The following is a 53,641-nucleotide window of genomic DNA, read 5'->3' on the forward strand; positions in this document are numbered from 1 at the left end:
AAGCCAATGAGCAGAATATCAGCCAAGCGGTAGCGGCATTTCGACGCTTGACGAAAATCTTCCACTTGCAGAAAGTACGCACGAATAGGGTGGCTCATGGCCCAAAACTAGGTCCCTAATGCTTCATGCGTTTGCCCTGGTAAATGAATTGCTGGTTTGCTGCTTTTCAGGATTATGCGTAAAGTGTTCCTTCTAGCTTCCTGATCTTCCACCCTTATACCTCTCCCGCCCATGTCCGTCGCCAAGTTGCCTTCGCCTGCGCCTAAAACTGCTGCCTTGCTTAGCGCAGTCGTTGTTGTGGCTTCCCTGGGTTACTTCGTTGACATTTATGATTTGGTGCTGTTCAGTATCGTGCGGGTGGAAAGCCTCAAGGGAATAGGCATTGCGGACTCGGCCATTACCGAGCAGGGGCAGTATCTGCTCAGTATGCAGATGGGCGGCATGCTGCTTGGCGGCATACTGTGGGGCATTTTAGGTGATAAGCGTGGCCGGTTGTCGGTGCTGTTCGGCTCTATCCTGATGTATTCGCTGGCCAACATTGCCAACGGCTTTGTGTTAACCATCGACCAGTATGCTTGGCTGCGGCTGATTGCCGGCGTAGGCCTGGCCGGCGAACTAGGTGCGGGCATCACGCTGGTAGCAGAAAGCTTACCCAAAGAGAAACGCGGCTACGGTACCATGATCGTAGCATCGGTGGGCGTATCGGGGGCTATGGTGGCGTACGGAGTAGGGCAATATTTCGGCTGGCGCAATGCCTACTTTATTGGGGGCGGCTTAGGCTTGGCATTGTTGGCCTTGCGGGCGGGCGTGTTCGAGTCGGGTATGTTCGAGCAGGCAAAGCGGGAAGGAGTGGAGCGGGGCAACTTTGTTGGTCTCTTCACCAACGGGCCCCGGCTGGCCAAGTACATCCGCTGCTTGTTTCTGGGAGTGCCATTTTGGTTTTTGGTGGGGATTCTGATAACTATGGCTCCGGAGTTTGGGAAGGAGTTTGGCGTGCAGGGCGCGGTAACGGGCGGCTTGAGCATTTTCTGGTGCTACTTTGGCCTCACCCTGGGCGACTTTACTAGCGGCGCCCTTAGCCAACTGTTTAAGAGCCGCAACCGAACCTTGCAGCTATTTATTGCTGCCTGCGCCCTCATGGTGGGCGTGTACCTGTATGGGCTGCACGGCGCCAGCACCACTGTGTTCTATTTGGTTTGCTTCCTGATTGGCTACGCCGGAGGCTTCTGGGCTTTGTTTGTAACGGTTTCGGCCGAACAGTTCGGTACCAACCTGCGTTCCACCGTCGCCACTACGGCTCCCAACTTTGCGCGCGGGGCCATCGTGCTCATCAACCCGGCTTTTTCGGCGCTGAAGCCCTCGTTGGGCATCACGGGGGCGGCGACCGTTATTGGAGCCGTAACGCTGCTGCTGGCCTTCTACAGCGCCAGCACCTTGCCAGAAAGCTACGGCAAGGAACTTGATTATGTGGAAGAATAACAAAGAATAACACTGTAAAATCAACCTTGGCTACAAGCAACCGTATCAGAACGGAACTTAACCTTAAGTCCATCATGAAAAAGATCCTCGCCATTTTCGCCTTTGCAGTTGGTATCGTGAGCAGTCATAGTGGCCAGGCTCAAACCACGACTCCTGCCGACTCAGCGCAAGCCCGTCTGGAAACCCAGAAGCAGCGTGCCGCCGACGCGAAAGCAACCCTAGAAGCGCAGAAACAACAAACGGCCTCGTCCCGCAGCTCCGTAGACGCCACCGAAAACCAGCTTAAAGATCAGAAAAACGCTATGCGTGAGCAGAAGCGGCAAATGAAAGAGCAAAAAGTGGAGCTAAGCCGTCAAAAAGATGCCGCCAAAGAGGCGAAGCGTCAGGAAAAGATAGCCAAGCAAACGGCTAGCGAAGAAAAGCGCCGCGCCCGCGAAGCCAAGAAAGCGGCCAAAGCGCTCAAATCGTAGGGTAACTTATTTTCTCTTGACTTGATTACTGAAAAACTCCGGCTCTCTTGCCGGAGTTTTTTGTGTCTACACTTTCCTTTTAATTCCGCTCTTTATGGCTTCTCAACCAACCAAAAACAAGCCCATGTTCTACGTGTGGCACCACTTCGTGCTGCTGCCCGCCTTGTTTGTGGTAACGCTTTACAGCATCCGGCGCTACTCCACGGTGGCCGGCGACGACACCGAAGTTTCGCGGCTCTGGTTTACCCTGATGGCCTTGGCCGTTGTGAGCTTGGGGGTACTCCTGATGCTGCGCCAGCACTATGCCTTGGCGCTGCAGGACCGAATTATCCGGCTGGAAGTGCGGCAGCAGTATTTCGAGGCCACTGGCCAGAGCTTGCGCCCCCTCGAAACCCAACTACAGCTTAGCCAGATTCTGGCTCTGCGCTTTGCCGGCACTACCGAGCTACCTTCTTTGGTGGAAGCCGCCATTCGCGAGAAGCTTTCCTCGAAAGACATTCAGGCCCGTATTCAGGAGTTCCACTTCGACCACATGCGGGTATGACACAGTGACTTAAGACCAGCAGGTTGAAAGCGTTGGATTTTTTGGCCGACTTTTGCGTTATAGTCTTCTGCCTGTTTTGCGGAAGCTTTAATCGGTTGCGCTTCCTTGTCTTAACACTCCTTGGGCTCCCTATCAACCAAGACCCCAACTTCTTTCTATGATACTTTACAACGTCACGACCAGCCTCGACCCTGAAATAGCCGAGCAGTGGGTGAACTACATGCGCGAAACTCACATGCCCGAGGTGATGGCCACTGGGTTCTTTGTTAGAAGCCAACTTTGCCGCTTACTCAACGAAGAAGACGACGGCATCACGTATGCCGCGCAGTATTATTGCGTGAGCCTGGAGCAGCTGGAAGAATATCAGAACGTGGCGGCGCCGGCCCTACGCAAAGACATCGAGCGGCAGTTTGGCGGGCGCTACGCCTCGTTCCGCACCATGCTGGAAGTGGTAAGCTGATGAATTGATTGTTGGTTGTTAACTGTTGATTGCTACTGGACTTACGCAGTTGAAATTTGCAAACGGCCTTGCTATGCAGCAACAGACGACGCTTTGAGGCGTCTTATGTTTCTTGTACTTCTCTTACAACCTGCTGGCTAATAATTCATTATCTTCAAACTCGCACGTTCGCTAACAACCACCGATCAGCACATTACAACGATGCTCAATCCCATCGTCCTGTCGATTCCTATCTACTTCCTGCTGATTGGCATTGAGCTGCTCGTGGAGCGCTGGCAGCGTACCGAGCACTACCACCTGCACGACGCCCTAACCAATATCAGCTGCGGCCTTACGCAACAGGTAACGGGGGTGTTCATGAAAATTATTGGGGTAACGGCGTACGCATTTTTGTATGAGCACGCGGCCCTGCAACACGTGCCGCGTACCTGGGCTACGGGGCTGCTTTTGTTTGTGCTGGTTGATTTCTGCTACTATTGGGCGCACCGCATGAGCCACGAAATTAATCTGTTCTGGGGCGGGCACGTGGTACATCACCAGAGCGAGGACTACAACCTGTCGGTGGCGCTGCGGCAGGGGTCGTGGCAGGAGTTGTTTACATTTGCTTTTTATTTGCCACTGGCTGTTATCGGCTTCGAGCCCACGTTTTTCGTGTACGTATCGGCCTTTGTCACGCTCTACCAGTTCTGGATCCATACCGAGTTTATCGGCCGACTCGGCCCGCTGGAGTGGGTGCTCAATACCCCTTCGCACCACCGCGTACACCACGCCCGCAATCCTAAGTATATCGACCGTAATTACGCGGGGGCGCTTATTGTCTGGGACCGACTGTTTGGCACGTTCCAGCCGGAGGAAGAGCGCCCGGTATACGGCGTCACGACGCCTGTAAATACCTGGAACCCGCTGTGGGCCAACCTCGGCCACTACGCGCAGCTTTGGCAGCAAGTGCGCCACACCTCGGGCTTGGCCGATAAACTTCGCACCTTGTTTGGCCGCCCCGGTTGGCGGCCAGTTCACGCCGGTGGCCCCTACGTGGTGCCGGAAGTAGCCGTAGCCACTTACCAGAAATATGCTACGGCCACTACGCCGGCGCTCAACTGGTACGTACTGGCGCAATACGTTTTGCTGTTGGGCATAGGGGCGCTATTTATGTTCACGCAAACGCACATGCCGCTTTTTTTGCGCATCACCACTGCTATCTGGTTGGGTTGGAGCGTGATGAACGTGGGCGGCTTGTTGGAAGGGCGCCGGTGGGCCGCTTGGCTGGAGCCGTTGCGTCTGCTGCTGCTGCCAGGTTTGCTGGCCCTGCTGGCCCTCAACACCGCGGTAGCAGTGCCAGCCGGAGCAGGCGGCGTGATTTGGACACTTGGTTCGGGCTTATGGCTGTGGTGGCTGCGCCAAAAAGCTTCGGCAGCTTCTTCGGCCGAGCCAGCAGCAATAGGCAGCCATTGAAGTAGCCACCGGCGGCAGGGCCACACTACTTTTCAAAGGCCTTCGGCAGTTCAACCGAGGCTTAGGTACCAGCCGTTACAATGGCTTCAACACCTGGGGCGCAAGTGTAGGCTTGTAGTTGTTCGGCCGTGAGGTTGCCGTTCAGCCACTCGGGGTCGAGGTTGGCACCAATCCGCTTGTAGAAGCCGATGGCGGGTTCATTCCAATCCAGCACTTGCCACTTCATGCGGTTGGCACCCGTGTGGCGGGCTTCGGCTACTACGGCATCAAAAAGCTGCTTGCCAATGCCCGTGCCGCGCATTTCCTCGGTTACTACCAAGTCTTCCAGAAACAGCATCCGCCCTTTCCAGGTGGAATAGGCCGTGTAGTAAAGCGAAATACCCACGATTTTGCCGTCGGATTGTTCGGCCACGAAAAACTTGAAAATGGCGTCCGCCCCGAACCCGTCGCGCTGCATATCGGTGAGCGTGTTGGTGACTTCGTGCGGTGCCCGCTCATACACGGCTAGCTCCTGAATAAGGGCCAGTACCTGTGGTAAATCGGCCTCGCGGCCACGACGAATATTCATTGGGAAAGAGGAATTGAGACGATTATTGAATCAACGTATTGGTTGAGTAAGTAGCACGAGCTTAGTAGTTCGGGCTACGGCACAAAGGAAATTGATTGCAACAAAAAATGAGCAACAGCGCCGAGTGGCTATTGCTCATTCCTGTTTCTCAATCCCTTTTTATCTACATTACTGGCTGCATCTTCTTGATGTCCTCGGTGGCATTTGGTGCGGTAATTTCGCGGGTAGCCGGATTTTCAGGGGCTACTCTTCCACCAGCGGTGTCGGGAGCGGCCGGGATAGGTGGCAGGGGCCGAACGGCCATTTCCTCATCTCTAGTGAAATCGGGGTTGCTGCACGACGTAGCGGACAGCATCAGCGAAGCGGCCAACAGACCGAGCAGAAACGTTTTTTTCATGTGAAAACTAAAGGTAGGGCAAGTTACGCGCGTTGTGGCCGCGAAGATACGGGTTGATATGCTGATTGTTGACTGGTGATTAGTAATTGTTGACTAGCGAGGGTAGACCGGCTTGCGTTTGCCCACCCCCTATCAAGTCGTTCAGCTTCACTAGCCAACAGTTACCAATCACCAATCAGCCAGTTCTCTACTTATACGGGTTGAGACCCATGTTCAGGTACGCAAACGACCAAATGTCGGCCCATTCCTCGATTTGAAGCTTGGTACTTTTGCCAGCGCCGTGGCCCGCATTTACGTCCACGCGAATCAGCTGGGGGCGCGGGCCGGTGTTGGCGGCTTGCAGGGCCGCGGCGAATTTAAACGAGTGCGCGGGCACCACCCGGTCGTCGTGGTCGGCGGTGGTTATCATGGTGGCGGGGTAGGCAGCGCGCTTCAGGTTGTGTTGGGGCGAGAACTTGTAGAGGTTCTGAAACTGCGCGTACGTATCGGAGGTGCCGTATTCGGGGGCCCAATTCCAGCCAATAGTAAACTTCTGGTAGCGCAGCATATCCATGACGCCTACGGCCGGGAAAGCTACGCTGCACAAGTCGGGGCGCTGGGTCATGGTGGCGCCTACCAGCAGGCCGCCGTTCGAGCCGCCGGCAATGGCCAGCTTCTCGGTGTTGGTATAGCCCTGCACCTTCAGGTATTCGGCGGCGGCAATGAAATCGTCGAACACGTTTTGCTTGTTGGGCGTCATGCCGGCTTTGTGCCAGCCCTCGCCGTACTCGCCCCCGCCCCGCAGGTTGGGAATAGCCAGAATGCCGCCGTTTTCCAGCCATAGCATGCGGGCCACCGAAAACGAAGGCGTAAGCGAGATGTTGAATCCGCCGTAGGCATACAAGTACGTCGGGTTCCGGCCGTTCAGCTTCACCCCTTTTTTGTAGGTGATGAACATAGGAATCTTGGTGCCGTCTTTGCTGGTGTAAAACACCTGGGTAGTGATGTAGTCCTGCGGCTTCACGTCTACCTTGGGCGCCCGGAATACGGTGCTGGTGTTGCTGGCGAGGTCGTACTTGTAGATGGTGGTCGGGTACGTGAACGAGGTGAAGGCGTAGTACACCGTCTTGGAATCGCGCTTGCCGCCAAAGCCCGCGGCGGTGCCGATGGCGGGCAAGGCCACATCGTGCTTGAACTCACCGGCTTCGGTGTACACCTTAATATTGCTGCTGGCGTCCTTCAAGTAAGAAGCCACCAAGTAGCCCCCCACCTGGTTGACGCCCTCTAGTTTCTGCCCGGTTTGAGGCAATACCTCTTTCCAATTGGCTTCCTGCGGCTTTTTAGGGTCGATGAGTACTACGCGAAAACGCGGGGCCTTGTAGTCGGTGAGTACCAGCAGTTGCTCGCCGATGTTGCCGATTACTGAGTTGTTGTGCTCGTAGCTGCTAATGAGGGGCGTGAACGTGTCAGCTTGCTTAGGGTCGGTCAGGTCGCGGACGGAGAGGCGGTTGCCGTCGGCTTTGCCATCGGTGAGGTAGAGCACCAGGAACCGTTCGTCTTCGGTGGTGCCCACGGTACGAAAGCCCAATGCCATTTTTGGGTTCTCGTACACAAGCTTGTCTTTGTCTTGGGTGGTGCCGAGCTTGTGGAAGTATACTTTGTGGTACTCGTTTTTGACCGCCAGTTTGCTTTGCCCCGCCTTCGGCGCGTCGTAGCGGCTATAGAAGAAGCCGTCTTTATACCAGGCCGCACCCGATACTTTCACCCAATTCAGCTCGTCGGGCAGGGGCTTGCGGCTTTCCAGGTCTATCACCTTGTATTGCTGCCAGTCGGAGCCGCCGCCACTGGTGGCGTAGGCCATATAGCGGTGGTCGTTGGAAAAGAAGGTGCCGGCCAGGGCCGTAGTGCCATCGGCTGATAGCTTGTTGGGATCAAGCAAAACGTCGGGTTGCCCCTGCTGGCCGTCTTGCTGCGTGTAAAGCACGGCTTGGTTTTGCAGGCCGTCGTTTTTCGAGTAATACAGTTGCCCGCCTTCTTCCTGCGGCACGCCAAACCGCTCGTAGTTCCAGATGGTGGTTAGCCGCTCCCGGATTTTGGTGCGAAACGGAATCTGCTCGAGGTAACCAAACGACACCTTGTTCTGGGCGGTTACCCACGCCTTGGTTTCTGGCGAGTCGGGGTCTTCGAGCCAGCGGTAAGGGTCGGGTACGGGCGTACCAAAGTAGTCGTCGACTTGGTCGGATTTGCGGGTTTCGGGGTATAGCACGGGAATGCGGGGAGCAGTGGAAGAAGTTTCAGCAGTCGGCGAGTATGTCTGCGACGAGCGGCAGCCCGCCAGCAGCATCAGCGCCAGCGCCGGGAATAATCGTACTTGCATGGAAGGAATAACAAGGGAGGGCCCGAAGATAAATCACAGATTCTTCTACAACTGCAATAGATGCTACATGTACTTGTGTAACGAAGTATTTTCACCACTTCTATGTCTGCTCTCGGCGCTGCTTTTATTTGCTTTATCTACGCCGTGCTTGGTGGTTATGGTCTTTACTGGCTAATACGCTTTTTTACTGCAGCTACTCCTGCATCCAGGAGAGGCTGTTTGATCCGGAGCAGCATTGGCGCCGTGCTGTTTGCTTGCTTTGTGGGCAACATCTATCGTAATCATCTAAAAGCGGAAGCCGATCAAACCGGCGTTTACCAGCTTAGCTCCTATCCTGATTGCGCTAGCTGCGTGCTTGAACTAAAGCCTCATAATTATTACGAGGTAAGACAAGGGCAAATAGTGAAAGAACAAGGCCCCTGGCGATTCGAGAGCGGTGATGACAATTGGATCGTCTACTTAAATGAAGACGACCAATTAGGCACCGGACAGTACAGCTACAACGATTATACGCTGAGAGACAAGTGAAAAGCTACCCCTCAAACTGCACGACCGCCTTTTGCTCGACCTGCCAGACACCCTCTACGCGGCGCAGAATGCCTTCTTCCAGCGTGCGTATCTGGGCTACGGGACCCGTTGGCTGCTCGTAGTCGCAGGCGGCAGCTAGTAAATCGGGGGGCGCGCTTTGCAGCAGATAGGTTTGCACGGTGGGCACTGGGCTTACCTGGAACGAAGCCAGCTCCGGCCACTGCGGGTCTAGGAAAACCTCGTACACGCTGTCGTCTTGCAGTTCATCCGTGAAGTCCTCGTCCCGGAACACGCTATCCAAAGGTGCTTTCGCGTACCGGATGATAGTTTCGGCGGGTTCAGCTGGGGCCGTTGGGGCCGGCTCGGGTAAGTAAACGGGTGGAACGATGCTTTCAAAATCTTCGCGCAGCGCGGTAGCTGGCGAGCCGACGGGAATCACCACGGGCGGACCAGCTATTTCCGTCATCGGCACGGGGGTGTCTTGCGTAGTAGACAGGCCAGAAGAAAGCGGCGTTTCGAGAGCGGACGAAGGCACAGAAGGCACCGGAGCTACTATGGCTACGGGCTGGGGAGCTACCCGCGGTACGTCGGCCACGGACACTTCGGGCTCGGCGGCCGGCGTCGGGGCAATCGTCTGCTCCCGCTTGGCTAACTCGGTTTCCACGCGCTGCAACACTAGCTGCTCCACCTGGCGTTGGAGTTCGGGGCTGAGTTGCTGGGCTACTACCGGGGCAGCGGCAGCTACGGGGGTACTGCGGGTGGCCATGATTTCATCTTGCCGCTGCGTCATGCGGGTAAGTAGCTCTTGCTGAAATACGGCCATGTTGCGCCGCATCAATACGTACAGCACCAAGCTTAGCAAGGCCATAATCAGCGCCAGCGGGCCGAAAAACTTGTTTATCAGGCTCTCCCCTGCTCCCCGTGCGGCTTCGGCAGGGCGGGCAACTCCGGCTTCATCCAGTCCTGCGTCGCCTGCTTCGGCAGTGTCGTCGGCAGTAAGGGTGGTATCTACCGCTTCGGCCGACGCCTCTTCGGTTTGGTTACCGATGGGCGTGCCATTTTCAACGTAGTTGGTAAGTGCGGTTTCCAGCGCGGCGAGGCGCTGCATCCGGGCCGGACTAGCCCGACGGGCCGGCGACGATTTGAGGCGGCTGATAATCTCCGTCTTCAGCTTTTGCAGGCGCGACGGATTCGAGCCAAGCCCGCGGTAGATGGTGCCGCGCCCTTCTAGGGGCTGGTAGAGCGCACTAAACACGCGCTGGCTATCGGCTTTGATGCTGTTCTCGAACTCCTTGAGGGCGCCCCCGCAACGCAAGGTGCTTTTCAGGTTGGGCCGGCCGTTGTCTTCGTACACAAACTTCGCCGTGGCGCACCACACTTGCACTTTCTGCTCATCAAACGAAGGCTGACCAAGCGGCGTTTGGGCCCTGCCAGCGGCTACCGTAAGCAGAAGTGCTGCAAAAAAAACCGTGGACCGCCGAAGAATACGCATCATATATAAGCAAGAAGTTTTTTTAGAAGTAAGGTTGATACGCGAAAGGCGCGCCGGCGGAGTGGTGCTATGACTTTTTCCATCGCAGTACCACTATTGCTGCTGGTGGCTGCTTGCTATTGAGTTAGAAGAGCGCTCAACGCCAGTCGTTCAACAGTAGTGGTGCCACGAAGCCCTTCGGCAAGTCGTGGCACCACCCCGCCAAACGAGTTTTAGCTGTAGTCAATTTCGGTATTATCGCCGATGTTGAGGCTGTGGCGCATGCCTTTGAAGGAAGCATCGGAACCCACAATACAATCGTGCATCACGGCCGAGCGCAACTCGCTATACGAGCCGATAATAGACTCGCTCAGGATGGTGTTCTTCACGATAGTCCGGTCGCCGATGGCCACGTTGGGACCGATAATGGAATTGCTGATTTCGCAGTCGCGGCCGATGCTGACGGGCGGGATGATGATGGTGTCGGGAAACTCGGGATAGTCGCGACGGTCCAGAAATTCGGGGCGGTTGAGCAGGCGGGCGTTGGCTTCGAGCAGGGAGTCCTTGCGGCCGCAGTCAAACCAGTTATCCACCGGTGCAGTGGTCATTTCGGCTCCTCCCTGAATCATGAGCATAAGGGCATCGGTGAGTTGAAACTCGCCGTGCGTGCGCAAGTCCTGCTCGATGAGCTGCTCTAACGCCTTTGCCAGCCAGTCGGGGTTGGCAATCTTGTAAAGGCCTACCAGGGCGTAGTTGGACTTCGGAATACGCGGCTTCTCGACCACCTTCGTCACGCGGCCATTCAAAGCCGTTTCCACGAGGCCGAACATGGAGGGCGTTTTCACTTCCTTCACCGCTAGCACGTTGCCGGGCGTTTGCATCATGGCGGGCAAGTCCACGTCTACAATAGTATCACCGAGCAAAATTAGCATGCCGTCGGCTTCATTGCGGAATGTATCGCGGGCCAGCCACAGGGCGTGGGCAATGCCTTCGCGAGGCTCCTGCACCACAAACGAGCTGCGAATTTGCGGGTAGCTGCGCCGGACGTAGCGCTCTATCTTCTCGCCGAGGTAGCCGATAATAAACACAAACTCCTGGACCCCGGCCGCGCTGAGCCGGTCGATGATGTGCCCCAGGATGGTGTTGCCGGCCACCGGCACGAGGGATTTCGGCTGGGTGTGCGTGTGCGGGCGCAGGCGCGACCCAATACCCGCGACGGGAATAATGGCTTTCATGAACAACAAGCGTGGCGTAAGTTCGCAAAATAGTGAATCGCGACCGGAGCCGCTTCATACACAACCGCTGCGGCGTGAATTCGTACTTTGGCACAACAGAAAGGTAGAGTTGTGAAATTGCCAGATGGTGTTTTCAACAATCTACGGCGTTACTTGTGCAAGCTGCGCCGTAGAGCTTTAAATTCACTTTCTTTAATTTTCGCAACCTTCCTATTTTCTAATTCATCAACTCTCTCCCTCATGAAACGTTTCCTCCTCTACTTCGCCAGCCTGGTGATTCTTCTTTCACAGTCGTCGTGCGGCTACAATGGTATGGTCAGCCGCGACCAAGCTGTGAAATCACAATGGGCCAACGTGCAAAGTGCCTATCAGCGCCGCGCCGACCTGATTCCCAACCTGGTAAACACTGTAAAAGGCGCTGCTAACTTCGAAAAAGGCACCCTCGAAGCCGTCGTGCAGGCCCGTGCCAACGCCACCGGCGTCAACATTTCGGCTGATCAGCTCACGCCTGAAAACCTGGAAAAGTTTCAGGCGGCGCAAAGCCAACTGAGCAGCGGCTTGGGCCGGTTGCTGGCCGTATCGGAAAATTATCCGGAACTGAAAGCCAATGCCAACTTTCAGGAACTGCAAGCGCAGATAGAAGGCACCGAAAACCGCATTAACGTGGAACGCAACAAATTCAACACCACCACCAACGACTACAATGGCTTTGTGAAGTCGTTTCCGAACAACCTGTTTGCGGGCATGTTTGGTTTTGCCGAGAAGCCATATTTCGCAGCCGACGCGGCTTCGCAGAAAGCCCCAACGGTTCAGTTTTAATTTGGTTGGTTAGGACTTGGGAAGGTGCATAAGCAGAAAGAACAATCTGTTTGATGTGGCGCCCGCAAGTGTTTCTTTGGCTTCGTAGTGGTGTTTGTCGTGCTGAACGGAGCTGGAGCAATTCTCCCGCTGCCTTCGCGTAGCCGATACCTCCGCTGCTCTGCCAAGATGCTTTGGCGCCCATTCAATACGCCTGTTTTCTCTGCCCCACCCCAAGTCCTAAACCCCCACCACCTATGATCAACCCTCTCACTCCCGAGCAGGAAGCCGCCCTGGTTGCGGCTATTCGGCAGGCCGAAATCACCACTTCTGGTGAAATTCGGGTGCATCTGGAAGATACCTGCCCCACGCCGGAACCCTTGGATCGGGCCGCGCAAGTATTTGCCGAGTTGAACATGCACCGCACCGCGCAACGCAACGGGGTGCTGTTTTACCTGGCCTGGAAAAGCCGTCAGTTCGCCGTTATTGGCGATGCCGGTATCAACTCCGCCGTACCCGACGATTTCTGGGAAACCACCAAGGAAACCGTACTGAATCAGTTTCGCACTGAAAAATACGCTACGGGCTTAGAGCATGGCATCCGGATGGTGGGCGAGCAACTGAAACGCTATTTCCCTTACAACTCCGTGACCGACAAAAACGAACTCGACGACTCTATTTCATTCGGCGGCGGTCCGCCGCAGCCCCCCCGCGTATGATGCAGCCCCTCCCTGTTTTGTATCGGGCCTGGCTTCGGCCGCTGCTGCTGGCGCTTTTGCTGCTAGTTGTGCAGCTGGGGGCCTTGGCGCAGGAGGTGCCGCCGCGTCCCTCGCCCCCACGCTTGGTAAACGACTTAGCGGGCATGTTGCGGCCCGACGAAGTAGCGGCGCTGGAGCAGAAGCTGGTCAACTACAACGATTCCACTTCCTCGCAGATTGCCGTCGTGACGATACCCACGCTGGGCGACAACGAAATTGCCGATTACGCCCAAAAGCTTTACGAAACCTGGGGTATTGGGCAAAAAGGCAACAACAATGGCGTGCTGCTGCTCATTGCCAAGCAAGAGCAAAAAGCACGTATTCAAACCGGCTACGGCCTGGAAGGCGCCATTCCGGACGCGCTGGCCAAGCGCATTATTTCCAACACAATAGTTCCGGCTTTCCGGGAAGAGCAGTACTACCAAGGCCTTGACCGGGCCACCGATCAGCTGATTGCGTTGGCTAAAGGCGAGTACAAAGCCGACCAAACCACTCAAACCCGACAACGCCGCACCGACGATAGTGGCTCGGGCTGGACGTTTTGGGTGATAATCGGCGCCCTGATTCTGTTTATGCTGCTTCGTTCGCGCGGCGGGGGCGGCGGCCGGGGTGGCCGCGGCGGCTTCGGCGGCGGCATGATGGTGCCACCCATTATTTTCGGGGACTTCTCGGGCGGCCGCGGCGTATTTGGTGGCGGCGGTGGTTTTGGAGGTGGCGGCGGCGGCTTCGGCGGTTTCGGCGGCGGCAGCTCCGGCGGCGGCGGCGCCAGCGGCGACTGGTAAGAGGCGAAATTGTGAAGTGGTGAACTGGTGAGTTTGACGTCCTGCTTGCGCGTTACGCGGAGTTGGAACGTCAACTCACAATTTCACCACTTCACAATTTCGCCTCTTTGTATACCGGCAGTTCGTAAAACGGGCGCAGCAGCTGCACCACGTCAAGGGCATCGGCCAGAGCTTCGTGGGCCACGGTATCGTCTTCGAAACCAGCGCGGGCTTTGCAGATTTGCATGGTGGGGAGGCGGGAGTCTTTGCGCCAGTTGAGGTAGAAAGCCGCCGGGTCGAGCATGGCAGGTTCGGCGCGTACTAGGGTGCCGTAGCCAGGTAATTCACGCAGGAAGCCGAGGTCGAAGGAGGCAATGTTTTTGCCGGCCATGGTCACGTTTACGCAGTCGTTTTTGTCGGGCTTGAAGTTGTGTTCGAGCAGAAACTCGCGTAGCTGCGGCAGTAGCTCATCGGGAGTACAGAGTTCGGGATTGGGCTCCTTGGCGGCTAGTTCTTGGAGCAAGCGGGCATTGAGGGCCAGGGCGCCGGCGGTGCCTACGTACTCGGGGTGGCGCACTATGCGCCGAAAGGCGGGCAGCTCTGGCAGCGGCAGCAGGTGCTTGGTGTCTTCTACCACCGCGGCCAGTTCCAGGATTTGATGACGTTGGGGCCGGCCGCCGGAGGTTTCGAGGTCGAGAGAAATATAGCGCATAGAGAAGCTGTACGGCCCCTGCAGAGCGGTGTTGGAAGCAGCGCGCTTTCCTGTTGCTGAAGAAGCCCTGCAGCAGCTCAAGCAATTAACGTCGATTGGTAGCTAGACTTAGCAACTAGTTAGCATTGCCGTAAAATGCATTTCCGATCAGTGGGTAGCAGCCTAACTTAATACTGTTGCCTGTTCTGAAATAAGGTGTTGATATTCAAAAGCCTACTGATAATGATCAGCTACAGTATGCAGCTCTGTTCTATAAGTATTACAGCTTAAGCATATTCTATAATTTTATTTAGCAGCTTATAATTTCATATTCTTAAAGTAACATTTTAGTAATGGAGCGCGGGTAGTTTTGCGGTCGAAAACAACCCTGCAACCACATGCCTTACAATTACTTAGCTCGAGCCGGCCGGCTCTGTGCAACGGGCCTTCCTGTGCTTTTTGTAAGCAGTAGTGTCCTGGCACAAACTCAAACTATTTCGGGTACTGTAACCGACGACCAAGGCCTACCGCTGCCCGGCGCGACGGTGGTAGTAAAGGGTACTACTATAGGCGCATCTACCGATGCGCAAGGAATCTATACCGTTAGCGCCGCACCCGACGCCATGCTGCTAGTAACTTTTATCGGCTACCTCACGCAGGAAGTGCCGGTGGAAGGCAAAACCAAGCTGAATCTTCGGCTGGCACCCGACGCCAAGCAGCTCAATGAAGTAGTAGTGACGGCCCTGGGCATCAAGCGGGAGCAGAAAGCCCTCGGCTACGCCACCCAAACGGTAAGCGGGGAAGCCCTGGTGGAAGCACGGCCCAACAACTTTGCACAAGCGCTATCCGGTAAGGTGGCAGGGTTGAGCCTGATTTCGCCAGGTTCGGGGCCCGTAAACTCCACACGCATTTCGCTCCGTGGCGACAGATCCTTGGACCCTAACGGTAACAACGCCCTGATTGTGCTCGATGGCGTACCGATGAACAGCGGATTGACTACCTCGGGGGTGGGTAGTGCCTACGGAGCCGGCTCCGGCAACGACGTGCCTGTGGACTTCGGCAACGGCATCGCCGACATCAACCCCGACGATATTGCGAGCATCACCGTGCTAAAAGGTGCCGGCGCTACCGCCCTCTATGGTAGCCGCGCCGCCAATGGGGCCCTCATCATCACCACCAAAACCGGCTCACGTAAGAAAAAAGGCTTGGGCGTAACGGTGAATAGCAACTCCAGCATCAACACGGTGCTGAAGTGGCCTGACTACCAGTACGAGTACGGCCAGGGCACGGGCCGCGCGTTCAACGCGGCCGGCGAAATGTACTACTCCTACGGGGCCTCCGCCGATGGGGCCAATACGGGCAACACCAGCAGTGCGTTCGGGCCGAAATTTGATGGGCAGATGTACTACCAGTACGACCCGGTGACGCAGACTCAGTCGGCGGAGCGGCTGCCGTGGGTACCGTACAAAGACAACATTAAGGGTTTCTACCGCACCGGCTCTACGTTTACCAACAGCGTGGCGCTGGAAGGCGGCAACGAAACTAGCTCGGCGCGGGCATCCATCACACACTCCAAAAACGAATGGATCATGCCCAATACGGGCTATGAGCGGCTAACGGCAGCCTTAAGCGTCAACCACAGCATCGCCTCGAAGTTGAAGCTGGCCGGCAAGGTGAACTTCACCAGTCGCACGAGCGACAACCTGCCCGCCACGGGCTACAACAACCAGTCGATGTCGTACTTCATGATCTTCCAGAACCCCAACGTGCCGCTCGATGCGTACCGTACCGTCTGGAAAAACGGCTTCGACCAAATTGATCAGGTGCACCCTTTCAGTTCGTTTATCGACAACCCGTATCTGATTGCTCACGAGATGACCAACTCGGTGAACACACGCACTGTGGTGGGTAATTTGTCGGCCATCTACGAATTTTCGCCGAAGCTCGACCTGCTGGTGCGCTCCGGCATTGCCACCACGCAGGAAGAACGAGAAATGCGCCGCCCTTATAGTACCGCCAACTTCAAGGCCGGCTATTTCAAGCAACAGGACATCGGCAACTACGAAGTGAATACGGACGCCCTGCTCACGTACCACGAGAAGTTCGGCGGCCGCTTTGATGTGCGGGCTTCTGTGGGAGCCAACCGCATGGACCGCAAATACCGCGGCATCGATGGGGTAGTAGAAGGCCTCGTGATTCCGGGCGTGTACAAGCTCGCCAACGGCCTCAATAATCCGCAGCTTGCTAGTACCTCCACGGCCCGGCGCATCAATAGCCTGTACGCCTTCACCTCATTTTCCTTCGACGATAAGATTTTTGTGGACTTGACCGGGCGCAATGACTGGTCGAGTACGCTGCCGGCGCAGAACAACTCGTTTTTCTACCCGTCTATTAGCTCCAGCCTTATCTTGAATGAGTTGCTGCCAATGCCCGCTTCGGTTTCCTTGGCGAAGCTACGGTTGTCGGCGGCACAGGTCGGCAACGACACCGAACCGTACCGCACCCGCAAGTACTACGACCGCAGCGAATTCCCAAGCGCGGGCTTGGCGCCCGTCACGCTGCACAACGCCAACTTCAAGCCGGAAATCACAACCAGCTTCGAGGCAGGCATAGAGTACCTGATGTTTCAGGGCCGCATCGGAGCTGACCTAACAGCCTATCAGAGCAACACACGTAACCAGATCCTGGCAATAGGTCTCGACCCCACCACGGGCTACAGCCGGGCAATTGTAAACGCCGGTGAAGTACGCAACCGGGGTGTGGAAGTAGTACTCAATGGCCAGCCCATCGCCAACAATGCCTTCAAATGGAAAACCACTGTTACGTGGGCCCGCAACCGCAATAAGTTGTTGAGCTTGGCCGATGGCTTCGAAGAACAGCAGGTAATTGGCCAAGGCGGCACGGCCAGTATCATCGCCAAAGTAGGCGGCACTACCGGCGACATTTATGGTTTCGGCTTCGACTATAGTCCCGAGGGCAAGATCATCTACAACAACAAAGGTTTGCCGGTGCAGGCGGCCAACATCAAGCGCATCGGGCGAGCCTACGCCAACTGGAAAGGCGGCTTCCTGAACGAGTTTTCCTACCAGAACTTCCGGGTCAGTGTTCTGCTCGATGGCCAGTATGGAGGCATTATCTACTCCCAAACGCACCACAAGATGAGCGAGCAGGGCAAGCTGAAATCCACGCTGCCGGGCCGCGAAGAAGGCTACATCGTCGGCGACGGAGTAGTGGCTAATCCTGATGGCACCTACTCGCCAAATACCACTCCAGTGATTCCGGCGGATTTTTACGCCGAGTACTACCGCCGCGCCAACATCGAGAGCAACTCGTTTGATGCGTCTTTTCTGAAGCTGCGCGAAACCCGCATCGAGTACACCTTACCTGCCGCTTTGCTCGCCCGCACCAAAGCCTTCACGGGCGCCACTATCGGCCTTTACGGCCGCGACCTAGCCATGTGGACCAAGTTCCCCATGTTCGATCCGGAAACGGCAGCCCTTAATGGCGGCACCATCATGCCCGGCGTGGAAATCGGCCAGCTTCCCTCCACTCGCACCATGGGCGTGAACATCACGCTTCAATTCTAGCAACTAGATAATAGCCTTGGCCTGCTAGCCCACTTCCTTTTGACTTCCTTTTTATTTCCAATGAAAAAGTTTGTAGTGCTTCTGATGCTAGCCTTTGGCGGCAGCTTGGTTTCGTGTACGGAGGGGTTTGATGAGTTGAACTTAGACCCGAACCGCATCGAGAAGATCAGTCCGGGTACGCTGCTCAACCCCATTGTGTACGAGTTGGCTAGCTTCAACTCTGTCCGGGCCGACGATTTCACGCACGATATCATGCAGGTGGCACTGCCGTTTCCGAGTGTGTCGGGAGGTATTCACCGCTACGTGGTGAGCGACGGGGCCGGCAACTCCACGTGGACCACCTACTACCGCTGGCTTGCCAACATCCGGGAAATGCGCATCGCTGCCGTAGCCGCCCAAGACCCTAACTACGAAGCCATAGCCCTCACGCTGAACGCCTGGGCCTACTCCATTCTGACTGATGCCTTCGGGGACGTGCCCATGACGCAGGCTAGCCAAGCCGAGGAAGGTATCCTGTACGCCATCTTTGATTCGCAGGCCGACATTTACGCCAAGCTGCTCGACGACCTGGAAACTGCCAACGGCCTCTTCAATAAAACGAGGACTACGACCTACGGCACCGATATTCTCTATGAAAACAAAATGGAGAACTGGCAGAAGTTCTGCAACTCGCTACGGATGCGGCTGCTGCTGCGCATCTCCAAGCGCACCGAAACCAATGCCTCTACCCGGCTGGCAGCTATGATCAATGACCCGGCGAAATATCCGGTTTTCACGCAGAACAGCGAAGCGGCCATCCTGAAAATTACGGGCGTAACGCCCAATGTATCGCCTTGGGGCCGGTCCGTTGACTTTACCACCGGACGCGCCGGCGCCGAGTTTTTCATCGACAACCTGAATGCGTGGTCGGACCCGCGCCTACCAAAGTTCAATACGCTGGCCCGCTCGAAAGACGGGCGCGCTACCATTGGCTACAAAGGCATTCCGAGCGCCTATGGGGGCAGTGACGCGCAATTTCAGTTTCAGCCTTCCAACCTCAACGTGAAGCTGATAGAGGCCTCGGTTGCGGCCCCTATGGCTTCGGTAATTATGACTTACGCCGAGGTGGAGTTCATTAAGGCCGAGGCCGCGCTAAAAGGTTACACCACTGCCGACGCCCGCATCCATTACGAGCGAGGCGTGAAGGCCGCCATCGAGCAATGGGGTCTGACCATGCCAGCCAATTACTTCCAGAATGCTGCCACTGCTTACAACGGCACCCTGGCCCGCATTATGCTTCAAAAGTACTACGCGCTGTATTTCAACGACTATCAGCAGTGGTTTGAGTACCGCCGCACGGGCCTGCCGGTGCTTCCCCGCGGCCAGGACTTGCAGAATGGCGGGGGGATGCCCGTCCGGTTCCGGTATCCGCTGGTGGTGCAAACCAACAACCCCGAAAATTACCGCGTTGTCGCGGAAGCTATGGGCGGTGACAATGTGAACACCAAAGTGTGGTGGGAAAAGTAATTGGCGCTGAACAGGCTGTCGTGCTGATCAAAACGTCATGCTGACGGCAAGAAGCATCTTTATTGTCAAACACTGCTTGACGTCAGTAATAAAGCAGTAGAGAAGCTTCGGCTTCGCTCAGCATGACCGTCTCTTTCTCTTAAATTAACCCGCATACGATGTCGCAACAACGCAGAACTTTCCTGAAATCCATCGGCCTGGCGGGCCTGGGCGTGACACTGGACGTGAACCTAGGTTTGGCCCGGTCTAAAGGTAAAGGTGCCGCTGGCACCAGCCCCGAGGTAGCCGTAGCTACCCTCAGCGGCAAAGTGCACGCCCAAGGCCAAGGCATAGCCGGTGTGGCCGTTACCGACGGTATCAACGTCACGCTCACCGATGCCAAAGGCCAGTACACACTGGAAAGCAGCGGCGCTGCCGACTTCGTGTACATTTCGGTGCCGCGCGGCTACGAGTTTCCGCAGGAAAAGGGCGTGGCCCGTTTCTACCGGAAGAAAGAGCCGGTGAAGGACCGTTTCAAGGCGGACTTCGAGCTGCGCAAACTAGCCCAAGACGATACACAGCACAACTTCATCGTGTGGGCCGACCCGCAGATGATATCCAAGGCCGATGCCGCCGAGTTTAAAGCCACCGCCGTACCCGATACCCAAAAGCTGCTCGCCAGCTACAGCGCAGGCACGTTGTTTCACGGCATCGGCTGCGGCGACTTGGTGTGGGACCATTTCGAACTGTTCGACGATTATCAGCAGGGCGTGGCCAGCACGGGCATCCCGTTCTTCCAGGTCATTGGGAACCACGATATGGACCTTACGGCCCGCACCGACGACCATTCCGCCGATACCTTCAAGAAGCTGTTTGGCCCCACGTATTACTCTTTCAACCGGGGCGAGATTCACTATGTGGTGCTTGATGACGTGTTTTTCATCGGGTCGGCCAAAAAGTACATCGGCTATCTGACTGAGCGCCAACTGGCGTGGCTGGAGCAGGACCTGGCCCACGTGAAGCCGGGCGCTACCGTGGTGGTGAGCTTGCACATTCCGCCGTACACCAAGCAGCATGTGCGCAACAAAGACAAGGAAGAGCCGATGGGCGGCGTGGTGTCCAACCGCAAAGAGCTGTACCGCTTGCTGAAGCCCTATAAAGCGCACATCATGTCGGGCCACACGCACTTCAACGAAGTGCTGCAAACCGAGGAAAACGTGGTGGAGCATGTGCACGGCACTGTGTGCGGCGCGTGGTGGACCGGCCCAATCTGCACCGACGGTACGCCCGGCGGCTACGGCGTGTACGAGGTGCGCGGCAGCGAGATAAAGTGGTACTACAAAGCTATTGGGCAGGAGCGCACCCACCAGTTCCGCATTTACCCGAAAGGCAGCCTACCCGAGCGCCCCGATGCGTTGGTAGTGAACGTCTGGAATTGGGACCCGAGCTGGAAAGTAGCTTGGTTTGAAGACGGTACCCGCCGCGGCGAAATGCAGCAACACACCGGCTTCGACCCGCTGTCGGTGCGCCTGCACGGGGGACCAAACTTACCCGCCAAGCACAAATTCGTGGACCCCACGCTCACCGACCACCTGTTCGTAGCCAACGTGTCGGCGCAGGCCAAGGAAATCCGCGTTGAAGTCACCGACCGGTTCGGGCAAGTCTACACCGATACGCTGTCGGCATAACAGTTGCCAGTTATCAGTTGCCGGTTACCAGAACGATACTGGTAACTGGTAACTGGTAACTGGTAACTGATATATCTTTCTCTTGCTATGATAAAGCTCCTGCTCCCGCTTTTAGCGCTGCTGACCTCCCACTTCGCCACGGCCCAAACCAGTACCTTCGACCGGCAGGGCCACCGCGGCGGCCGTGGCCTGATGCCCGAAAACACCATTCCGGCCATGCGCAAAGCGCAAGACCTCGGCATGACCACCCTGGAAATGGACGTGCTAGCAAGCCAAGACAACCAGCTGCTCCTCTCGCACGACCCCTACATGAACGCCGACTTTGTGCTGGCTCCCGACGGGCAACCCATCAGGAAAGCCGACGAGCAGAAACACCGCCTTTATGCCTTCCCCTACGCCGAAATCCGCCGCTACGATGTGGGCAGCCAAGGCAACTCCAAGTTTCCACTGCAGCAGAAGCTGCGCACTTACAAGCCCCTGCTAGCCGAAGTAATCGACTCGGCGGAAGCGTATGCCCGCTTGAAAAAGCTGCCGGCCCCACGCTATAACATCGAAACCAAAACCGCCCCGGAAGGCGACGGTAAGCTGCATCCGGCACCCGCCGAGTTTGTGAAGCTGCTACTGGCGGTAATCCAAACTAAGGGTATAGCCAGCCGCGCCACCATCCAATCGTTCGACCCGCGCACGTTAGAACTGGTGCATCAGGCCGCCCCGACGCTGCACACCGCCTTGCTAGTACAGAACACGCAGGGCCTGACTGCTAACCTGAAGCGCCTTAGCTTCCGGCCCACCATCTACAGCCCCAACTATCAGCTCGTGACGGCCGATCTAGTGCAAGCCTGCCACAAAGAGGGCCTCCAAGTTATTCCCTGGACGGTAAATTCCGCGGCCGACATACAGCGCCTCACGCAACTGCAAGTAGACGGCATCATCACCGACTACCCCGACCTATTCGCCACGCTGCCGAAACCTTGAAATAAGCAGCAGCCGAACAAGCTCAACGGGCGCAGGAAGTAGTTAAACGGGGAGCATAGCCTCCGCTGCTACTTCCTACGCCCGTTGTACTTGTTGAGCCTGTTTGTTCCCTAATGGCTGCTCCTTACGCCTGCCTCAATAGCTACCTGGAGGCGGTTTTCGGCGGGCGGTACGGGGCAGGAGTAGGCCGAGCTGTACGCGCAAAACGGATTGTAAGCGCAGTTGAAATCAAGTACCAGTTGGCCGTTTTTGATTTGGCCTATGCGCAGGTCGAGGTAGCGGCCGCCGCCGTAGCTGCTGTGCCCGTTGGTTTGGTCGGTGAAGGGGACCATGAGATAGTCTTGGTAGTCCTTCGTGCGCAGCAAGTCCAGGCTTTGGTAAACGGTTAGGTGCTGCGGGCGGCCGTTGTAGCTGAAATGCACTTCGCCGTACTTGCGGTACAGCGGCTTACGGCCGTTGCTGGTTTGCATTTCGAACGGCGCCTGCGAAGAATCGCGCACAAATCGGGTTTCCACGCAGGCCGCATAATCGACGGGAAAGAAAGGCAAGCTTTTGAATTTTTGACGCTCGGCCGCAGGTAGCGGCGAACGGCTGGCGTCTTTGTATTCGGCATTCAACTCTGCCTGAAACTTAGCGACTTTCTTAATGTGCTCTTCCTTTGAAGGCAGCAAAGCCGAGCCTGTTGTCTGCGCTTGTAGTGCACCGGCAAAAACCGATAATAACGCAAAGCAAAATAGAATAAGCAGTCTCATAGAACGAAGAAGTTTCTTACAGATTCTCAATACAGTTCAATTGTTGGCAGGTATGCTTATATTGAAGCATCTTGCGTTACAGGGTGCGCTAATACGCATACAAATAAGGCTAATCAAGCTGAAACCTCAAATCGTTAAGGCAACTCCTTCCCTAATAGCATAGTGATTATCTAGCTTATGAAATCAAAGCCTTTACTGCTCTTTTTATTTCTAACCTTATTTAGCAGAGTAGCTTTAGCACAGGCAAGCGTTGCTACTTCCGATAATAAGGATTCCCCGTTATTCTCCGGCGCATCGTTAGAAAAGCAATATTATGCTTCCTTTCCAGTGCATCCCGAGTTATTTAACGGGCCTGAGTATATGGATTATTCAAAAAAATATTTCAAGCGTGAAGGGCATCAGTTCTTTGAATCTCCTGATAAGCAGAGGGGCACCATTTATTATACCAACCACTTCTTTGAAAATGTTCAATTAATTTATGACGTAGTTACCGACAAGCTTATACTACAACATCCGACGACGCCGCTTCTACTAAGTCTTATCAACGAGCGGGTAGAATATTTTACCATTGCCAAGCATCGTTTTATACGCTTGGCAGATGACAGTGCAGTAGCTAAAGTGATCAGTACCGGTTACTACGAAGTTTTGGTTGACAATAAAGTGCAGTTGCTAGCTCGCCGGAGTAAACAGATGCAGGAAAAGATAGAAACCAGTCATATAAACATTGAATTTTATTTAAATGATAAATTATTCCTTAAAAAAGGAGGAATATATTATCCGATCAATAATAAAAGGGCAATTGTCAATTTACTTTCAGACCGGGAAGCTGAGTTGAAGGCTTATAGCAAAGCTAATAAGCTACGGTTCAAAAAAAGCCGGCGCGAAGCCGACATTATGCAGCTCACTGAGTACTACTGCAGTTTAGCTTCGCGCTAACTATACCGATTTGCGCAGGACGTAATTATCTTTTGAATTTGCAAATCTCTCCATGAAGCACGTGTACCTCGTATTTTTCTTTTTCTTATTTATAGTGGCAAGCCTTACTAGTTATGGGCAGCAAACAAACGAGAAAAGAATTACCGGTAATTTCACGCAGTTGCCGTTCGAGCAATTCGTTAGGCAGATAGAAGCGCAAACTTCTTTTCGCTTCTACTTTGATCCGGCGGCCGTCGACAGCCTGCTTATTACGGTGCAGGCGCAAGATCAACCCGTATCGGCCGTGCTGGACCTGGCCCTGCGTAACACCAGCTTCCACTTCGCCATCGACGACGAGAACCGGGTATTCATCACTGCCGGCGCCACAATTGAGCCTACGCTGTCCGAAGACTTTTTCCGCCCTGAACCAACGGAGGCCGTAGCGGCAAAGCCCCGCAGCACCGAAACCGCCCAGCCTAGCGTGGCCGTACGGTCGCGCTACGTGCGCGAGGCTGAGTTTCGGGTGTATGAAATAGGCACGGGCGCGGGAGGTGGCAAGGCGACCTTGGCGGGGCACATTCGGGAACTGAAATCAGGGGAGCCGGCAATTGGGGCCACGGTATACACCGACAACCCGGCCGTTGGCACCAGCACCGACCAGTTCGGGTACTACTCGCTCACCCTCCCGGCCGGTCGCTACGACATCAAGGTTCGGGGCCTGGGCATCAAGAACACCAAGCGCCAAGTGGTGCTGCGCGGGAATGGCAAGCTGGAAATCGAGGTGGAGGAAGACATTACGCCGCTCAAGGAAGTGGTGATTGAGGCCGAGAAAGACAAGAATGTGTCGGGCATGCAAATGGGCCTGGAGAAGCTGGACATCAAAACGATGCGCCAAGTGCCGACTGCTTTCGGCGAAACCGATATTCTGCGCGTGGTGCTCACGCTGCCGGGCGTGAAGTCGGTGGGTGAAGGCAACACGGGCCTGAACGTACGCGGCGGGGCCACCGACCAGAACCTGATTCTCTTCAACGGGGCCACCATTTACAATCCCTCGCACCTTTTCGGCTTCTTTTCGGCTTTCAACCCCGATATTTTGCAGACAGTAGAGCTATACAAAAGCGCTATTCCAGCCAAATACGGCGGGCGGCTATCGTCGGTGCTGGAAATCAAAACGCGGGAAGGCAACAAGAAGAAGTTTTCAGGCTCGGGCGGTATTGGGCCGCTTACCAGCCGCCTGACGCTGGAGGGTCCCATTGTGAAAGACAAAGGCGCCTTTGTCGTCAGTGGCCGTACCAGCTACTCCGACTGGATTCTGCGCCGGCTTTCGAACAGCTCGTTCCGGAACAGCTCGGCATCTTTTTATGACGTAAGCGCCCACGTTAACTACCAGCTCGACGAAAAGAATTCGGTGTATGCCACCGGCTACCTCAGCGCCGATAAGTTTCGGCTGGCTAGTGACACCTCGTATCAGTACGTAAACCAGAGTGCCAGCCTGAAGTGGCAGCACAACTTCAACAACAAGCTGTATGGCGTACTCACCGGCGCCTATACCCATTACGCCTACGACATTGAAAGCACGGAAAACGCGGTGAATGCCTCGAGCCTGAAGTACGGCATCAACCAAACCAACGTCCAGGCCGATTTCAGCTATTTCCCTAACTCCAAGCATACGATTGACTTTGGGGCCAGCTCGTTGCTCTACCATATCTCGCCCGGCAGCCTAACCCCAAACGGCGACAGTTCGCTGATCGTACCCGACATCCTGGCCCGCGAACAAGCGCTGGAAAGTGCTTTCTACGCCTCCGACCGGATCGACCTCAACCAACGGCTTTCCATATCCATCGGCTTGCGCTACTCTCTCTATCAGGCCCTCGGACCACGCGAAGTATACCAGTACGCCCCCGGCCTGTCCAGGTCGGAAAGCACTATCACCGACACGGTTGCGTACGGCTCGGGCAAAGTGCTGGCCAAGTACCACGGCCCCGAATACCGGCTGTCGGCGCGCTACTCCTTGTCTGACAACTCGTCGGTGAAGCTGAGCTACAACCGCACCCGCCAGTACATCCACCAGCTTTCCAACACGGCCTCTGTATCGCCGGCCGACATCTGGAAGCTTACCGACGCCAATATCCGTCCGCAAGTCGGCGACCAGGTATCGGTGGGCTACTACCGCAACTTCAAGTCCAACACCATCGAGACCTCCGTTGAAACCTACTACAAGTGGTTGAAGGACTTTGTGGACTACAAGAGCGGCGCTACTCTTATTCTCAATCACCACATCGAAACCGACATTGTGAATGCGCTCGGCAAGGCGTACGGCGTGGAAGTGATGGTGAAGAAGCTTACCGGCAAAATGAATGGGTGGGTAAGCTACACCTACTCCCGCTCGCTGGTGCAGGTCAACAACGCCACCACCTCCGACATGATCAACGGGGGCCGCTACTACCCCAGCAACTTCGACAAGCCCCACGACTTCACGCTGATTGGCAACTACCGTTTCAGCCGCCGCTTCAGTTGCTCGCTCAACTTCACCTACAGTACCGGCCGGCCCATTACGCTGCCACTGGCCAAGTACTACGTGGCTAACTCGCTACGGGTCTACTACTCAGACCGCAACGCCTACCGGGTACCCGACTACTACCGCGCCGATTTTGGCTTGAACATCGAGGGCAGCCACAAGATCAAGAAGCTGGCCCACAGCTCCTGGACGCTAGGCGTATACAACCTGACTGGGCGCAAGAATCCTTATTCGGTTTATTTCCGCTCGGAAAACGGCCAGATCAGAGGCTATAAGCTATCCATCTTCGGCCAGCCCATTCCTACTATCACCTACAATTTCAAATTCTAGATGCGCGCACTATCTCTTTTTGTCCGGGCCACCCTGCTCTGGTGCTTAGCGCTGTCTTTGCCGAGTTGCATCGACCCCTACATGCCCGATGCCATCAGCTCCGATAAAAGCTACCTGGTGGTCGACGGCTTTATCAACAGCAATGGGGTCACCACCATCAACTTGTCGCGCACCTACGATATCCAATCAGGCGCGGCACCTCCCAAAGAGGGCAGAGCGACCGTATACATCGAGGAAGAAAACGGAACGCGCAATCAGCTGCGGGAAAGCAGCCCAGGTACGTACACTTCAAATAATTTACGCTTGAATACGGCAAAGCGCTACCGATTGTACATCAGTACGGCCGGCAAAGTGTACACCTCTGATTTCACAGCGGTTAAAGTCACCCCGCCCATCGATGATATCACTTGGCGAGCAGTGAATACGGGCTTGAACATCTATGTCAATAGCCACGATGACACGAACCTGACTCAGTATTATCGGTGGGAATACGAGGAAACCTGGGAAATAGTAACTCCTTACAATCCTGGCATTGAATACAAAAACGGTGTCATCCAGGATATAACCGTTGACTATCCGCTAATCTGTTGGGGAACTTCCAGGTCAGTGGATATCAAGGTAAGCAACACGGTTCGTTTAAGTCGGGATGTTGTCTCCAACTACCTGCTCCACTCTTATCCAACCACCTCCGAGCGGCTGCGCGGCACGTACAGCATGTTGGTAAAGCAATACGCTCAAACCGCCGACGAGTATCAGTACTGGGACTTGCTTAAGAAAAACACCGAAAATATTGGTACGCTCTTCGACCCACTTCCCGCTCAGCTTACCGGCAATGTCAGGTGTGTTGATGATGCCTCCGAGTTGGCGTTAGGCTACGTTGGCGTACACTCGGTGGAGGTAAAGCGCCTCTTCATCCGCAATTCAGAATTACCCCGTACCTGGCCCATTAAGTCAGGGTATGAGGGTTGCACCCCGCCTGATACTGTTTTTATCGTCGGTCCTGATATACGCGTTCCTCCCGCGCAGATCCTCCAGAGTGCCTTTGGCGGGCCCAATTACCTGCCTATTGGTCCCCATTTTGATCCCACAAGCGGACTCTTAATTGGCTATACCGCCAAGAACCGGGATTGTATTGACTGTCGCACACGCGGCACGGCAATCAAGCCGAGCTTCTGGCCTTAGGGTTTTCGGTAAATTTTATGCGCTATACATCATGAGTGTATCTAAGAAGTGGGGGCGTCTATACGCCTATCTAGCACTGCTGCTATGGCTGGCTACGGTCGGAACAGCTTACTGCCAGGTGGATTCTTTAGGTGGGCTGACTGGAAAGCTGAGCCGCTACCAGAAAGCGGCTTTGCCCGAGAAGCTATTCCTGCATCTCGACCGCCCGGTGTACAGCAGTGGCGAGACGATGTGGTTTAAGGTTTATGCCGTTGATGGCACCTATTCCAAGCCGCTGGCTTTGAGTTCGGTGGCCTATGTGGAAGTGCTGGATAAAGCGCGCCGGCCCGTATTGCAAGGCAAAATCGAATTGAAGGAAGCCACCGGCCAGGGCTCGTTTACGCTTCCCGCTTCACTGGCCTCGGGCTGCTACACCGTGCGAGCATACACCAACTGGATGAAGAACTTCGACCCGGAGTACTACTTCCACAGCTCCGTAACCGTGATTAATACATTCACGGCCTCGGGCGCGGTGGCCGACAAAGATTCTGCCGCCTATGATGTGCAGTTTTTTCCGGAGGGTGGCAATCTGGTACAGGGGCTTAGCAGCAAGGTAGCCTTCAAGGTAACCTCCAAGGCGGGCAAGGGCGCGGCCGCGGAAGGCAAGGTGCTAAACCAGAACGGCCAAGTAGTGGCCTCCTTTAAAACGCTACGCTTCGGCATGGGTAATTTTACGTTCACGCCGGAAGCGGGTAGCACTTACACCGCCGTAGTTGCTTTGCCCAAAAACCAAGTGGTCAGGCGCCCGCTACCGCGCGTATATGAGCAAGGCTACGTGATGCGCCTGGAAAACAGTGGGGCCGAGGCACTGACTTTTTCGGTGAGCAGCACGAGCACTGCCCCCGAGACAATTTACTTGTTGGGCCACTCGCGGCAGAAGGTTTCGGTGGCGGCCCGCACACAGCTGATAAATGGGCGGGCGGTATTTGCGGTCAACAAAAACGAGCTGGTAGATGGCATTTCGCACTTCACCGTGTTTAGCGCCGAGCAGAAGCCCCTGTGTGAGCGACTGTATTTTCAGTTGCCTAAACAGAAGCTCACCATTACCACCCGCCCCGACAAAAGCCAGTATACCACCCGTGACAAAGTGAGCGTGGAGGTAGCTACCGCCACTCAGCCAGAACGCGCCAGCCTGTCGATGGCCGTGTACCGCCTGGATTCCCTGACAATGGCCCCCACTCCCGACATCAACAGCTACCTGTGGCTGGCCGCCGACCTGCGGGGTACCATCGAAAACGCCGGCTACTACTTTACGGCCACCGGCCCGGACCTCCCGGAAGCCACCGACAATTTGATACTCACCCAAGGGTGGAGCCGTTTTAGGTGGGAGCAAGTGCTGGCGCCTACGCTAGCACCCTTCGATAATCTGCCCGAGCTGTACGGGCCGCTCGTGCAAGCCCGCGTACTACAGGAAGGCACCAATCGGCCTTCGTCAGGAGTTGTCACGTATCTGTCCGTTCCTAGCCGCCTTACTCGCCTCACCAACGGCATCAGCAATGCGGATGGCGTTGTGCAGTTCGAGCTAAGTGATTTTTATGGTTCCAAGGACGTGGTAGTGCAGGCGCACTCGCAGCAGAACAACAATTACCGCGTCGAACTGCTGCCGGCTTTTTCCGGGCAATACGCCGCTCGTGCGGTGGCACCTTTTGTTCCGCTTACGCGCTTGCAACAGGACTACGCCAAGCGGCATTTTCAAAGCCAGGTGCAAAGCCTGTATGCCCGCAAGTACGAGAACCGCTACACTGCCCCACCCGTCGATAGTCTACCGTTTTTTGGCAAACCCGACGAACAGTATTTCCTCGACAAATACACCCGTTTCAAGGTACTGGAGGAAGTGATGCGCGAATATGTACCGGGCGTGGTAGTCCGAATCCGGGACGACGGCTTTCACTTCCTTGTCATCGATAAGGTCAACAAAACGGTACTCACCGAAAACCCCATGGTGCTGCTCGACGGGGTGCCTATCTTCAATATCAACAAGATCATGAAGATGGACCCCCTGAAAATTCAGAAGCTGGAAGTAATTGACAGCCGGTACCTGCACGGCGCGGCCCTGTACAGCGGCATCGTTAGCTACACCACCTACAAAGGCGACCTGGAAGGCTTCCTCCTCGACCCAGGGGTATTGGTGCAACAGTACGAGGGCCTACAGGGCCAGCGCGAGTTCTACGCCCCGCGCTACGACACGCCCCAAGCCAAGCAAAGCCGCCTGCCCGATATGCGCAACCTGCTGTATTGGAACCCGGCTATTACGTCCAGTAGCGGCGAGCCTAGCAAACTAGAGTTTTACACCGGCGACCAAGCCGGACGCTACATGGTAGTAGTACAAGGCCTCTCTGGCAAAGGAGCCGCGGGCAGCACTAGTTTCACCTTTGAGGTGAAGCAGGCACTCTAGTAATTGTTGTTAGGTGGGGTCTGCTTTTTACTTGTCTTGTATCACTGCCGACAATCAGTAAAATCTTGTCTTCTCTGTTACAAAAACCACCTCGGCTTTTGCCAAAGGCGGTTTTTGCTGTTATTGGGTTTAACCCTAAGCCGCTATGCCGCTTTCTACAGCCGCACGTCAGAAAGCTAGGTTAAGCTGCTTTTTGTTGCCTTATAAATTATCCGACCAATAAAACTACCCGTTAAGCTTTCTGACGCCTCTCTCTTGTATTCTACCTTCGCCTTATGACCGATACGCCCGCTCCCACTACTCCCGCCAAAAAGCTCTTCCTGCTCGACGCCTTTGCCTTAATTTACCGCGCCCACTTTGCGTTCAGCAAGAATCCGCGCGTCAACTCCAAAGGCCTTAATACTGGTGCTATTCTCGGCTTCACTAACACGCTAGTGGAAGTGCTCCAAAAGGAAAAGCCCACCCATATCGGCGTAGCCTTCGACGCGCAGAAAAAGACCTTCCGCCACGACAGCTTTGCCGACTATAAGGCGCAGCGCCAGGCTATGCCCGAGGACATTGGTACGGCCATTCCTTACATCAAGAAAATCATTCAGGCCTTCCACATCCCCATTCTAATGGTGGATGGCTTCGAGGCCGACGACGTAATAGGCACACTAGCACAGCGGGCCGAAGCGCAGGGTTTCGAGGTGTTCATGATGACGCCCGACAAAGATTACTGCCAGCTGGTAACCGATAAAATTAAGATCTACCGGCCGGCCTTCATGGGCAACGCAGCCGAGGTACTCGACGTGGCCCACGTGCTTCAACGCTTCGAGATTGAGCGCGTCGAGCAGGTGATTGATATCCTAGGCTTGCAGGGCGATGCTTCCGACAACATTCCCGGCATTCCCGGCATTGGCGAGAAGACCGCCAAAAGCTTGATTCAGCAGTTCGGCTCCGTCGAAAATTTGATTGCCAATTCCGACCAGCTCAAGGGCAAGCAGCAGGAAAACGTGCGCAACTTTGCTGAGCAAGGCCTAATGAGCAAGGAGTTGGCTACCATCCACGTTAATGTCCCGATTGATTTCGAGGCCGACAAGCTGGTGCTCGATAGTCCCGACGATACGCAGCTTCGCAGCTTGTTCGACGAGTTGGAGTTTCGGCAATTAGCAGCTCGTATTTTGGGTGGCGGTGAGAAGGCCACCGCACCAGCAACCGCCGCTGACCGCGCCAATCCACGGTCCAGTTCACGCCGGCCAAAAGTGCCGGCCGGGCAAGCCAGTTTGTTTGGCAACAGTTCCGATGCCGCCGTGGCTATCAGCGCCGAGGAAGGCGAAACCGGCAGCTTCGGTGCCCCCGCCGGGCCGCGCCTCACCCTCGCCGATGTACCCCACCAGTACCACCTCATCGACACGCCTGAGCTGCGCCAGTCCCTGCTAAGCTTCTTGCTCCAGCAAACCGAAGTCAGCTTCGACACCGAAACCACTGGGCTCGATACCATGACGGCGCGCCTTGTGGGGCTTTCCTTCTGCTGGCTGCCGGGCGAAGCCTACTACGTACCCGTTCCTCAAGACGACCACGCCGCCGCGCAGGCATTAGTAGACGAGTTTCGGCCGTTTTTCGACGCGACGGGCATCCTCAAGATTGGCCAAAACATCAAGTACGACCTTACCATTCTGCGGCACTATGGCGTCGAGATTCAGGGGCCGCTCTTCGATACCATGCTGGCGCACTACCTGCTCGAGCCCGACATGCGCCACAACATGGACGTGCTGGCCGAAACTTACCTGCATTACACGCCGGTAGCTATTACCTCGCTCATCGGTAACAAAGGCAAAAACCAGAAGACCATGGCCGACCTTCCGCCGGCCGAAGTATCGGACTATGCCTGCGAAGATGCCGACGTAACCTTGCAACTCAAGCATGTGTTCGAGCCCATGCTGAAGGAAGTGGGCTTGTTGGACTTGCTGACCGAGGTGGAAAACCCGCTGGTGCCGGTGCTGTCGGCCATCGAGTACGAAGGCGTAAAGATTGATTCCAGCGCCATGGGCGAGTATTCCACCGAGTTGCAAGGTTATATTGTAGACATCGAGAAGCAGATTTTCACGGCGGCCGGACAGGAATTCAATATTGGCTCACCAAAGCAGCTCGGCGAAATCCTGTTTGATAAGCTCGGCTTAGGCGGCGGCAAAATCAAGAAAACCAAAACCGGCCAGTATGCCACCGGCGAGGAAATTCTGAGCGTATTGGCCGCCGACAACCCGGTGGCCGGCCTGATTCTGGAACACCGCCAGCTGACTAAACTTCGCTCCACCTACGTGGAAGCTTTGCCGCAGTTGGTGTGCGAGTTGGATGGCCGCGTACATACCAGCTTCAACCAAGCCGTTACGGCCACCGGCCGCCTCAGCAGCACCAACCCCAACCTCCAAAACATCCCGATTCGCACCGAAAAAGGCCGCGAAATCCGCAAAGCCTTCGTGCCCCGCGACGCCGCCCACGTGCTGCTAGCCGCCGACTACTCCCAAGTAGAGCTCCGCATCATGGCCGATTTTTCGGGCGACAAAACCATGATTGAAGCTTTCCGGCAGGGCCAGGACATTCACACCAGCACGGCCAGCAAAGTGTTCCACGTGCCCTTGGACCAGGTAGACGGCGAAATGCGCCGCAAAGCCAAAACCGTTAACTTCGGCATCATCTACGGCATTTCATCGTTCGGACTGGCTCAGCGCATTGGCATCTCGCGCAAGGAAGCCACCGAAATCATTGAGACGTATTTCGAGGAGTTTTCGGCCGTGAAGAAGTTCATGGACGAGAGCATCAACAAGGCCCGGGAGCTGGAATATGCCACCACTTTGCTCGGCCGCCGCCGCTACCTGCGCGACATCAACTCGCGCAACGCCACCCTGCGCGGCTACACCGAGCGCAACGCCATCAACGCTCCCATCCAAGGCACCGCCGCCGACATCATCAAGAAGGCCATGATTAACATTCATGCCTGGCTGCGCGAAGAGAAACTAGCTACCCGCATGATCCTGCAGGTGCACGACGAACTGGTTTTCGACGCTGTGAAAGAGGAAATTGACTACATCACGCCCAAAGTGAAAGAGCTGATGACCACCGCCCTGCTCCTCCCCCGCGGCGTGCCCTTGGAAGTGGAAGTGGGCACCGGCAATAACTGGCTACAGGCGCATTAAAAAGAGTTGAAAGGTTCGATAACAGAAAACCCGGCCAAGACACTAGGCCTGTCTTGGCCGGGTTTTCTGTTATTGGTGCTTCATTTCCACCGTTGATACCCGCGTGGTGCCCGAGCCCACGGTTGCGGTAGCCGATAGTTTCAGCGAGCTGTTAGTGAGTTCGGTTACTTGCCACGTGCCTACTAGCACCATCCCACCCGAGGTAGAGTTGGTAATCGTAATCGTTTCCACATCGCCTGTTTGCGACCAGGTGCCAAGGGCAACGGGGGGAAGGTTTGTGGCATTAGAACAAATGAGCTGGTTGCGTTCTTCCGCGTAGGACTTGTCTTCCAAGAATCTGAAGAAATCATCCTCATCACAGGGCTCTATCAGGCTTCTGGCCGGTTGCGTACCGGTTTGAGAGACGAAGCTGATCAGGCGCCACTCGCCCGAAGCAAGGATTTCGCTCCGAGTTTCTTCTTCCTCATCTCCGCCCAAAAGGCCACAGCCTCCGGTAAATGCGCTGCTAGCTAGCAGCAAAGCCAAGTAAATACGTTTCATGCAATAGGTTGAAAAGGTGAAAAGCAGTTGCGCTACGAAAGTAGATAGCTTGAGTGGCGGCGGAAATACCTAGTAATAGGTATTTTAACTACGCAGGAATCAGCTGTTTTTCAGTATGGTGAGTTGTGAGCCCACTTTCCTTTTATATTTCCTATTTGCGGCAATAGTACATGAAGGATGGCTATTAGACGGAATTACTGCCAACAGCTGGGCAACCGTACTACCCAACTGCTAGCTATTGACGTCCTACTTTTTTCCGTTCTTTGCAACCACAAACATCCGGTCACCGAAGCGGCCGGTAAGTTGGTTGAGCCAGTAGGTGGGATATTGTGCCAGTAGCTTGCTGGCTTGCTCCACCGGATTGCCACCTAGCCTGATTTGCTGGGGTTTCTTGACCGGATTCAGTAAGTCGACCACCTCGAACTTGTGCTTGGCCAGCAACTTGCGGATGGTAGACGGCGTGAATTCGTAGAGGTGGTAGGGTGGTATATCCATGCGGCGCTGCCGCCCGAGGGCACCATAAACAGCAAACCCGGTCCGCATACTCGGCAGGTTGAGCACGCTCGGTAGAGCCAGCACCAACAGCCCGCCCGGCGCCAGAATGCGCCCAAACTTAGCCACGGCCGCTGATGGTGACAGCAAATGCTCTAGCACGTCGCCGAGGTACGCTAAGTCGAATTGGTTTTCGTGAAAATCTTCGGTGGTTTCGATGTTGCCGGTCACGACGGGCAGGCCAAGCTCACGGCGGGCAAAGTCGGCCGCGTGGGCTGATATTTCGAGGCCATGCGTTTCCCAGCCCAGGCTTTGCAAGCTCTTGAGCGTGTAGCCCGGCCCGCAGCCCACCTCCAGGTACCGGAACTGGCGGCTAGGGTAGTGGCGCATCATATAGTCGGTGAACTTGTCGGCGCGGGGCTGGCTGAGGTCGATGGTGGCGCCTTCCTCGATGAACTTGCGGTCCTGGGCGGTGCGGTCGTAATTGGGGCGCTCGGTAAAGTACTCTTTGCCGTAGAGCCGCTCCAGCTGCGCTGGCGTCGGCTGCGGGTCTAGAAACACCAGCTCACAGTTTTGGCACTGCGTGCCCTGCAGGCGCTGGCCTTCAAAAACATAGTAGAAAGGACGCGGCCGAAACGCCGTATGCCCGCATAAGTCGCAAGTGCGCATAGTCTCGAAATCAAACCAAGAGGCAAGTTCGCACTTATCCGCGAAACCCGCGGGTGGGCTTTGCCTGTTTAACTGATAGTCTGTTTCGCCATTGCCCTTCCGGCGCAGAAGGAATCAGGATAAGGTCGTTAGATGAGGTTTAACTTAAATTCCTCCTGCGTTGAAAGGACAATGGTTCTGTTGAATGAATTCGGAAGGCAACGCAGGCACTGATGCTGGCAGCTACTGCACCTGATCAAGCCGATTACACGTGCGCTTAGCTGCTTTATTTTGGTATGACAGACGTTAGCAGACGTCCTCACTTGTTTTGAAAAATTGAATATGGTTGATGTAGTTGTGATTGGGGCGGGGCCGGTGGGCTTGGCCTGCGCTTTGGAAGTACAGCGGGTTGGCCTTACGGCCGTAGTGGTCGACAAGGGCGCTTTGGTGAATTCCATTATTGGCTACCCCACCAACATGGAGTTTTTCTCGACGCCCGAACTACTGGAAATTGGCGGCCACCCGTTCCCGGTCAGCAGCTACAAACCGTTGCGCGAAGACGGCATCGACTATTACCGCCGAGTGGCTCAGACCGAAAACCTCGACCTGCGCCTCTACGAACGAGTTACAGGATTGGAGGGCGAGCCCGGCAACTACGAAATCGTGACCGAGAAAGGGCGCATCAACTGCCGCTACGTAGTTGTAGCTACCGGCTTCTACGATGTACCCAACTACCTCAACGTGCCCGGCGAAGACCTGCCGCACGTCAGCCATTACTACAAGGAGCCGTATGCCCACGCCCACCAAGACGTGGTAGTGGTTGGCGCCAAAAACTCCTCAGCCAAGGCCGCGCTGCAACTGCTACGCGCCGGTGCCCGGGTGACCATGGTGATTCGCGGCGCGGAAATCAGCAACTCCGTGAAGTACTGGATTCGGCCGGACTTACTGAACCGCATCAAGGAAGGCCGCATCAAGGTGCACTTCAACGCCACCATCCAGCGCATCCTTACCGATACCGTGAAGCTCGATACGCCGGAAGGCCCGCTTACTATCCCGGCCAACTACGTGTACGCCCTCACCGGCTACCACCCCGACTTCAGCTTCCTGACGGCCCTTGGTATCACCTGCCAGCTCGACGCTGCCCAAACCCCCACCCACGACGCCGAAACGCTGGAAACCAACCGCCCCGGCGTGTACCTGGCCGGCACCGTATGCGGCGGCCTCAATACCAGCCGCTGGTTTATCGAGAATGGCCGCTACCACGCCCAGGTCATTGCCGCGCATCTGGCAGGTCAACCGGCGCCCGCGCTGCCCGAAGTCTTGCAGCCGGTGCAACTCACGCCGCAGTCGTAGCCCGATTTAAAAGCAAAAAGCCCGCCTCTGATAAGCAGAGGCGGGCTTTTTGTTGAGCTACTAGTTAGCGCGGGAACTGCACCCCGGTGTAATCGTTTGGGTTGACTTGCGCAACGCGCGAGCCATATTTGGCATTGATGGCCTTGATCATCTCATTGGCTATGATGGCGTAACCGCGGGAGGTAGGGTGCACCCCATCGAGGGAGAAGATGTTGCCTGTGATAAAGCTCGCCGTATTCGATACGCCGTTGGTAACAATTCCAGACCTAGCCACACCTGCGAAGAACGCATTGACATCGAAGATAGCCAATCCCTTCTCGTTGGCTTTAGTAGTGATGGCCGTGTTGAAAGCCGTAGTAGCAGTGCGCGCAGCAGTTTGCTCGGCAGCATCCAGCACGAACTGGTTGGGAACGGGGTTAGATTGGCCGGCACCTGCACCAACGCCGGCTCCAACCGGAAAAGGATTGCCGGGGGTAGTAGTCCCGAGAACCGCCGAGGAAGTCAGGGTCAACAGGTCGGCGTCCGTAGCCAGGCGCACGACTGTTGCACCATTAACAGTTGTTTGAATGTACACATCCAGAGCCGCGTTAGCCGCCTTGAAACGAGCCCGAATGTCGGGCACCCGCACGGTTGTAAAGAAAGGTATTGTAGTTACATCTGGAAGAGTGGATACTATTCCTTTTGCACCCGTAGCAGTAAGCGCGTTGATAATGCGGCTGTTCTTCAACGTGAACGTGTCGGTACGAGTAATGACCCCACCCACGCCACCAGTAGTGGCATAGCCTAGAACATCGTTGTTACCAAGCCAGTTAGAGAAAAAAGTAGCCGTTGCGGCCTCAGCTTTTATACGCTGGAAGTAGCTCTGGGTAGCATTAGCTGCGGGGGTGATTCGCTCGAAGTATGCATTGAACGTAGCAGGATTCAGTGGTGTAGTTTGCGAATTGCCGTAACCTGGCGTTTGCACGTCAGCTAAGCGGATATTAGGTACCCCAAAGTTATTTATAGGTCCTTCGAAACGGGTGTACAAGAGAGGAGTAGTGCTACGGATAGCCAAATTATTAGTCACGGAAGCCGTAACAGGAGCGCCGTTGACAATGCCTGTCAAACGCAGATAACCCGAGCCATTTTCCTGGCCAGTTTGAAAAAGTGGCTGTACAAAGTCGCCGCCCCCGACAGCCCGGAACTGACCGGCCAACAGGTTCGGGTACGAATTCAACTGGCCTTCTAGGTACAGGCCCATGTTTGAGTAGCCGGCCGTAAGCGAGTTGCCGACGGCAATGTAGCGGGAGAAGTCAGCGGAGCCAGCGCTGGGCTTATAATCATCTTCCAGGTCGGGTTGGCAGGCCGTGAGGCCCAACCCTAGCAGCGCCGCAACTGGCGCGTACTTACGAAATAGAAAAGTAGTCATATGGTGGGAAGCGCCGTGCGGTTAGAAGTTGTAGTTCAGGCCCACGCCTGGAATCACGATGTTGGTTTTGTAGGTACCGGCAATCCGGTCGGTGGTCCCGTTGTTAAGCAGGTCCTGTTGCGTTTGCGTCCGTTTCTGGATGCCAACGTATTGGGCCGACAGATCCACCCCGAATTTGCCGAAGGCGTACGAAGCGCCCACAGTGCCGCTGATCCGGTCGTTGTCGGGCGTTTCGGGCGTTACGTAGCCGTCCTTCACGGGTGTCATGTCGTAAGAGCCGCCGGCCCGCACGGTTAGGCCACTGGTTAGCTTGTACTGGCCGCCTAGGCGGAACGTGAGAGCATCGTCGTAGAAGCGTTTCGACTCGCTGCGGGCAGAGGGGCCCACATTCTGGTCGAATTCAAATACCAGCGTACGGTATGCACTCCAGTGAGCAAAATTGACATCTAATCCAATCGTTAGATTCTCGTTAGGCATTACCCCAATACCGAGGCTGGTGGTAGCTATCAGCGGCAGCGTGGCGTTGAACTTGGTGGCCTGAAAGTTGGCTGCAAAGGCTGGCGCAACATTCGTGAAGGTTACATCGCCGTCTTTTACCTGCGCGTCAATCTTGGAGCGGTGACTAATGCCCACGCTCAATTTATCGGAAGGCTTAAAGAAGATACCAACATTGTAGCCAACCTTATTTTCAGCTTTACCGTCCAGCTCGATGTGCCCGAAAGAATCAGGCAGCGGAATATCGCGCTGCAGGTTTACCGAGCCGTAAGCCAAGATCATCAGACCGGCCCCTATGCTCAGCTGGTCGGTAATAGCGTAGCTGAAGGTTGGCTGCACATAAATCGACTCCAAGGTGATGTCAGTCAGAGAAGTACGGCCTTCCCACCCATTGGCGTACTGTAGCTTGCTGCCGAAAGGTGTATAAACCGCAATGCCAGCCCGAAACTTACCTTCGGCGGGCCCAAATCCGGCGTAAAGGTTGAAGGGCGTTACAGTGCTGTTGCGAAGTTCCCGCTGCTGGCTACCGCCTTCGGCTACAAAGGCATTGCGCGCTAGTGTTGCATTGACGCCTACTTGCACGCCCCGGTCCCGCACCAAGGCCAGGGCACCAGGGTTATAGAACATGGCGGCTTGGTCGAGGGACAAGCCCACACCAACGCCGCCCATACCGTTGTTCTTTTGTCCGGCCAAGGTTACCTGATAGCCGCCCGCCAACGCTGCAGTGCCCGAAAGCAATGCCCCTCCAGCGAGGAGTAAAGATTTAAAATTCATATGAAGAGAATGTGGGTGAGGATTTGGGATTATGGCATTAAATGTAGGTGAAAAAAATCGAGGATAGTAGGCTAGCCTAACAATTTTACAGAAGAGTCAGGACCAGTGAAAAGCAAGTAGCAAGCTGATGCGGAGCAACCGCCGGAACTGGATCAACATCACAGCAGACCAACGCCAAATCACAGCCAGCCAATTTGCGGGCAATATCGGTACAGTGCGTGATTTCTGCGCTTACATTTTCTGGCATTATTTACCTTTCCTCAGGGCCTGTCACCTGCCGGGTGCGTAAGTTGAACTGCTGCCCGGCTACCAGCAAATGCACTTGCAAATTTTGTCCGCTGACCGGCTCGCCCCGGCTGGCCCGCCCGATGTTGTTGCCCTGCAGCTGGCCCCCGTCAACTACTATCACCACCCCGTCGCCGAATACCTCGGTTTCCGTACTGCCCCGCACGATAATGCCGGTTTCTTCTGACAAGCCTAGGCCCAGGCAACTCGGGTGGGCCAGCAGTGCATGCATAAGGCGGCCAAACCGGCCTCGTTCCACAAAATGCTGATCGATAAGCAGGCTGGGCAATAACCCAAGGCCCGGCACGGTTTGGATGCCGCCTTTGCGCAAAGCCCGCCAGCCGTAGCCCTCCACGAGCATATAATCGGATAGGGCGGCGGCACCGGCGCTGGTACCGGCCACTATAAACGCCGGCTCGGTTTGGAAGCGGTGCTTAAGCTGCGCCAGAAACTCGGTGCCACGTATGAATTCGGTGATAAGCTCTTGGTCGCCACCGGTGAAGAATACCAGGCCGGCGCGGCTCAGGCGGTGCAAGGTGGCCGGGGCGTCGGCGGGGTTCCGGTCGTTGACGGACAGATGCCGTGCAGCCGTGCAGCCTAGGTCGCGAAAGGCTTTTTCGTAGGCTGTAGCGGTGCGGGCCGGGTTGCTGGAAGCCGTGGCTACAATTTCGACGGGCGTATCGAGGGTGGGCAGCAAGTCGCGGAGCAGGGCCAGCAGGGCATCATCGTCGCCGCCGCCGAGGGCAACGAGCGTACCGAGGGGCAAAGCGGCGGGCGTCGATTGGGGCATGGGAAGCGCGAAGAGGACGGCCCAAATGTACGGGCCACCTAGCTTTTTGGCTGGAAAGCGTGCCAGCTGACAACGAATAAATAACGGCTGGCCTGTTTTATCTACTTGTCGAAGCTGAAACCATCTGGGTAGGACCTCTCGTTGTAAGTCGGAGTTTGCGCTTCGTGCATGTGTACAGCGACTAGCCTGTTACCTCTTATTTACGGAGAGGAACAGTCTGTTTTTTCAGTGCTGCTGCTACTCGCTAACCAGCTTGCTGATAAATAGCGGAAGCGTCGAAAACTACAAGTTTCTCGGTGGGCAGCTTTCGGCACTACGGCTGGTATAATGGTGGGCAGCGGAAGTCGCCGAATGTTGTTCTACAAGCCCTACAATGCAAGAAGCTGCCTTACTCGTGCGTCAAGCAATGGCTTCGCGCAATAACTACTATTTATTCTGATACAGTGCTGTTGAGCCGCGGAATCCAACTATTTTTGCGCGCCTTTTGGTCACTAATTCCATCTGCCTAGCGAGACACGGCCCTTCTTTTATTCATGAATCAGCACCCGACCACCGAACACATCACGTCCCTGATTCAGGAGGGCGAGTTTTTTAAACTCAAGGAACTTCTTAAGCACTACGAACCGGCCGAGCTGGTGGAGCTGATCGAGGAAGAAGAAGAACGGGAGCAACTCATTATTTTTCGGCTGCTGCCCCTCAAGCTGGCCACGCAGGTGTTCGAGTACCTCGACCTGGAAGTACAAAAACACTTCCTGATCAACCTGACACAGGAGAAAATCACCAACATCCTCAACGAAATGTCGCCCGATGACCGGACGGCGCTGCTGGAGTTTCTGCCCGACGAGCTGGTACGGGAACTGATTCAGACGCTGTCGGAGCCGGAGCGCCGGGTCACGCTGGAGCTGCTGGGCTACCCCGAGTACTCGGTGGGCCGCCTGATGACACCCGATTATATTGCCATCCGGGAGAACTGGACCGTGCAGCAGGTGCTCGACTACATCCGGCGCCACGGCGGGCAGTCGGAAACGTTGAGCGTGCTCTATGTAACCGATAACCGAGGCGTGCTCATCGACGACATTCGCATTCGGGAATTTTTGCTGGCTGATCCGCAGAAGCAGGTGCGCGACCTGATGGACCACCGCTACGTGTCGCTGCAAGCCATGCAAGACCAGGAGGAAGCTATCGACGTATTTCGGCGCAACGACCGGGTGGCCCTGCCCGTCGTCAACGACGACGGGGTTCTGTTCGGCATCGTGACCATAGACGATATTCTGGACATCCGGGAAGAGGAAGACACCGAGGACATTCAGAAGCTCGGAGGCTCGGAGGCGCTCGACGAGCCGTACCTCGCCACGTCTATCTGGGGCATGGTAAAGAAGCGGGCTGGCTGGCTGGTGATTCTGCTCATCGGTGAGATGCTGACCACTTCGGCTATGCACCACTTCGAAGACGACTTGCAAAAGGCGGCCGTACTTGGCTTATTTATTCCATTGATTATTTCGGCGGGCGGCAACGCCGGCTCGCAGGCTACTTCGCTCATCATCCGGGCCATGAGCCTGGGCGAGTTCACACTTAATGACTGGTGGCTGGTGATGCGGCGCGAGCTAAAGTCGGGGCTGCTGCTAGGGTTGATTCTGGGCGTGGTGGGCTCGTTCCGTATCGTGTTGTGGGCCACCGTCATCGACCCCGGCTATTTCGGGCAATATTGGCAGTTGATTGCCATCACGGTAGGCTTTTCGCTGCTGGGTATTGTGTTATGGGGCGCTTTGGCAGGTGCTATGCTACCCATGCTGCTTAAGCGCCTTGGCCTCGACCCCGCCACCGCTTCGGCACCTTTCGTAGCCACCCTCGTGGACGTGACGGGACTAATTATCTATTTCTCGGTAGCTACTATGGTGCTGCGCGGCACGCTGCTATAGCGAGTGAATGAGTGAAGTAGCCTACGTCAACTGACGTGTGCGCCATTCGCGCCGGAGGCTACTTCACTCATTCACAGCTTCACTCACTTACTCATTCACTCGCTAGCTGCCTAACACTGTAGACAGGCGCTGCGTAATGGCGACGTGCTCTTTGATGGTGGCCAGAGCCAGGGTGGCAATGTGGCGGCCGTGCATCTCCATCATATTGGTTTTGGCGGGGGCGGGGCTGGCGAGGTAGCCTTGCGTGAGGCTTTGCAGCAGCTGGTGGGTCTGGAGTTGGGCCGTGATATAGGCTTTGTCGAAAGCGGCGCCGGTGGCCGACTTCATCTGGGTCATCATAGCTTGCGCTTTGGCATCGGGCGGCGGTGGGGTGGTGCCCATGTCTTTCAGAATGCTCACCATGCCTTTGGTTTCTTCCAACTCGAAGCCCGCAAATTGCTTGGCGTACGGATTAGTGGCTTGCGTAGCGGCCAGTTGGCTGCTCATCATCGACGTATTGACGGGTCCGGCTATGGCCGCCCGAAACTGCGCTTCGGTGGTAATGGCGCCCGCCCCTTGCAGGAGTAAGCCCGATTCTTCGTCCTCAGCGAAGGTAAAGGACTGGAGCAGCGAAGCAAATGCCGACATCCCGACGCCGAATGCTAGGCTGCCTTTCACTGAATTGGTCAGAAAATTCCGACGAGGAGTGGTTTCATTTAATTTGTGCATATACATGTTTTTGAAAGGGTTAGGAAAAGATTGAACGCGCTTTCTTTCGATAAGCATCAAGATACCAGCGCATAGAATACTTATCATAACGTCAACATATACAGAAGGTTAAAGGTCGAGCTTGCGCTTACAGCCTAAGCTCAACACTCGAAACCCACTACCGTTTGCCTGAAAAATAACAAGCTCAACTATAGGATTTTACAGGCTGCGCTGAAGCGAAACAGTCAACTAAATGTGGCTGCGTTTATGGGCCGTAAAGCACTGCTTCGTGCTAATTAATCAACTCTTGAGCCATGCCAAGCCGTATGTAGTACGCACAGGCTGGCTAGCTTCTACGCAGCGCACTGTGCCAGCTGCCTTTCTTCCTATGACTGAAACTCTTCTCACACGGCAAGAAGCCGATTTTGCCTGGCTCGATATCACCAGCCCAACCGCGGCCGAGCTGCAAGCCGTGGCCGAACAGTACGACCTGCCCGATTCGCTGGTGCGCGACTGTCTGGAGCCCACTCACTTACCGAAGTTCGAAGCCACCAACGGCTTGAACTTCGTGATACTGCGGGTGCTTAGCATGCCCGAAAACAGCCAGGCCGATACCATTCAGGAGCTAAGCACCAAGATTGCTATCTTCTACACCAGCAAGTACCTGATTACGGTGCACCGGCGGCCTCACCCGGTCTTGAGCAAGCTGCGGAACGTGGCCTGCTCCCCCGGCGAAGAATGCGACTCGCCCGTGGAAGTAGCCATTCATATTGTGCGCTACGCCCTCAATAGCTACGTGCAGCCGGCCATGGCCCTCACCAAAGAGCTAGACGACTACGAGGCCGAGATATTTCTGAAGCAGGAAGTGCCTAACGCCTTGCAAGGCCTCTACTTTCTGAAACGCAAAGCGTCGGCGGCCAAGCAGCTTCTGCTGCTCACCCGCGACATCCTGACCATGCTGCGGCGCCAAACGGCATCCAACTCCTCCGACAGCAACCTGCTCCAAGACACGCAGGATTTGCAAGTGAAAGTGGAAACGCTCTATCAGCAGCTCGATGGGGGCGCCACCAACCTTATGAATCTATACCTCTCGTTGTCGTCGCAGCGTACCAATGAGGCCATGCGTGTACTGACGGTATTTTCGGCTTTCTTCCTGCCGCTTACGTTCATTGCCGGCATCTACGGCATGAACTTCGAGTTCATGCCCGAGCTAACTTGGAAGTTTGGCTATCCGATAGCCATGGTGAGCATGGTAATCATATCAGTTGGTATTTATGTGTGGTTCAAGCGTAAAGGCTGGATTTAGCGCCTAAACTTGCAGCGCTCAACACGGCCGCTATGTTGCACTCTTACTCACTACGTCGGAAATCTGCTCTTCGACTCGTACAGTTGATCGGGTTGGCCGGCGCCGGCGGGTTGCTGGCGGGCTGTGCCGCCGTGGGGCGGCTGCCGGCCCTGGAACCCGGCAACTACCAACTCTTCCGCACCAACGCGCCCGCCCTGGCCGCTACCATAGGGCCCAACCGCGCCGTTTATGTGGAGCAGCAGCACGATACACTGCAGTTTCTGGCGCAGGCCGCCGACAACACGCCGCGTCGCTTTAGCTACCCTTTGCGCCGAGGCCAGCACGTCATTCTGCTTGATCGGAAGTTCGACCTCGATGTGTTTACCATTCCCTTTAAGGCCCGCCCACCGCAGGGGCCGGTACCGGTGCAGCTCAACACCAACTTCAACGCGGCCCTTTACTTGGGTAGGCGCCTCGATTTTTACCACGTTAACAGCCGGCTGTTACTCAACGGTCAGCAAGAACCGCAGATACGCACGGTAGGCTTAGGCTACGGTGTGTTCACTGGTTTGGGCTCCACTATCGTCAACCCCGATGTTACCAACCAGCAGGCTCAAGTGGCCGAATACGAGGGCTTCGTGGTGCATTTAGGCGCCGCCTTTATTTATGATGCCCGCATTTTCAATCTAGGCCTAGCCGTTGGAGTTGATCAACTGCTTGGCCCCGACGGCCCCAACTGGATTTACCAGCGCAAGCCCTGGTTTGGCGTGCTGTTTGGCTTGGATTTGAATTGAGTGATTGTTGATTGTTGAATGGTTGATTGTTGAATGGTTGATTGTTAACTGATGGCTTGCTCTTACGCCGCCTAACCGCACAAGGGCGATCAATCAACCATTCAGCAATCAACCATTCAACCATCTAACAATCAGCAATTCAACAATCAACCATCAAACCTCTTCCGATTGGCCTTTTTCTCGCCGTGTTTTTTCTTGGATTCCAGGCGTTGGCGGACGGCGCCTTTGCTCGGCTTGGTGGCTTTGCGGGGCTTGGGTTTGTGCAAGGCCTTGACCAGCAGATCATGAAACTTGCGTAACGCTATTTCGCGGTTGCGGAGCTGGCTTCGGTCTTCTTGTGCCACTACCAGCAGCTCGCCTTCGGCCGTGAGCTTCGAGGCGAGCTTTTGCTGCAGGGTTTGCTTTTGCTCGTCGGTGAGCAGTTCGGAAGCGGCGAGGCGAAACCGGAGTTCCACTCGCGACTCCACCTTGTTCACGTTTTGGCCACCGGGGCCGCTGCTACGGCTGGTTTGAAACTCTAGTTCGGGCAGAAAATCGGCAGCGGGAGGTAGCATGTAAGTAAGCAAGAATAGGGGCGCACCAGAATGAGCTGGCAAGTTGCAAACAACCGGAAGATATGTTGAACGACACAAATGGCGGTTGCTCCTGGCGGTATCTACGAGTTTCTGCAACGGCTGCCGCCTGAAAGCGTCATAAAAAGGAAGCCCCGCCAGCAGTAATTTTCTGCTGACGGGGCTTCGATAACTAGTGGAACAGCTGGCTTACAGCTTGTTGTCCATTTTCTGCAGCTCTTTGTAGGTTTTCTGCGACAGCGCATACTGACGCTCTACTTCCAAGCGCAGTGAACCAGTTAGGGTATGGTCGTTCAGAGCATCTTCGTAGGCTTTCAGAGCCCACTCTTCGCCGTAGATATTGGAGCCGAGGATGGCTTTTTCGTCGGCACCAGTGAGGGCGGCTTTCGTGTCCATCCAGGCGCGGTAGAGGCGACCTTTCAGCGTTTTGCCTTTCTCTTCGGACCCGGTTCCTTCCTGCTGACGCAGATAGGTGTTGAGCTTGTTGGAGAACTGCTGGCTCTGGCTTACCAGCTGCTTGTAGTAGCCCTGCAGCTTGGTATCCTGGCTTTCCTCTACGGCGCGCTGGTAGCCTTCAATCCGGTCGTTGACGAATAGCAGCAGCTCATGCAGCGTAGCAGCCTGGCCCGTCGATTTGGGCTTGCGGTTGCGCACGGCCAAGTAGCCGACGCCTGCGGCCAGCAATGCTCCGCCTACCACTTTTTGCGTGGTGCTGAGCTTGTTGACTTTCGCTAAAGCGCCGGTACCCGCATCTTTCACAGATTGTGGCACTTGAATTTGGGTGAGCATGTCGCCCATGCTTCCTTTATTAAGCAACTGCTTAGCTTGATCGAGGAGGTTACCGGAGCCGTTGCCATCAGAGGCAGTCGACTGATTCGTCGCGCCAGCTTCGTAAATATCGTTGCTGGCTGCGTTGGGTTGCTTAGGTTGTTTCATGATTGTAAGCGTGAATAGGGTGATGTAAAACGTCTTGCCCTTACGCTATTCGGCCTCAATGAGTTAGGTTGAGCTTGCACTAACTTTTCTCGAAACTTCTGAAGTGACGGTGTAGAGCGCAACGTGCAACGCATAGGGAGCCATGAAAAATCTGTCCCGTCTACTTCCATTTACAGAATCTTCCACAGCAACCACCCCAACAGCCCGCTCCGGGCGGTCCAGGCCAGGGTGCGGAGCCAGTTGGTGCGCACCAGCCCGTCGATGGCCACGTAGTCGTAGCCGTGGGCGAGGCGGTTGTGGAAAGGCACCGACACCAAGAACGTAGCCGCCCACACCAGCACAACCAGCGCCAACGCCCACCACACGGCCGCCCCCAAGCTCCGCCCCTGCCAAGCCAGCCACGCCGCCAGCGCCAGTTCCAACAGCATCGGGCCCATTACCACCCAACTCATGCGGTTGGAATGCTGCTGATGGAAGGCCACAAACTTATCGGGCGCTACGTGGGCGAAGCTCGGATAATGCACCACCTGCACCGTCCAGATGAGCCCCGTCAGGTAAGCCGCCAGCGCGAAATTGAGGAGCAAGAGTAGCTTAAGCGACATAGATTTGATTAAGGAGTAAGAACTATGGATTGACAGACGCTAGCAGCCTGGCCTGCAGAGGCGCAGCCGAAGTATCTCGCCTGCTGACGCGGGAGTAGTACTAGCGGTTACGGAGTTGTATCGTCCTTCGTGGTTGCCTCACCCCCCTAGCCCCCTCTCCCGTGGAGAGGAGGAACTAGCGTTTAGTTTTTTAGAGTTTATTCTTACTAGCACTAGTTCCTCCTCTCCACGGGAGAGGGGGCTAGGGGGTGAGGCCCACGCCTGAACGACCTGCACCGCGTAGCAGCTAGTACCACACGTTAGCAGGCGAGATACTTCGGCTATGCCTGTGCAGGACGAGCTTTTCCCTTACTATACATTCGCCCTAGCAAGATGTTCTCCTACCCAGTGGAACAATTTGGCAGCAACATCCTGCAACCCGACGAGCTTGGCCTGCTTCTTTCGTTGGTGCTGAATAGATATTTTCACGCTTGCGCTTCTCTCATCTTGATTTCTGCAACACCATGACGTTTCTTTCTTCCCGGCGGTGGCTGCTGGCCGCGCCAGCTCTCTTGCTTGCCTTGGGTGGCTGCCAATCAGGCACTAAAACCGGCGCCGGCCAGCCCGACCTGCTCCAGGCCAACCTTGATACCACCGTGCGCCCCGGCGACGACTTTTTCACGTACGCCAATGGCGCGTGGCTTCAACAGAACCCTATTCCGGCCTCGGAAAGCAGCTGGAGCATCGGCAAAGAGGTGCAAGACGAAGTGTACGCCCGCCTGCTGGCCCTCAATAAAGAAGCCGCCAGCGCCAAAGCAGCCCCTGGCACCACCCAGCAAAAAATCGGTGACTTTTGGGCGACCGGCATGGACTCGGCAACGATTGACAAGCAAGGCATTGCGCCGCTGAAGCCCGAGCTGGACCGCCTGGCCGCGCTGCGTACCCCCGCCGACGTGCAGGCCGCCATTGCCCGCCTGATTCCGCTGAACGTGAATGCCCTGATTGGTCCCTTCGTGTCGCAGGACAGCAAAAACAGCGAGAAGATGGCGCTCTACCTCTACCAGGCCGGCTTGGGCCTGCCGAACCGGGACTATTACTTCAACAAAGACAAGCGCACCACCAACATCCGCAAAGAGTACGGCGGCCACGTAGCCAAAATGCTGCAGCTGATGGGCGAAGATGCTGCCACCGCGCAACGCCACAGCACCCAAATAGTGAAGCTGGAAACCGCCCTGGCGGCCTCTTCGCGCAAGCTCGAAGCCCTGCGCGACCCCTATGCCAACTACAACAAGATGGCCGTTGCCGACCTCAACAAGCTTGCGCCCGGCCTCGACTGGCAAGCCTGGCTAGCGCAAATGAAACTCGGCAAAACAAAAGTAGACACCGTTATTGTGGGCCAGCCGGAGTTCTACCGCGAAGCCGGCCGCTTGCTGCGTACCACGCCCGTTGACGACTGGAAAGCTTACCTGCAATGGCAGCTGCTCCACACCTACGCCGACCACCTAAGCGCCCCCTTCGACAACGAGAATTTCCGCTTCTACGGCACCGTGCTACAAGGCAGCAAAGAGCAGCGCGCCCGCTGGAAACGAGTGCTCGACGACGAGGAAGACGCCATGGGTGAAGCATTGGGCCAGCTGTTCGTGAAAGAGTATTTCTCGCCCGAAACCAAAGCCCGCTACGCCAAGCTCACCGAAAACGTGGTGGCCGCTTTCCGCGAGCATATCCAGGCCCTGACCTGGATGAGCGACTCCACCAAGCAAAAGGCGCTGGTGAAGCTCACCAAAATCACCCCGAAAGTAGGCTACCCCGACAAATGGAAAGACTACTCGACGCTGCAAATCAAGCGCGACTCGTACGCCGCCAACATGATGCGCGCCAGCCAGTGGAAATATCACTACGAGCTCAACAAGCTCGGCAAGCCCGTCGACCGCACCGAATGGGGCATGACCCCGCAGACCTATAACGCCTATTACAACCCAAGCAACAACGAAATCGTGTTGCCGGCCGCCATCTTCGCCATTCCTGGTTTGCAAGACGCCAACGCCGACGACGCCATCATCTACGGCTATGCTGGCGCTTCTACCATCGGCCACGAGTTGACTCACGGCTTCGACGACGAGGGCAGCCAGTTCGATGAGAAAGGCAACCTGCGCAACTGGTGGAGCAAGAAAGACCGGGCCGCCTTCCAGCAGCGCGTCAACTAGATCGTGCGCCAGTTCAACGGCTACACCGTGCTCGATTCGCTGCACATCAACGGCAAGGCCACGGCCGGCGAAAACATTGCCGACCTCGGTGGCATCGTCATTGCCTACGATGCCTTCAAGAAAACCGACCAATACAAGAAAGGCGAGAAAATAGGCGGCCTCACGCCCACGCAACGCTACTTCCTCGGTTACGCCCTCGGCTGGCAAAGCCATCAGCGCGACGAGATACTGGCCCAACGCATCCTCACCGATGTACACTCGCCGGCCAATTACCGCGTTAATGGCCCCTTCGCCGACGTGCCTGCTTTCTACGAGGCCTTCAACGTGAAGCCCGGCGACAAGCTCTACCGCCCCGATTCCGCCCGCGTCACCATCTGGTAGCCCATGCAGCTAACTCCCGGCGAAACCAACCTAGACGCTCTGCTTCGCACCCTGGAGCCTGTGCTAAACCCGGAAGTCTACGTGTTCTGCACGGTACCACCAGGCCAGTTGCTGCTGCAGCTTGCGCCCGTGGCCACGTTCCGCGAGGCGGAAGGCCTAACGTTGATCGTGTTGGCAGACGAAGCGGCGCAGGTCGGACTAGCGGCGGTTTATCCTTGCCGCTGGATTACGCTCACCGTGCATTCCAGCCTCGAAGCCGTGGGTTTTCTGGCCCGCATTACCGGCCTGCTGGCCGCCCACGGTATCAGCGTCAACCCCGTGTCGGGCTACTACCACGACCACCTGTTTGTACCCGCCGAGCGTGCCGATGAGGTGATGCAGCTCTTACACGAGCTGCGTGGTTGACATGCCTTGCATTAGGAGCGAGGTAACCGACCGAAAGCTATTCGAAACCAATCAGCACCTCGATGCTCCCCGCGCGGCCCGCGTTTATGGCTTGCTTAGCATTGCCACGTACTCGCCCGCGCTGCCCGGCACCCCGCCCCATCCAGGCTACCCTTCGGGCCATACTACTATCTTTAATGCACGGGCCATGGTGCTGAGCTACTTGTTTCCAGAAGACACCAAGATCTTCCAAAAGAATGCCAAAGAAGTTGCCGAATCGCGCTTCGAGGCCGGCATTTACTTCCGCGTCGATAACACTGTGGGGCTGGAAATGGGCGAAAAAGTAGGCGCCGAAGTAGTGAAACGGGCGCAGCAAGATGGCGCTGATAGTCCCGTAAGTTGGTGAGCCGGTGATTTGAGAGTGAGGTTGTGAAGAGCGAAATGGTAAGTTAGAGCTGTTCAGGGCCAGAGGCTAGCAAGCTGGTTTCCCTCAGTTGAGGAGGGACTAAGAATGGTTGATAGCCGTTGCTAACGTTGTCAAAGCAATGGCTACGCTTGATCTGGCGTCCGCACGTGGCGCATCAAGCCAGGGACCGGAAGCGTAGTCGAAGCATCTCGTGTGCTGATGCCGGAGTGGTAACTGTCCTGCTGACAACAGGAAGTATCTCGCGTGCTGAGGTTGTAGTGGCATTGGTTGCTACACCAGCGAGATGCGTCGACAAGCGGACGCCAGATCAAGCAGGACGTTCTACATAAACAACGGAGAGTCAACCACCCCTAGCTCCTTCTCAGCTGAGAAAGCAACTAGTTTCTAATGAACTCCTGGTCCCAAACTTTTCCAGTCCTGGGTATCATCCCCTTTCCCTGGCTAGCCACTCAGCTGCCAACCGCTTTATCGGAAGCAACTCTGTATTTCGCTAGGCCCTCGGCGGCCGATTTGCGCACTTTGTTCTGCAGGAAGCCCGACCAACCGAGCAGCCAACCTATGGGGCCTAAGGCTTGGCGCGACCAAGGCCAGAAACCAAACTGGTCGTGGTGCGTGCGGATGAGCCCGTCTTGGAAGGTGAAGCTGGCTTGCACGTGGTTGTGCACGAAGCGGCCGGTTTGGGAAAACGTGTAATGCGCATCCCAAGTGGCCTTTCCCTGCTGCTCATCGGCTTGAATGTCGTTGTAAGCCAGGCGCATATCCTTGCCTTTTTCGCAGAGCATGCGCCACATTTTACCTATCTCAGGGCCTTGCAGCCGGAAAATGGCGTCCTCGAACGTGGCGTCGGGATGGTAGCAAGCAGCCATGCCAGCGTGTTCGCGGCGCTGGAAAGCTTGGTAGAAGCGGTGCAGAAGCTGTTCGTGAGCATGCATGGCGAAGGCGGGAAAGCGGCCGAAGCTCGGCCAGTATCGGATACCTAAAGCTGCACAAAAAACAATGCCCATCGGACTTGCCGTGGGCGTTGTTCTCGAATTCTCAGGATGCACGCTGCTGCTAGGCTGGTTGAGCGGCGGTAGCGCCTTGGAAGGCCGGGACAAACACGGTTTCAACAAACTGCTGCAAGGTGGTTGGGCTGGTGCTGGCGGGAGTGCGCTCTTCTTTCACCATGACTTTTTCCTCGTTCATATTGCGCGTCATTTCGTCGTAGAGGCTGGCCATGTTTTCGGAGAGGCCAGCCTGCACCATGCCCTGCTTGGCTTGGTCGTAGGGGAATTGCACGTAGGGCAAGTCGGGGCGGCCGATGGCTTGGCCAATGACCTGGGCTACCTGCTGCATAGTATAGCTTTGGGGACCTAGTATATAGTGCACCGAGCCCGCCTCAAATCCCTGATTCAGCAGCTCAGCGGCTTTGGCGGCAATGTCTTGGGTTGCGACCATCGGAAATGCCAGGTCGGGGCGCATGGCAGAACCGATGATGCCCATGTGCTGGATGAGGTCAATATTGGCCAGGAAGTTCTCCATGAAGTAAGCCGGGCGCAGGTACGCTACCTGCAAGCCATCCACGGCCTTGAGGCGGGCCTCTTGGTGGTGCACACCTACCACTGGCCCGGTGCCCGCGAGCTGGTCGGCACCGATACTGCTGAGGAACACGGCCTGTTTGAGGTCTGCGGCACGGACGGCATCCACTAGACTCTCGCCCACTTGGCGCATATGCGCCAGCACATCAGGCGCCGTTACGTTCGGCGGAATCATTAGGAAAACAGCATCGGCACCGCGCAGGGCTTCGGTTAGGGAAGCAGTATCGTGCAAGTCGCCGGGGTGAGTGGTGGCGCCGGCTGCTTGCAGGGCATCGAAGCGCTGGCTGGGGCGGGCTACGGCCGTCACGCGGTGGCCTTGCTGCAAGAGGGTATGAACCAAAGCGCTGCCAATATTGCCCGTGGCACCCGTAACTACAATGTGTTTCGACATGGGAATCAGATGAGGTTGAAGTAAACTGTGAACCAGCGCTTTCGGCCGCCTACGCGGTGGCATTTTGCTTGCACAAAGGAAACTTCCTACCTTCCCTATTAGCAAGTACCTACCAAAAAGTCAGGTGCCTACTTTTTACACAGTAATACTGATAATCAGCCACATTATTTTTCATGTCCAAGCCAACTAAACAGCAAGCGGCCGAAGTGCTCTGGCAAACGGCCACCCAATCCACCCCTTTCGACTTCTGCCCAGTGCGCACCACCCTGAACGTGCTCGGCGGTAAGTGGAAGCTCCTGATACTCTCTTACCTGCTGCAAGGCACCCGCCGCTACGGCGAGCTGCGGCGGCTCACGCCCGAAGTCACCGAGAAAATGCTAATTCAGAAGTTGCGCGAGTTAGAGCAGGATGGCATTGTGTTGCGCACCATCTACCAACAAGTACCGCCCAAAGTGGAATACACCCTCACCGAGCGGGGCCAGCGCATCAGGCCGCTGCTGGAAACCATGGCCACTTGGGGCCTCGACTATTTGCAGCGTGAAGGCTGCACCGTGCCGCTGTCGGTCCTGAGCAGCCAGCTAGCCTCCATGCCGCAATAGTGGTTGCTGCTTATAGATTTATTAGCAATGATTTCCGCGGCCAGGCAACGGTTTGGGGCGGGCATACATCTATTTGGATGTATTACTTCTAACCAGTTCTCGTCATGAAAACATTGCGCAACTTCCTTTCCCCTGTACTTGCCAGCGCCTTGCTGCTGTCGGGCTTTGTAGCCACTGCTGGCCGCGAAACGCGCGAAGTGGCCAGTTTCAACCAAGTAACCCTAGCGGGCTCAGCCACGGTGATACTGGTGCAGGGCAGCCCCCAAAAGGTGGTAGTGGATGCCAACGCCGAAGACCTCTCGCACCTCGAAACCACGGTTAGTGGTGAAAAGCTGCGCATCGGCACCAAGCAGGAAAAAGGCATGAGCTGGTCGAACTACAGCTTCAAAGGGCCGGTGACGGTGTACGTGACGGTGCCTAACATTAGCGCGCTGACCGTGAGTGGCTCTGGCAGAATGAGGGCAGATGAAGGGGTGAAAGCCAAAGACCTCGACTTAACCGTGAGCGGCTCCGGCAAGATGGACTTGGGCCAAGTGCAGGCCGACGAGCTGCAAACCTCTATCTCCGGCTCCGGCGACATCAGCATTAACGGCGGCTCTGCCCCTCGCCAAGTCATTCGGATCAGTGGCTCAGGCGGAATGCAGGCCCAGAAGGTGCGTTCCGAAAAGTGCAACGTGCGCATCAGCGGCTCCGGCAACTGCCGCGTAAACGCCACCGAAACGCTGGAAGCCAGCATTGCCGGCTCCGGCAACGTGTATATAACTGGCGGCGCCAAAGTCAGCAGCTCCACCGCCGGTAGCGGCCGGGTACACCAGCAGTAGAAGTGAATTAGCGGTTTAGTGACTGATGTTACGCAGTCGGGTCGTTCCAACGTTCGCCTCACCCCCTAGCCCCCTCTCCTAGGGGAGAGGGGGGACTAACTCTAGTTTAGTTTTAAACTAATAATCAACCTTTTATACTGGCTTCTAAAAATTAGAGCTAGTTCCCCCTCTCCCCTAGGAGAGGGGGCTAGGGGGTGAGGCCCCATCAGAACGACCCGACTACGGAACCGCAGTTAGCGATTTAGTGAGTTTACTATTCGGCTGGGCTGAAACGGAGTGGTGGGGGGG

General features: G+C 55.9%; 44 protein-coding genes and 1 pseudogene. 27 read left to right on the top strand and 18 right to left on the bottom strand.

What is annotated here, in order from left to right; all coding sequences use genetic code 11:
• Window positions 1-231: 231 nt before the first annotated feature.
• From VF639_RS06415 to VF639_RS06435, 5 genes are all read left to right on the top strand, one after another.
• Entirely contained in the window at window positions 232-1,479 is a 1,248-nt protein-coding gene (locus VF639_RS06415) for an MFS transporter (protein WP_331145063.1), read from the top strand.
• Window positions 1,480-1,553: 74 nt separating this feature from the next.
• Window positions 1,554-1,949: a hypothetical protein gene (locus VF639_RS06420; protein WP_331145064.1), complete on the top strand. Its 396-nt coding sequence runs from the start codon at window positions 1,554-1,556 to the stop codon at window positions 1,947-1,949.
• Between the two features lie 94 nt (window positions 1,950-2,043).
• The gene (locus VF639_RS06425) at window positions 2,044-2,493 is read left to right on the top strand and encodes a DUF6526 family protein (protein ID WP_331145065.1); all 450 of its coding nucleotides are present in this window, start codon (window positions 2,044-2,046) and stop codon (window positions 2,491-2,493) included.
• Between the two features lie 157 nt (window positions 2,494-2,650).
• Window positions 2,651-2,953: a DUF4286 family protein gene (locus tag VF639_RS06430; RefSeq protein WP_331145066.1), complete on the top strand. Its 303-nt coding sequence runs from the start codon at window positions 2,651-2,653 to the stop codon at window positions 2,951-2,953.
• Window positions 2,954-3,154: 201 nt separating this feature from the next.
• Window positions 3,155-4,405: a sterol desaturase family protein gene (locus VF639_RS06435; RefSeq protein ID WP_331145067.1), complete on the top strand. Its 1,251-nt coding sequence runs from the start codon at window positions 3,155-3,157 to the stop codon at window positions 4,403-4,405.
• Window positions 4,406-4,466: 61 nt separating this feature from the next.
• On the opposite strand, the gene VF639_RS06440 is transcribed toward VF639_RS06435, so the two are convergent.
• The 3 genes from VF639_RS06440 to VF639_RS06450 all read right to left on the bottom strand — a co-directional run bounded on the left by VF639_RS06440 (window position 4,467) and on the right by VF639_RS06450 (window position 7,726).
• Window positions 4,467-4,973, bottom strand: coding sequence for a GNAT family N-acetyltransferase (locus VF639_RS06440; protein WP_331145068.1), 507 nt, complete (start codon window positions 4,971-4,973; stop codon window positions 4,467-4,469).
• 163 nt (window positions 4,974-5,136) lie between these two features.
• Entirely contained in the window at window positions 5,137-5,370 is a 234-nt protein-coding gene (locus VF639_RS06445; RefSeq protein ID WP_331145069.1) for a hypothetical protein, read from the bottom strand.
• Window positions 5,371-5,557: 187 nt separating this feature from the next.
• Complete coding sequence (locus VF639_RS06450; protein ID WP_331145070.1) at window positions 5,558-7,726, bottom strand: prolyl oligopeptidase family serine peptidase; 2,169 nt, start codon at window positions 7,724-7,726, stop codon at window positions 5,558-5,560.
• A 102-nt stretch (window positions 7,727-7,828) separates the two neighbouring features.
• On the opposite strand from VF639_RS06450, the gene VF639_RS06455 reads away from it, so the two are divergent.
• Entirely contained in the window at window positions 7,829-8,254 is a 426-nt protein-coding gene (locus VF639_RS06455; protein WP_331145071.1) for a hypothetical protein, read from the top strand.
• A gap of 4 nt (window positions 8,255-8,258) precedes the next feature.
• Here the strand turns inward: VF639_RS06455 and VF639_RS06460 are convergent, their stop codons facing one another.
• Together VF639_RS06460 and VF639_RS06465 are read right to left on the bottom strand one after the other, a co-directional pair.
• Entirely contained in the window at window positions 8,259-9,749 is a 1,491-nt protein-coding gene (locus tag VF639_RS06460; RefSeq protein ID WP_331145072.1) for a hypothetical protein, read from the bottom strand.
• A 209-nt stretch (window positions 9,750-9,958) separates the two neighbouring features.
• Window positions 9,959-10,960, bottom strand: a complete 1,002-nt coding sequence (locus tag VF639_RS06465; RefSeq protein WP_331145073.1) for a sugar phosphate nucleotidyltransferase — start codon at window positions 10,958-10,960, stop codon at window positions 9,959-9,961.
• Window positions 10,961-11,200: 240 nt separating this feature from the next.
• On the opposite strand from VF639_RS06465, the gene VF639_RS06470 reads away from it, so the two are divergent.
• From VF639_RS06470 to VF639_RS06480, 3 genes are all read left to right on the top strand, one after another.
• The gene (locus tag VF639_RS06470) at window positions 11,201-11,779 is read left to right on the top strand and encodes a LemA family protein (protein ID WP_331145074.1); all 579 of its coding nucleotides are present in this window, start codon (window positions 11,201-11,203) and stop codon (window positions 11,777-11,779) included.
• A gap of 236 nt (window positions 11,780-12,015) precedes the next feature.
• Complete coding sequence (locus tag VF639_RS06475; RefSeq protein ID WP_331145075.1) at window positions 12,016-12,477, top strand: TPM domain-containing protein; 462 nt, start codon at window positions 12,016-12,018, stop codon at window positions 12,475-12,477.
• Complete coding sequence (locus tag VF639_RS06480) at window positions 12,477-13,298, top strand: TPM domain-containing protein (RefSeq protein WP_414654673.1); 822 nt, start codon at window positions 12,477-12,479, stop codon at window positions 13,296-13,298. The genes VF639_RS06475 and VF639_RS06480 overlap by 1 nt, the downstream gene beginning before the upstream one ends.
• A 91-nt stretch (window positions 13,299-13,389) precedes the next feature.
• On the opposite strand, the gene VF639_RS06485 is transcribed toward VF639_RS06480, so the two are convergent.
• The gene (locus VF639_RS06485) at window positions 13,390-13,989 is read right to left on the bottom strand and encodes a 3'-5' exonuclease family protein (RefSeq protein ID WP_331145077.1); all 600 of its coding nucleotides are present in this window, start codon (window positions 13,987-13,989) and stop codon (window positions 13,390-13,392) included.
• A gap of 377 nt (window positions 13,990-14,366) precedes the next feature.
• Here VF639_RS06485 and VF639_RS06490 point away from each other — a divergent pair, with 377 nt between their 5' ends.
• The 4 genes from VF639_RS06490 to VF639_RS06505 all read left to right on the top strand — a co-directional run bounded on the left by VF639_RS06490 (window position 14,367) and on the right by VF639_RS06505 (window position 21,703).
• Complete coding sequence (locus VF639_RS06490) at window positions 14,367-17,555, top strand: SusC/RagA family TonB-linked outer membrane protein (RefSeq protein WP_331145078.1); 3,189 nt, start codon at window positions 14,367-14,369, stop codon at window positions 17,553-17,555.
• A 60-nt stretch (window positions 17,556-17,615) separates the two neighbouring features.
• Window positions 17,616-19,061 carry a SusD/RagB family nutrient-binding outer membrane lipoprotein gene (locus tag VF639_RS06495; protein ID WP_331145079.1) on the top strand — a complete coding sequence of 482 codons (1,446 nt, stop codon included), beginning with the start codon at window positions 17,616-17,618 and terminating at the stop codon, window positions 19,059-19,061.
• 158 nt (window positions 19,062-19,219) lie between these two features.
• Window positions 19,220-20,728, top strand: a complete 1,509-nt coding sequence (locus tag VF639_RS06500) for a calcineurin-like phosphoesterase family protein (protein ID WP_331145080.1) — start codon at window positions 19,220-19,222, stop codon at window positions 20,726-20,728.
• Between the two features lie 87 nt (window positions 20,729-20,815).
• Window positions 20,816-21,703, top strand: coding sequence for a glycerophosphodiester phosphodiesterase family protein (locus VF639_RS06505; protein ID WP_331145081.1), 888 nt, complete (start codon window positions 20,816-20,818; stop codon window positions 21,701-21,703).
• A 110-nt stretch (window positions 21,704-21,813) separates the two neighbouring features.
• Here VF639_RS06505 and VF639_RS06510 read toward each other — a convergent pair whose 3' ends face one another.
• Window positions 21,814-22,455 (bottom strand): DUF1684 domain-containing protein, encoded by a 642-nt coding sequence (locus VF639_RS06510; RefSeq protein ID WP_331145082.1) that lies wholly within the window; start codon window positions 22,453-22,455, stop codon window positions 21,814-21,816.
• A gap of 177 nt (window positions 22,456-22,632) precedes the next feature.
• Between VF639_RS06510 and VF639_RS06515 the strand changes: the two genes are divergently transcribed.
• The 5 genes from VF639_RS06515 (at window position 22,633) to polA (ending at window position 33,010) form a co-directional block, all read left to right on the top strand.
• A complete protein-coding gene (locus tag VF639_RS06515) occupies window positions 22,633-23,391 on the top strand; it encodes a hypothetical protein (RefSeq protein WP_331145083.1) in 759 nt (252 codons plus the stop codon).
• A 52-nt stretch (window positions 23,392-23,443) separates the two neighbouring features.
• On the top strand, window positions 23,444-26,218 hold the full coding sequence (locus VF639_RS06520) for a TonB-dependent receptor (protein WP_414654672.1): 2,775 nt from the start codon (window positions 23,444-23,446) through the stop codon (window positions 26,216-26,218).
• Window positions 26,219-27,400 (top strand): DUF4249 domain-containing protein, encoded by a 1,182-nt coding sequence (locus VF639_RS06525; RefSeq protein ID WP_331145085.1) that lies wholly within the window; start codon window positions 26,219-26,221, stop codon window positions 27,398-27,400.
• Between the two features lie 31 nt (window positions 27,401-27,431).
• Window positions 27,432-29,834, top strand: coding sequence for an MG2 domain-containing protein (locus tag VF639_RS06530; RefSeq protein ID WP_331145086.1), 2,403 nt, complete (start codon window positions 27,432-27,434; stop codon window positions 29,832-29,834).
• Between the two features lie 275 nt (window positions 29,835-30,109).
• Entirely contained in the window at window positions 30,110-33,010 is a 2,901-nt protein-coding gene (gene polA / locus VF639_RS06535; protein WP_331145087.1) for a DNA polymerase I, read from the top strand.
• 69 nt (window positions 33,011-33,079) lie between these two features.
• On the opposite strand, the gene VF639_RS06540 is transcribed toward polA, so the two are convergent.
• Together VF639_RS06540 and VF639_RS06545 are read right to left on the bottom strand one after the other, a co-directional pair.
• The gene (locus VF639_RS06540) at window positions 33,080-33,550 is read right to left on the bottom strand and encodes a lipocalin-like domain-containing protein (RefSeq protein ID WP_331145088.1); all 471 of its coding nucleotides are present in this window, start codon (window positions 33,548-33,550) and stop codon (window positions 33,080-33,082) included.
• Window positions 33,551-33,796: 246 nt separating this feature from the next.
• Complete coding sequence (locus VF639_RS06545; RefSeq protein WP_331145089.1) at window positions 33,797-34,711, bottom strand: class I SAM-dependent methyltransferase; 915 nt, start codon at window positions 34,709-34,711, stop codon at window positions 33,797-33,799.
• 321 nt (window positions 34,712-35,032) lie between these two features.
• Between VF639_RS06545 and VF639_RS06550 the strand changes: the two genes are divergently transcribed.
• Entirely contained in the window at window positions 35,033-36,043 is a 1,011-nt protein-coding gene (locus VF639_RS06550; protein WP_331145090.1) for a YpdA family putative bacillithiol disulfide reductase, read from the top strand.
• A 64-nt stretch (window positions 36,044-36,107) separates the two neighbouring features.
• On the opposite strand, the gene VF639_RS06555 is transcribed toward VF639_RS06550, so the two are convergent.
• From VF639_RS06555 to VF639_RS06565, 3 genes are all read right to left on the bottom strand, one after another.
• The gene (locus tag VF639_RS06555) at window positions 36,108-37,451 is read right to left on the bottom strand and encodes an SGNH/GDSL hydrolase family protein (protein ID WP_331145091.1); all 1,344 of its coding nucleotides are present in this window, start codon (window positions 37,449-37,451) and stop codon (window positions 36,108-36,110) included.
• A 21-nt stretch (window positions 37,452-37,472) separates the two neighbouring features.
• Window positions 37,473-38,720, bottom strand: a complete 1,248-nt coding sequence (locus tag VF639_RS06560; protein ID WP_331145092.1) for an OmpP1/FadL family transporter — start codon at window positions 38,718-38,720, stop codon at window positions 37,473-37,475.
• Window positions 38,721-38,970: 250 nt separating this feature from the next.
• Window positions 38,971-39,795 carry a cyanophycinase gene (locus VF639_RS06565; protein ID WP_331145093.1) on the bottom strand — a complete coding sequence of 275 codons (825 nt, stop codon included), beginning with the start codon at window positions 39,793-39,795 and terminating at the stop codon, window positions 38,971-38,973.
• Window positions 39,796-40,328: 533 nt separating this feature from the next.
• Here VF639_RS06565 and mgtE point away from each other — a divergent pair.
• The gene (gene mgtE / locus VF639_RS06570) at window positions 40,329-41,714 is read left to right on the top strand and encodes a magnesium transporter (RefSeq protein WP_331145094.1); all 1,386 of its coding nucleotides are present in this window, start codon (window positions 40,329-40,331) and stop codon (window positions 41,712-41,714) included.
• A gap of 102 nt (window positions 41,715-41,816) precedes the next feature.
• Here the strand turns inward: mgtE and VF639_RS06575 are convergent, their stop codons facing one another.
• Window positions 41,817-42,422 carry a DUF4142 domain-containing protein gene (locus tag VF639_RS06575; RefSeq protein WP_331145095.1) on the bottom strand — a complete coding sequence of 202 codons (606 nt, stop codon included), beginning with the start codon at window positions 42,420-42,422 and terminating at the stop codon, window positions 41,817-41,819.
• Between the two features lie 367 nt (window positions 42,423-42,789).
• On the opposite strand from VF639_RS06575, the gene VF639_RS06580 reads away from it, so the two are divergent.
• Window positions 42,790-43,707: a magnesium transporter CorA family protein gene (locus tag VF639_RS06580; protein ID WP_331145096.1), complete on the top strand. Its 918-nt coding sequence runs from the start codon at window positions 42,790-42,792 to the stop codon at window positions 43,705-43,707.
• 32 nt (window positions 43,708-43,739) lie between these two features.
• Complete coding sequence (locus VF639_RS06585; RefSeq protein WP_331145097.1) at window positions 43,740-44,480, top strand: hypothetical protein; 741 nt, start codon at window positions 43,740-43,742, stop codon at window positions 44,478-44,480.
• 146 nt (window positions 44,481-44,626) lie between these two features.
• On the opposite strand, the gene arfB is transcribed toward VF639_RS06585, so the two are convergent.
• The 3 genes from arfB to VF639_RS06600 form a co-directional block, all read right to left on the bottom strand.
• Entirely contained in the window at window positions 44,627-45,034 is a 408-nt protein-coding gene (arfB, locus tag VF639_RS06590) for an alternative ribosome rescue aminoacyl-tRNA hydrolase ArfB (RefSeq protein ID WP_331145098.1), read from the bottom strand.
• Between the two features lie 207 nt (window positions 45,035-45,241).
• Entirely contained in the window at window positions 45,242-45,988 is a 747-nt protein-coding gene (locus VF639_RS06595; RefSeq protein WP_331145099.1) for a PA2169 family four-helix-bundle protein, read from the bottom strand.
• 170 nt (window positions 45,989-46,158) lie between these two features.
• Window positions 46,159-46,590 carry a hypothetical protein gene (locus VF639_RS06600; protein ID WP_331145100.1) on the bottom strand — a complete coding sequence of 144 codons (432 nt, stop codon included), beginning with the start codon at window positions 46,588-46,590 and terminating at the stop codon, window positions 46,159-46,161.
• Between the two features lie 503 nt (window positions 46,591-47,093).
• Here VF639_RS06600 and VF639_RS06605 point away from each other — a divergent pair.
• From VF639_RS06605 to VF639_RS06615, 3 genes and pseudogenes are all read left to right on the top strand, one after another.
• Window positions 47,094-49,154 (top strand): annotated as a pseudogene (locus tag VF639_RS06605) (M13 family metallopeptidase).
• Between the two features lie 3 nt (window positions 49,155-49,157).
• A complete protein-coding gene (locus VF639_RS06610; RefSeq protein ID WP_331145101.1) occupies window positions 49,158-49,559 on the top strand; it encodes an ACT domain-containing protein in 402 nt (133 codons plus the stop codon).
• A 1-nt stretch (window position 49,560) separates the two neighbouring features.
• Complete coding sequence (locus tag VF639_RS06615; protein WP_331145102.1) at window positions 49,561-49,944, top strand: phosphatase PAP2 family protein; 384 nt, start codon at window positions 49,561-49,563, stop codon at window positions 49,942-49,944.
• A gap of 470 nt (window positions 49,945-50,414) precedes the next feature.
• Here the strand turns inward: VF639_RS06615 and VF639_RS06620 are convergent, their stop codons facing one another.
• Both VF639_RS06620 and VF639_RS06625 read right to left on the bottom strand, forming a co-directional pair.
• Entirely contained in the window at window positions 50,415-50,897 is a 483-nt protein-coding gene (locus tag VF639_RS06620; protein ID WP_331145103.1) for a nuclear transport factor 2 family protein, read from the bottom strand.
• A gap of 121 nt (window positions 50,898-51,018) precedes the next feature.
• Window positions 51,019-51,933, bottom strand: a complete 915-nt coding sequence (locus VF639_RS06625; protein ID WP_331145104.1) for an SDR family NAD(P)-dependent oxidoreductase — start codon at window positions 51,931-51,933, stop codon at window positions 51,019-51,021.
• A gap of 173 nt (window positions 51,934-52,106) precedes the next feature.
• Between VF639_RS06625 and VF639_RS06630 the strand changes: the two genes are divergently transcribed.
• Window positions 52,107-52,532, top strand: coding sequence for a winged helix-turn-helix transcriptional regulator (locus VF639_RS06630; protein ID WP_331145105.1), 426 nt, complete (start codon window positions 52,107-52,109; stop codon window positions 52,530-52,532).
• A 104-nt stretch (window positions 52,533-52,636) separates the two neighbouring features.
• The gene (locus tag VF639_RS06635; RefSeq protein ID WP_331145106.1) at window positions 52,637-53,353 is read left to right on the top strand and encodes a head GIN domain-containing protein; all 717 of its coding nucleotides are present in this window, start codon (window positions 52,637-52,639) and stop codon (window positions 53,351-53,353) included.
• Window positions 53,354-53,641: the final 288 nt, after the last annotated feature.

Source organism: Hymenobacter sp. (assembly GCF_036387835.1).
Classification (GTDB): domain Bacteria; phylum Bacteroidota; class Bacteroidia; order Cytophagales; family Hymenobacteraceae; genus Hymenobacter.

What these genes read in the sequence shown, in the direction of transcription:
- VF639_RS06415 (WP_331145063.1), top strand. Translation starts at nt 232, where the DNA reads ATGTCCGTCGCCAAGTTGCCTTCGCCTGCGCCTAAAACTGCTGCCTTG.
- VF639_RS06420 (WP_331145064.1), top strand. Translation starts at nt 1,554, where the DNA reads ATGAAAAAGATCCTCGCCATTTTCGCCTTTGCAGTTGGTATCGTGAGC.
- VF639_RS06425 (WP_331145065.1), top strand. Translation starts at nt 2,044, where the DNA reads ATGGCTTCTCAACCAACCAAAAACAAGCCCATGTTCTACGTGTGGCAC.
- VF639_RS06430 (WP_331145066.1), top strand. Translation starts at nt 2,651, where the DNA reads ATGATACTTTACAACGTCACGACCAGCCTCGACCCTGAAATAGCCGAG.
- VF639_RS06435 (WP_331145067.1), top strand. Translation starts at nt 3,155, where the DNA reads ATGCTCAATCCCATCGTCCTGTCGATTCCTATCTACTTCCTGCTGATT.
- VF639_RS06440 (WP_331145068.1), bottom strand. Translation starts at nt 4,973, where the DNA reads ATGAATATTCGTCGTGGCCGCGAGGCCGATTTACCACAGGTACTGGCC.
- VF639_RS06445 (WP_331145069.1), bottom strand. Translation starts at nt 5,370, where the DNA reads ATGAAAAAAACGTTTCTGCTCGGTCTGTTGGCCGCTTCGCTGATGCTG.
- VF639_RS06450 (WP_331145070.1), bottom strand. Translation starts at nt 7,726, where the DNA reads ATGCAAGTACGATTATTCCCGGCGCTGGCGCTGATGCTGCTGGCGGGC.
- VF639_RS06455 (WP_331145071.1), top strand. Translation starts at nt 7,829, where the DNA reads ATGTCTGCTCTCGGCGCTGCTTTTATTTGCTTTATCTACGCCGTGCTT.
- VF639_RS06460 (WP_331145072.1), bottom strand. Translation starts at nt 9,749, where the DNA reads ATGATGCGTATTCTTCGGCGGTCCACGGTTTTTTTTGCAGCACTTCTG.
- VF639_RS06465 (WP_331145073.1), bottom strand. Translation starts at nt 10,960, where the DNA reads ATGAAAGCCATTATTCCCGTCGCGGGTATTGGGTCGCGCCTGCGCCCG.
- VF639_RS06470 (WP_331145074.1), top strand. Translation starts at nt 11,201, where the DNA reads ATGAAACGTTTCCTCCTCTACTTCGCCAGCCTGGTGATTCTTCTTTCA.
- VF639_RS06475 (WP_331145075.1), top strand. Translation starts at nt 12,016, where the DNA reads ATGATCAACCCTCTCACTCCCGAGCAGGAAGCCGCCCTGGTTGCGGCT.
- VF639_RS06480 (WP_414654673.1), top strand. Translation starts at nt 12,477, where the DNA reads ATGCAGCCCCTCCCTGTTTTGTATCGGGCCTGGCTTCGGCCGCTGCTG.
- VF639_RS06485 (WP_331145077.1), bottom strand. Translation starts at nt 13,989, where the DNA reads ATGCGCTATATTTCTCTCGACCTCGAAACCTCCGGCGGCCGGCCCCAA.
- VF639_RS06490 (WP_331145078.1), top strand. Translation starts at nt 14,367, where the DNA reads ATGCCTTACAATTACTTAGCTCGAGCCGGCCGGCTCTGTGCAACGGGC.
- VF639_RS06495 (WP_331145079.1), top strand. Translation starts at nt 17,616, where the DNA reads ATGAAAAAGTTTGTAGTGCTTCTGATGCTAGCCTTTGGCGGCAGCTTG.
- VF639_RS06500 (WP_331145080.1), top strand. Translation starts at nt 19,220, where the DNA reads ATGTCGCAACAACGCAGAACTTTCCTGAAATCCATCGGCCTGGCGGGC.
- VF639_RS06505 (WP_331145081.1), top strand. Translation starts at nt 20,816, where the DNA reads ATGATAAAGCTCCTGCTCCCGCTTTTAGCGCTGCTGACCTCCCACTTC.
- VF639_RS06510 (WP_331145082.1), bottom strand. Translation starts at nt 22,455, where the DNA reads ATGAGACTGCTTATTCTATTTTGCTTTGCGTTATTATCGGTTTTTGCC.
- VF639_RS06515 (WP_331145083.1), top strand. Translation starts at nt 22,633, where the DNA reads ATGAAATCAAAGCCTTTACTGCTCTTTTTATTTCTAACCTTATTTAGC.
- VF639_RS06520 (WP_414654672.1), top strand. Translation starts at nt 23,444, where the DNA reads ATGAAGCACGTGTACCTCGTATTTTTCTTTTTCTTATTTATAGTGGCA.
- VF639_RS06525 (WP_331145085.1), top strand. Translation starts at nt 26,219, where the DNA reads ATGCGCGCACTATCTCTTTTTGTCCGGGCCACCCTGCTCTGGTGCTTA.
- VF639_RS06530 (WP_331145086.1), top strand. Translation starts at nt 27,432, where the DNA reads ATGAGTGTATCTAAGAAGTGGGGGCGTCTATACGCCTATCTAGCACTG.
- polA (WP_331145087.1), top strand. Translation starts at nt 30,110, where the DNA reads ATGACCGATACGCCCGCTCCCACTACTCCCGCCAAAAAGCTCTTCCTG.
- VF639_RS06540 (WP_331145088.1), bottom strand. Translation starts at nt 33,550, where the DNA reads ATGAAACGTATTTACTTGGCTTTGCTGCTAGCTAGCAGCGCATTTACC.
- VF639_RS06545 (WP_331145089.1), bottom strand. Translation starts at nt 34,711, where the DNA reads ATGCGCACTTGCGACTTATGCGGGCATACGGCGTTTCGGCCGCGTCCT.
- VF639_RS06550 (WP_331145090.1), top strand. Translation starts at nt 35,033, where the DNA reads ATGGTTGATGTAGTTGTGATTGGGGCGGGGCCGGTGGGCTTGGCCTGC.
- VF639_RS06555 (WP_331145091.1), bottom strand. Translation starts at nt 37,451, where the DNA reads ATGACTACTTTTCTATTTCGTAAGTACGCGCCAGTTGCGGCGCTGCTA.
- VF639_RS06560 (WP_331145092.1), bottom strand. Translation starts at nt 38,720, where the DNA reads ATGAATTTTAAATCTTTACTCCTCGCTGGAGGGGCATTGCTTTCGGGC.
- VF639_RS06565 (WP_331145093.1), bottom strand. Translation starts at nt 39,795, where the DNA reads ATGCCCCAATCGACGCCCGCCGCTTTGCCCCTCGGTACGCTCGTTGCC.
- mgtE (WP_331145094.1), top strand. Translation starts at nt 40,329, where the DNA reads ATGAATCAGCACCCGACCACCGAACACATCACGTCCCTGATTCAGGAG.
- VF639_RS06575 (WP_331145095.1), bottom strand. Translation starts at nt 42,422, where the DNA reads ATGCACAAATTAAATGAAACCACTCCTCGTCGGAATTTTCTGACCAAT.
- VF639_RS06580 (WP_331145096.1), top strand. Translation starts at nt 42,790, where the DNA reads ATGACTGAAACTCTTCTCACACGGCAAGAAGCCGATTTTGCCTGGCTC.
- VF639_RS06585 (WP_331145097.1), top strand. Translation starts at nt 43,740, where the DNA reads ATGTTGCACTCTTACTCACTACGTCGGAAATCTGCTCTTCGACTCGTA.
- arfB (WP_331145098.1), bottom strand. Translation starts at nt 45,034, where the DNA reads ATGCTACCTCCCGCTGCCGATTTTCTGCCCGAACTAGAGTTTCAAACC.
- VF639_RS06595 (WP_331145099.1), bottom strand. Translation starts at nt 45,988, where the DNA reads ATGAAACAACCTAAGCAACCCAACGCAGCCAGCAACGATATTTACGAA.
- VF639_RS06600 (WP_331145100.1), bottom strand. Translation starts at nt 46,590, where the DNA reads ATGTCGCTTAAGCTACTCTTGCTCCTCAATTTCGCGCTGGCGGCTTAC.
- VF639_RS06610 (WP_331145101.1), top strand. Translation starts at nt 49,158, where the DNA reads ATGCAGCTAACTCCCGGCGAAACCAACCTAGACGCTCTGCTTCGCACC.
- VF639_RS06615 (WP_331145102.1), top strand. Translation starts at nt 49,561, where the DNA reads ATGCCTTGCATTAGGAGCGAGGTAACCGACCGAAAGCTATTCGAAACC.
- VF639_RS06620 (WP_331145103.1), bottom strand. Translation starts at nt 50,897, where the DNA reads ATGCATGCTCACGAACAGCTTCTGCACCGCTTCTACCAAGCTTTCCAG.
- VF639_RS06625 (WP_331145104.1), bottom strand. Translation starts at nt 51,933, where the DNA reads ATGTCGAAACACATTGTAGTTACGGGTGCCACGGGCAATATTGGCAGC.
- VF639_RS06630 (WP_331145105.1), top strand. Translation starts at nt 52,107, where the DNA reads ATGTCCAAGCCAACTAAACAGCAAGCGGCCGAAGTGCTCTGGCAAACG.
- VF639_RS06635 (WP_331145106.1), top strand. Translation starts at nt 52,637, where the DNA reads ATGAAAACATTGCGCAACTTCCTTTCCCCTGTACTTGCCAGCGCCTTG.